The 57,671-nt window shown below is 74.4% G+C and carries 48 protein-coding genes and 2 pseudogenes (1 of these 50 only partly in view); 18 read left to right on the plus strand and 32 right to left on the minus strand.

The genetic code is table 11. The annotated features are described in order from the left end of the window. The 4 genes from carA to pyrR form a co-directional block, all read right to left on the minus strand. Positions 1–1,143 (minus strand): glutamine-hydrolyzing carbamoyl-phosphate synthase small subunit (gene carA / locus PSD17_RS15805; protein WP_339123219.1); only part of this gene is annotated, 1,143 nt, incomplete at its 3' end. Then, positions 1,140–2,441 (minus strand): dihydroorotase, encoded by a 1,302-nt coding sequence (locus PSD17_RS15810; RefSeq protein WP_013675618.1) that lies wholly within the window; start codon positions 2,439–2,441, stop codon positions 1,140–1,142. The genes PSD17_RS15810 and carA, both read right to left, overlap by 4 nt. 11 nt (positions 2,442–2,452) lie before the next feature. Continuing rightward, a complete protein-coding gene (locus tag PSD17_RS15815; RefSeq protein WP_013675619.1) occupies positions 2,453–3,397 on the minus strand; it encodes an aspartate carbamoyltransferase catalytic subunit in 945 nt (314 codons plus the stop codon). Continuing rightward, on the minus strand, positions 3,394–3,981 hold the full coding sequence (gene pyrR / locus PSD17_RS15820) for a bifunctional pyr operon transcriptional regulator/uracil phosphoribosyltransferase PyrR (RefSeq protein WP_013675620.1): 588 nt from the start codon (positions 3,979–3,981) through the stop codon (positions 3,394–3,396). The genes PSD17_RS15815 and pyrR overlap by 4 nt, the downstream gene beginning before the upstream one ends. 525 nt (positions 3,982–4,506) lie before the next feature. Here pyrR and bldD point away from each other — a divergent pair. After that, on the plus strand, positions 4,507–4,995 hold the full coding sequence (gene bldD / locus PSD17_RS15825) for a transcriptional regulator BldD (RefSeq protein ID WP_013675621.1): 489 nt from the start codon (positions 4,507–4,509) through the stop codon (positions 4,993–4,995). Between the two features lie 221 nt (positions 4,996–5,216). Here the strand turns inward: bldD and PSD17_RS15830 are convergent, their stop codons facing one another. The 9 genes from PSD17_RS15830 to PSD17_RS15870 all read right to left on the minus strand — a co-directional run bounded on the left by PSD17_RS15830 (position 5,217) and on the right by PSD17_RS15870 (position 14,432). Then, the gene (locus PSD17_RS15830; protein WP_013675622.1) at positions 5,217–6,383 is read right to left on the minus strand and encodes an MFS transporter; all 1,167 of its coding nucleotides are present in this window, start codon (positions 6,381–6,383) and stop codon (positions 5,217–5,219) included. A 96-nt stretch (positions 6,384–6,479) separates the two neighbouring features. Next, on the minus strand, positions 6,480–7,994 hold the full coding sequence (locus tag PSD17_RS15835) for an ankyrin repeat domain-containing protein (RefSeq protein ID WP_339123223.1): 1,515 nt from the start codon (positions 7,992–7,994) through the stop codon (positions 6,480–6,482). Between the two features lie 248 nt (positions 7,995–8,242). Then, entirely contained in the window at positions 8,243–8,662 is a 420-nt protein-coding gene (nusB, locus tag PSD17_RS15840; protein WP_013675624.1) for a transcription antitermination factor NusB, read from the minus strand. A 1-nt stretch (position 8,663) separates the two neighbouring features. Beyond that, positions 8,664–9,227, minus strand: coding sequence for an elongation factor P (gene efp, locus PSD17_RS15845; RefSeq protein ID WP_013675625.1), 564 nt, complete (start codon positions 9,225–9,227; stop codon positions 8,664–8,666). 200 nt (positions 9,228–9,427) lie between these two features. Next, positions 9,428–10,516 (minus strand): M24 family metallopeptidase, encoded by a 1,089-nt coding sequence (locus tag PSD17_RS15850; protein ID WP_339123224.1) that lies wholly within the window; start codon positions 10,514–10,516, stop codon positions 9,428–9,430. 4 nt (positions 10,517–10,520) lie between these two features. Then, a complete protein-coding gene (gene aroB / locus PSD17_RS15855) occupies positions 10,521–11,624 on the minus strand; it encodes a 3-dehydroquinate synthase (protein WP_013675627.1) in 1,104 nt (367 codons plus the stop codon). Positions 11,625–12,035: 411 nt separating this feature from the next. Continuing rightward, positions 12,036–12,656: a shikimate kinase gene (locus tag PSD17_RS15860; protein WP_339123227.1), complete on the minus strand. Its 621-nt coding sequence runs from the start codon at positions 12,654–12,656 to the stop codon at positions 12,036–12,038. Beyond that, positions 12,653–13,840: a chorismate synthase gene (gene aroC, locus PSD17_RS15865; RefSeq protein ID WP_013675629.1), complete on the minus strand. Its 1,188-nt coding sequence runs from the start codon at positions 13,838–13,840 to the stop codon at positions 12,653–12,655. The genes PSD17_RS15860 and aroC overlap by 4 nt, the downstream gene beginning before the upstream one ends. Positions 13,841–13,892: 52 nt before the next feature. Beyond that, the gene (locus PSD17_RS15870) at positions 13,893–14,432 is read right to left on the minus strand and encodes a prepilin peptidase (RefSeq protein WP_339123228.1); all 540 of its coding nucleotides are present in this window, start codon (positions 14,430–14,432) and stop codon (positions 13,893–13,895) included. A gap of 713 nt (positions 14,433–15,145) precedes the next feature. Here PSD17_RS15870 and PSD17_RS15875 point away from each other — a divergent pair. Continuing rightward, entirely contained in the window at positions 15,146–15,571 is a 426-nt protein-coding gene (locus PSD17_RS15875) for a PPOX class F420-dependent oxidoreductase (RefSeq protein WP_013675631.1), read from the plus strand. Positions 15,572–15,653: 82 nt separating this feature from the next. Here PSD17_RS15875 and PSD17_RS15880 read toward each other — a convergent pair whose 3' ends face one another. From PSD17_RS15880 to shbA, 7 genes and pseudogenes are all read right to left on the minus strand, one after another. Beyond that, the gene (locus PSD17_RS15880; RefSeq protein WP_339123230.1) at positions 15,654–16,532 is read right to left on the minus strand and encodes a spermidine synthase; all 879 of its coding nucleotides are present in this window, start codon (positions 16,530–16,532) and stop codon (positions 15,654–15,656) included. A gap of 1 nt (position 16,533) precedes the next feature. Further along, complete coding sequence (gene mltG, locus PSD17_RS15885) at positions 16,534–18,597, minus strand: endolytic transglycosylase MltG (RefSeq protein WP_339123232.1); 2,064 nt, start codon at positions 18,595–18,597, stop codon at positions 16,534–16,536. Between the two features lie 264 nt (positions 18,598–18,861). Then, positions 18,862–19,311 carry a Holliday junction resolvase RuvX gene (ruvX, locus tag PSD17_RS15890; protein WP_013675634.1) on the minus strand — a complete coding sequence of 150 codons (450 nt, stop codon included), beginning with the start codon at positions 19,309–19,311 and terminating at the stop codon, positions 18,862–18,864. Further along, complete coding sequence (alaS, locus tag PSD17_RS15895) at positions 19,308–21,971, minus strand: alanine--tRNA ligase (RefSeq protein ID WP_339123234.1); 2,664 nt, start codon at positions 21,969–21,971, stop codon at positions 19,308–19,310. Before alaS ends, ruvX begins: the two co-directional genes overlap by 4 nt. A gap of 62 nt (positions 21,972–22,033) precedes the next feature. Next, positions 22,034–22,339, minus strand: coding sequence for a hypothetical protein (locus tag PSD17_RS15900; RefSeq protein WP_013675636.1), 306 nt, complete (start codon positions 22,337–22,339; stop codon positions 22,034–22,036). Then, the gene (locus PSD17_RS15905) at positions 22,336–22,713 is read right to left on the minus strand and encodes a DUF948 domain-containing protein (protein ID WP_013675637.1); all 378 of its coding nucleotides are present in this window, start codon (positions 22,711–22,713) and stop codon (positions 22,336–22,338) included. The genes PSD17_RS15900 and PSD17_RS15905 overlap by 4 nt, the downstream gene beginning before the upstream one ends. Before the next feature lie 231 nt (positions 22,714–22,944). Beyond that, positions 22,945–23,487: pseudogene (gene shbA / locus PSD17_RS15910) on the minus strand (RNA polymerase sigma factor ShbA); the annotation flags it as partial. Between the two features lie 667 nt (positions 23,488–24,154). On the opposite strand from shbA, the gene PSD17_RS15915 reads away from it, so the two are divergent. Further along, positions 24,155–24,865 (plus strand): TetR/AcrR family transcriptional regulator, encoded by a 711-nt coding sequence (locus PSD17_RS15915; protein ID WP_013675639.1) that lies wholly within the window; start codon positions 24,155–24,157, stop codon positions 24,863–24,865. A gap of 39 nt (positions 24,866–24,904) precedes the next feature. Here the strand turns inward: PSD17_RS15915 and rocD are convergent, their stop codons facing one another. Further along, a complete protein-coding gene (gene rocD, locus PSD17_RS15920; protein ID WP_339123237.1) occupies positions 24,905–26,173 on the minus strand; it encodes an ornithine--oxo-acid transaminase in 1,269 nt (422 codons plus the stop codon). Between the two features lie 121 nt (positions 26,174–26,294). After that, the gene (locus tag PSD17_RS15925) at positions 26,295–26,747 is read right to left on the minus strand and encodes an Lrp/AsnC family transcriptional regulator (RefSeq protein ID WP_103383461.1); all 453 of its coding nucleotides are present in this window, start codon (positions 26,745–26,747) and stop codon (positions 26,295–26,297) included. A 28-nt stretch (positions 26,748–26,775) separates the two neighbouring features. On the opposite strand from PSD17_RS15925, the gene PSD17_RS15930 reads away from it, so the two are divergent. The 3 genes from PSD17_RS15930 to PSD17_RS15940 all read left to right on the plus strand — a co-directional run bounded on the left by PSD17_RS15930 (position 26,776) and on the right by PSD17_RS15940 (position 29,887). Continuing rightward, positions 26,776–27,996 carry an arginine deiminase gene (locus tag PSD17_RS15930; protein ID WP_013675642.1) on the plus strand — a complete coding sequence of 407 codons (1,221 nt, stop codon included), beginning with the start codon at positions 26,776–26,778 and terminating at the stop codon, positions 27,994–27,996. 76 nt (positions 27,997–28,072) lie between these two features. Further along, entirely contained in the window at positions 28,073–29,260 is a 1,188-nt protein-coding gene (locus PSD17_RS15935; RefSeq protein WP_339123240.1) for an FAD-binding domain, read from the plus strand. A 6-nt stretch (positions 29,261–29,266) separates the two neighbouring features. Next, positions 29,267–29,887: a TetR/AcrR family transcriptional regulator gene (locus PSD17_RS15940; RefSeq protein ID WP_339123242.1), complete on the plus strand. Its 621-nt coding sequence runs from the start codon at positions 29,267–29,269 to the stop codon at positions 29,885–29,887. Between the two features lie 55 nt (positions 29,888–29,942). On the opposite strand, the gene PSD17_RS15945 is transcribed toward PSD17_RS15940, so the two are convergent. Then, the gene (locus tag PSD17_RS15945; RefSeq protein WP_339123243.1) at positions 29,943–31,520 is read right to left on the minus strand and encodes an amidase; all 1,578 of its coding nucleotides are present in this window, start codon (positions 31,518–31,520) and stop codon (positions 29,943–29,945) included. 283 nt (positions 31,521–31,803) lie between these two features. Between PSD17_RS15945 and PSD17_RS15950 the strand changes: the two genes are divergently transcribed. The 3 genes from PSD17_RS15950 to PSD17_RS15960 all read left to right on the plus strand — a co-directional run bounded on the left by PSD17_RS15950 (position 31,804) and on the right by PSD17_RS15960 (position 38,323). Then, positions 31,804–33,894 (plus strand): hydantoinase/oxoprolinase family protein, encoded by a 2,091-nt coding sequence (locus PSD17_RS15950; RefSeq protein ID WP_339123244.1) that lies wholly within the window; start codon positions 31,804–31,806, stop codon positions 33,892–33,894. A gap of 24 nt (positions 33,895–33,918) precedes the next feature. Continuing rightward, complete coding sequence (locus PSD17_RS15955; RefSeq protein ID WP_103383456.1) at positions 33,919–35,898, plus strand: hydantoinase B/oxoprolinase family protein; 1,980 nt, start codon at positions 33,919–33,921, stop codon at positions 35,896–35,898. Positions 35,899–35,986: 88 nt separating this feature from the next. Continuing rightward, the gene (locus PSD17_RS15960; protein ID WP_013675649.1) at positions 35,987–38,323 is read left to right on the plus strand and encodes a penicillin acylase family protein; all 2,337 of its coding nucleotides are present in this window, start codon (positions 35,987–35,989) and stop codon (positions 38,321–38,323) included. 23 nt (positions 38,324–38,346) lie between these two features. On the opposite strand, the gene PSD17_RS15965 is transcribed toward PSD17_RS15960, so the two are convergent. Further along, positions 38,347–39,450 carry a PucR family transcriptional regulator gene (locus PSD17_RS15965; RefSeq protein ID WP_041759810.1) on the minus strand — a complete coding sequence of 368 codons (1,104 nt, stop codon included), beginning with the start codon at positions 39,448–39,450 and terminating at the stop codon, positions 38,347–38,349. Between the two features lie 198 nt (positions 39,451–39,648). Between PSD17_RS15965 and PSD17_RS35370 the strand changes: the two are divergent. Beyond that, positions 39,649–39,816: pseudogene (locus tag PSD17_RS35370) on the plus strand (enoyl-CoA hydratase/isomerase family protein); the annotation flags it as partial. Here the strand turns inward: PSD17_RS35370 and PSD17_RS15970 are convergent. Together PSD17_RS15970 and PSD17_RS15975 are read right to left on the minus strand one after the other, a co-directional pair. After that, a complete protein-coding gene (locus tag PSD17_RS15970; RefSeq protein ID WP_339123247.1) occupies positions 39,733–40,005 on the minus strand; it encodes a hypothetical protein in 273 nt (90 codons plus the stop codon). The pseudogene PSD17_RS35370 and the gene PSD17_RS15970 sit on opposite strands and share 84 nt — an antisense overlap. Before the next feature lie 44 nt (positions 40,006–40,049). Further along, complete coding sequence (locus tag PSD17_RS15975) at positions 40,050–40,541, minus strand: carboxymuconolactone decarboxylase family protein (RefSeq protein WP_013675651.1); 492 nt, start codon at positions 40,539–40,541, stop codon at positions 40,050–40,052. 98 nt (positions 40,542–40,639) lie between these two features. Between PSD17_RS15975 and PSD17_RS15980 the strand changes: the two genes are divergently transcribed. After that, positions 40,640–41,209, plus strand: coding sequence for a nuclear transport factor 2 family protein (locus PSD17_RS15980; protein WP_339123250.1), 570 nt, complete (start codon positions 40,640–40,642; stop codon positions 41,207–41,209). Between the two features lie 349 nt (positions 41,210–41,558). After that, a complete protein-coding gene (locus PSD17_RS15985; protein ID WP_103383451.1) occupies positions 41,559–42,461 on the plus strand; it encodes a S1 family peptidase in 903 nt (300 codons plus the stop codon). 11 nt (positions 42,462–42,472) lie between these two features. On the opposite strand, the gene PSD17_RS15990 is transcribed toward PSD17_RS15985, so the two are convergent. Further along, positions 42,473–43,843: a replication-associated recombination protein A gene (locus PSD17_RS15990; RefSeq protein WP_339123251.1), complete on the minus strand. Its 1,371-nt coding sequence runs from the start codon at positions 43,841–43,843 to the stop codon at positions 42,473–42,475. A 291-nt stretch (positions 43,844–44,134) separates the two neighbouring features. Here PSD17_RS15990 and PSD17_RS15995 point away from each other — a divergent pair, with 291 nt between their 5' ends. From PSD17_RS15995 to PSD17_RS16010, 4 genes are all read left to right on the plus strand, one after another. Further along, on the plus strand, positions 44,135–45,388 hold the full coding sequence (locus tag PSD17_RS15995; RefSeq protein ID WP_339123253.1) for an aminotransferase-like domain-containing protein: 1,254 nt from the start codon (positions 44,135–44,137) through the stop codon (positions 45,386–45,388). Positions 45,389–45,399: 11 nt separating this feature from the next. Continuing rightward, positions 45,400–45,891 (plus strand): Lrp/AsnC family transcriptional regulator, encoded by a 492-nt coding sequence (locus PSD17_RS16000; protein ID WP_013675656.1) that lies wholly within the window; start codon positions 45,400–45,402, stop codon positions 45,889–45,891. A gap of 9 nt (positions 45,892–45,900) precedes the next feature. Beyond that, positions 45,901–47,055: an aminotransferase class I/II-fold pyridoxal phosphate-dependent enzyme gene (locus tag PSD17_RS16005; RefSeq protein ID WP_013675657.1), complete on the plus strand. Its 1,155-nt coding sequence runs from the start codon at positions 45,901–45,903 to the stop codon at positions 47,053–47,055. A gap of 217 nt (positions 47,056–47,272) precedes the next feature. Then, complete coding sequence (locus PSD17_RS16010; RefSeq protein ID WP_013675658.1) at positions 47,273–47,482, plus strand: hypothetical protein; 210 nt, start codon at positions 47,273–47,275, stop codon at positions 47,480–47,482. Between the two features lie 139 nt (positions 47,483–47,621). Here PSD17_RS16010 and PSD17_RS16015 read toward each other — a convergent pair whose 3' ends face one another. From PSD17_RS16015 to PSD17_RS16030, 4 genes are all read right to left on the minus strand, one after another. Then, positions 47,622–48,755, minus strand: a complete 1,134-nt coding sequence (locus PSD17_RS16015; RefSeq protein ID WP_339123256.1) for an SGNH/GDSL hydrolase family protein — start codon at positions 48,753–48,755, stop codon at positions 47,622–47,624. Positions 48,756–49,014: 259 nt separating this feature from the next. Beyond that, positions 49,015–50,211, minus strand: a complete 1,197-nt coding sequence (locus PSD17_RS16020) for a hypothetical protein (RefSeq protein WP_013675660.1) — start codon at positions 50,209–50,211, stop codon at positions 49,015–49,017. 442 nt (positions 50,212–50,653) lie between these two features. After that, positions 50,654–52,441, minus strand: coding sequence for an aspartate--tRNA ligase (gene aspS / locus PSD17_RS16025; RefSeq protein WP_041759815.1), 1,788 nt, complete (start codon positions 52,439–52,441; stop codon positions 50,654–50,656). Between the two features lie 157 nt (positions 52,442–52,598). Next, positions 52,599–55,295, minus strand: a complete 2,697-nt coding sequence (locus PSD17_RS16030; RefSeq protein ID WP_339123259.1) for an intein-containing Rv2578c family radical SAM protein — start codon at positions 55,293–55,295, stop codon at positions 52,599–52,601. A 69-nt stretch (positions 55,296–55,364) separates the two neighbouring features. Here PSD17_RS16030 and PSD17_RS16035 point away from each other — a divergent pair, with 69 nt between their 5' ends. Together PSD17_RS16035 and PSD17_RS16040 are read left to right on the plus strand one after the other, a co-directional pair. Then, positions 55,365–55,919, plus strand: coding sequence for a gluconokinase (locus tag PSD17_RS16035; protein ID WP_339123261.1), 555 nt, complete (start codon positions 55,365–55,367; stop codon positions 55,917–55,919). 108 nt (positions 55,920–56,027) lie between these two features. After that, positions 56,028–57,611 (plus strand): YibE/F family protein, encoded by a 1,584-nt coding sequence (locus PSD17_RS16040; RefSeq protein WP_339123263.1) that lies wholly within the window; start codon positions 56,028–56,030, stop codon positions 57,609–57,611. On the opposite strand, the gene PSD17_RS16045 is transcribed toward PSD17_RS16040, so the two are convergent. After that, a protein-coding gene (locus PSD17_RS16045; protein WP_339123265.1) for a class I SAM-dependent methyltransferase crosses the window boundary here: on the minus strand, positions 57,559–57,671 show its final stretch. 481 nt of this gene lie beyond the right edge of the window; the window shows 113 of its 594 coding nt (coding positions 482–594); the start codon falls outside the window, past its right edge — the gene reads right to left on this strand; its stop codon occupies positions 57,559–57,561. The genes PSD17_RS16040 and PSD17_RS16045 overlap by 53 nt on opposite strands.

Below are 57,671 nucleotides of genomic sequence, written 5' to 3' on the forward strand. Positions count from 1 at the left end.
CAGCCGGGGCGCCGGGTGCGCGGCCATGAGGTCGACGAACCGGTCGAACAGGTCCGCCGCGTCGTGCGGGCCCGCGGCCGCCTCCGGGTGGAATTGCACGCTGAAGGCCGGGAAGTCCAGTCCCGCAAGGCCTTCGACGCAGCCGTCGTTGGGGCAGGTGTGGGTGATCACTGCAGGGCCGAACGGCGTGTCGAACCGCTCCCCCGCCTCCCCCTCGACCGCGAAGCCGTGGTTCTGCGAGGTGATCGCCACCCGCCCGGTGGCGTGCTCGACGACCGGGATGTTGATCCCGCGGTGGCCGTAGCGCATCTTGTACGTCCCGCGGCCCAGCGCCCTGGCGAGGATCTGGTTGCCGAAGCAGATGCCGAACGTCGGGATGCCCCGCTCCAGCACCGCCCGGGTCAGCGCGACGGGCACGTCGGCGGTCGCGGGGTCGCCGGGGCCGTTGGACACGAAGAACCCGTCCGCCCCGAGGTCGACGATCTGATCGATCGACGTGTCGGCGGGCAGCACGTGCACCTCGATGCCGCGTGCGGCGAGCATCCGCGGGGTGTTCGACTTGATGCCGACGTCGAGCGCGGCGACCCGGAACCTCGCCTCGCCGTGGGCGGCCACGACGTAGGGCTCGGCCGTGGTGACCGCGCCGTACAGGTCGGCGCCCTCCATCCACGGGCTCGCGAGCACCCGCTCGACGAGGTCGCCGTCGGGTGCCAGCGCGTCGCCGGAGAACACCCCGGCCCGCATCGCGCCGCGCTCGCGCAGGTGCCGGACGACCGCGCGCGTGTCGACGCCCGCGACACCGACGACCCCCTGCTCGGCGAGGACCTCGCCCAGCGCGCGCCGGGACCGCCAGCTCGACGGCCGGCGGGCCGGGTCCCGGACCACGTAGCCCGCGACCTGCACGCGCGCGGACTCGTCGTCCTCGTCGTTCCAGCCGGTGTTGCCGATCTGCGGGGCGGTCTGGACGACGATCTGGCGGTGGTAGGACGGGTCGGTCAGCGTCTCCTGGTAACCGGTCATGCCGGTCGTGAAGACGGCCTCGCCGAGGTTCTCACCGATGGCGCCGAACGGCTCACCGCGGAAGATGCGGCCGTCCTCGAGCACCAGCAGCGCGACCCGGGACGCGGACACGGGGGCGCTCACGCCGTCGTCCGCTCGACGACCCGCCCGTCGCGGGCGGTCACCCTGCCGCGCAGCACCGTCGCGACGACGACGGCCGGCAGCCGCATGCCCTCGTACGGGGTGTTCGACGACAGGCTCGCGAGCGCGGCGCCGCGCACGGTCCACGGCTCCTCGGGATCCACGAGCACCAGGTTGGCAGGCTCGCCGACGGCGATCGGGCGCCCCTGGTCGGGCAGCCCGGCGATCTCCGCCGGCCGCTCGGACATCACCCGGGCGACCCCGTGCCAGTCGAGCAGGCCCGGCTCCACCATCGTGTGCACCACGACCGACAGCGCGGTCTGCAGGCCGAGCATGCCCGGCCTGGCGGCCTGCCACTCGGTGTCCTTGTACTGCGCGGCGTGCGGGGCGTGATCGGTGGCGACGACGTCGATCACGCCCTCGGCCAGCGCCGCCCGCATCGCCTGGGTGTCGGCCGCGGTGCGCAGCGGCGGGTTGACCTTGTTCACCGGGTCGTAGGACGTCAGGGCCGCGTCGGTGAGCAACAGGTGGTGCGGGGTGACCTCCGCGGAGACGGTGACGCCCGCCGCCTTGGCGCTGCGCAGCACCTCGACCGTGCGGGCCGACGAGACGTGGCAGACGTGCAGCCGCGCACCGGCCTCGCGGGCCAGCGCGCAGTCGCGGGCGACGATCGTCTCCTCGGCGGTGGCCGGCCAGCCGGCGAGCCCGAGCCGCGACGCGACGACGCCCTCGTTGGCCTGGGCGCCCTGGGTGAGCCGGTGGTCCTCGGCGTGCTGGGCGATCACGACGTCGAGCGCGGAGGCGTACTCCAGCGCGCGGCGCATGACGAGCGGGTCGTTCACGCAGTGTCCGTCGTCGGAGAACATCCGCACGCCCGCGGTGGTGGCCATCGTGCCGAGCTCGGCGAGCTTCTCCCCCCGCAGCCCGACGGTGACCGCGCCGACCGGGTGCACGTCGACCAGCCCGACCTCGGCGCCGCGACGGCGCACGTGCGCGGTCACCACGTCGGTGTCGGCGACCGGTGCCGTGTTGGGCATCGCGAACACGGCGGTGAACCCGCCGAGCGCGGCGGCCCGGGAGCCGGTCTCGACCGTCTCGGACTCCTCGCCGCCCGGCTCGCGCAGGTGCACGTGCAGGTCGACGAGGCCCGGCAGCAGCACGCGACCCTCGGCGTCGAGCGTCTCCACGCCGTCGGGAGCCTCCAGCCCGGAGCCGATCTCGGTGATCACCCCGTCGCGGACGACCAGGTCGACCGCGTCGTCGTCGTAGGGGCGGGCGTTGCGGATGAACAGGTCGCTCATGCTGGGTCCAGTCACTCCGGGGCTCCCGCGAGAAGGTGGTAGAGGACGGCCATCCGCACGTGGACGCCGTTGCGGACCTGGGCGAGGATCGCGGCGCGGGCCGAGTCGGCCACGCTCGGCGCGATCTCCATGCCGCGCACCATCGGTCCGGGGTGCAGCACGACGCCGTGCTCGGGGAGCATCGCCGCGCGGGCGTCGGAGAGGCCGTAGGCGACGGCGTACTCGCGCGACGACGGGAAGAACCCGCCGGTCATGCGTTCGGCCTGGACGCGCAGCATCATCACCGCGTCGAGGCCCGGGAGCTCGGCGTCGATCTCGTGGGAGACCCGGCAGGGCCACTCGGCGACCCCGACCGGCAGCAGCGTCGGCGGCGCGATCAGCACGACCTCGGCGCCGAGCGTGGCCAGCAGGAAGACGTTGGAGCGGGCGACGCGGCTGTGCAGGACGTCGCCGACGATGCCGATCCGCCGCCCCGCCACCGACCCGAGCCGGTCGCGCAGGGTGGCCGCGTCGAGCAGCGCCTGCGTCGGGTGCTCGTGGGTCCCGTCGCCGGCGTTGACGATGGAGGTGTGCGTGCCGGTGGACTCGCGGTCCTTGTCGGCCCAGGCCGCGAGCCGGTGCGCCGCACCGGACGCCGGGTGCCGGACGATCACGCAGTCGGCCCCCATCGCCGAGAGCGTGAGCGACGTGTCGCGCAGCGACTCGCCCTTGGAGACCGACGAGCCCTTGGCGCTGACGTTGACCGTGTCGGCGCTCATCCACTTGCCGGCGATCTCGAACGAGACCCGGGTGCGGGTCGAGTCCTCGTAGAACATCGTGATGACGGTGCGCCCGCGCAGCGTGGGGAGCTTGCGAACCTCGCGGCCGAGCAGCGCCTGGCGCAGCCGGTCGGACGTGTCGAGCAGGGCGGTCGCGGTGGCCGCGTCCAGGTCGGTGACGGTGAGCAGGTGCTTCACTCGCCCGCCCCCCTGCGGATCGCGACCCGGTCCTCGCCGTCGATCTCGGTGAGCGACACCAGGATCAGCTCACTGCGCGACGTCGGGACGTTCTTGCCGACGTAGTCGGCCCGGATCGGCAGCTCGCGGTGGCCGCGGTCGACGAGGACGGCGAGCTGGACGGCGCGGGGCCGGCCGTGCTCGGAGACCGCGTCGAGGGCCGCCCGGACGGTGCGGCCCGACATCAGCACGTCGTCGACCAGGACGACGAGGGCGTCGTCGACGCCGCCCTCGGGAACCTGGGTGTCCTCCAACGCGCGGGCCGGCCGACGACGGAGGTCGTCGCGGTAGAGCGTGGGGTCCACGGTCCCGACGGCCGGGGCGCGGCCGCCGAACTCGGCGACGGCGGCGGCCAGCCTGCGGGCCAGTACGGTGCCGCGGGTCGGGATCCCGATGAGCACGACGTGCTCGGCGTCCGCGGTCTTCTCGATGATCTGGTGCGCGATGCGCGCGATGGTGCGGGTGACGTCGGAGGCGCTGAGGAGTTCGCGGTCGGGCAGACCGCTCCCCTCGCCACCGGCGTCCCCGCGGCGATCGTTCGCCACGAGGTCGCTCTCCTTCCCCGCCTCGCCGGACGGGTCGTTAAAGGAACTGGTGCGCGGTGACGCTATCAGCGATCGCCGCCGGACCGGGGTCCACGCGGGCGCTACCGGCCCGGGTCACACGGTCACGCCGGTCACACCCGATCCCGCGGCTCGGCCGGGGCCGAACGGTCACAGTCCGATAACACTCACGGAAGTCACAGAAGCACCATCCGTCCCTGCAGACGCAGCTGATCCGCCCAGCGTGACCGCCATCGTCCCTGGACGGGGCGTGTCGATCAGCCGTTCGAGTGGAGAACCGCCCATGTGGCTTCAGGACGGCTCACCCGGCTTGACCCGGCGACGGAGAGGGGCGCATGATTACTCTCCGTATCGATCAGCTGGCTCGCGAGTGGCCGCGGAAGCGGGGGGCACCGTCTCGACGAGCGCTGATGACGGCGGACCGGCGGAGGGGTCGGTCCGGCCATGCACGACCAGCACACGGACGTCGGTCCCGCGGCCGGACGTCCTGCGAGAGGGGATCGCCACATGGGCGACTACGCCAAGGCACTCGGCAGCAAGCTCCGCGCCATCCGGCAGCAGCAGGGTCTGTCGCTGCACGGCGTCGAGCAGAAGTCGGGTGGCCGGTGGAAGGCCGTCGTCGTCGGCTCCTACGAGCGCGGCGACCGCGCCGTCACCGTCCAGAAGCTGGCGGAGCTCGCCGACTTCTACGGCGTCCCGGTCGCCGAGCTGCTGCCGGAGGGCCGTGTGCCGTCGGGCTCCGAGCCCGCGACGAAGATCGTCATCAACCTGGAGCGGCTGCAGCAGCTGCCCGCCGACAAGGTCGGTCCGCTGGCGCGTTACGCCGCGGCGATCCAGAGCCAGCGCGGCGACTACAACGGCAAGGTCCTCTCGATCAGGGCCGAGGACCTCCGATCTCTCGCGATCATCTACGACAAGACCCCCGGCGAGCTGACCGACCAGCTCATCGACTGGGGCGTGCTGCCCCCCGAGGCGCGTCCGCACCGCGTCGACTGACGCGCACCGGCTCTGCCTCGACTCGTCACGCGCCTGCGGGCCGGGCGTCCGGCGTGCGCCCGCACCACGTCCCGTCCGGCCCCGCAGGACTCGACGGGTCCCGCCCACGTCGCGTCCGGCGCCGCCTGCGGCGGGTCCGCTCGGGGCCTTCGTCGAGTGCGCCCGGCCGCGCCGGCGCCGCACCCGCGCGTTCCGTGTCCTGCCGGCGGTACGGGCGGGCGTCACGCGTCGACGGTCGCTGCGGGACGGGTACCCGCCCGCAGCGAGAACACGGCCAGCACCGCGCCCATCGCGGCGAGCAGCGCCCCCACCGCCGACGGCGCCCCCAACCCGAGACCCGCGGCCAGCGCCACGCCGCCCAGTGCCGCGCCCAGCGCGTTCGCGACGTTGAACGCGGAATGGATCGCCGCCGAGGCGAGCACGGGGGCGTCACGCGCCGCGTCCATGACCACCGACTGCACCGCCGGGACCAGCGCCAGGCCGAGCAGCCCGACCCCGAACACGACGAGCGGCGCGAGCCACCGCGAGTGCAGCGCCAGCACCGCGGCGGCCAGCAGGACCGCCTGCGCCGCGAGCAGAACGACCATCACGCGCCGCGGGTCGACCCGGTCGGCGACGCGCCCGCCCAGGACGGTCCCCAGCGTCATGCCTAGGCCGAAGACGCCGAGCAGGACCGGCACGACGTCGGAACCGAACCCGGCGAGCCCGGTGATCACCGGCGCGATGTAGCTGTAGAACGCGAACAGCCCGCCACAGCCCAGCACGATCATCGCGAGGACCAGCAGTACGGAGCGCTGCCGGAACACCGCCAGTTCCGCCCCGAGCCGGGCGGGCGTCCCGACGCCCGCCCGGGGCACGAGCAACGCGATCCCCGCGACGGACGTCAGCGCCACGACGACGATCACCGCGAACGCGGCGCGCCAGCCCACGACCGACCCCAGCGCGGTCGCCGCCGGGACCCCGAGGACGTTCGCCACGGTGAGGCCGAGGAAGACCGCGGCGACGGCCCTGGCCCGGCGTTCCTCCGGCACGAGTGACGCCGCGACCAGTGCCGCGACACCGAAGAACGCGCCGTGCGGCAGCCCGGTCAGGAAACGCACGGCCACGAGCAGCCCGAACGACGGCGCGGCCGCCGCCAGCGCGTTGCCGACCGCGAACATCGCCATGAACAGGATCAGCATCCGGGTGCGCGGAAGGCGCAGGCTCACCGCCGTGAGCAGCGGAGCCCCGACGACGACGCCGATCGCGTAGGCCGTGACGAGCGTGCCCGCAGCCGGGACCGAGACGTCGAGACCCGTCGCGATCTGGGGCAGCAGGCCCATCACGGCGAACTCGGTCAGGCCGATGGCGAACGTGCCCAGGGCGAGGGGCAGGATCGCGACGCGCAACAGGAACTCCGACGGTCGGTGGGCCCGCCGGGGAGAGTTCGCCGGCGGCAGGCTGCCCGTCCTCGCGCCGCCCCACCACCACGCTAGTCCGCCGCGTCACGTCCCCGGGATGTGGCGTTCCTCCCGTGCGGTCAGCTCCGCGGCGAGCGCCGTGTGCCCGGCGTGCGCGGCCCAGCCGGCGGGCGTCGCGTCGAAGCGGGCGTCGCGCACGGTCGGATCGGCGCCGCGGGCGAGCAGCAGCGCGACCATGTCGTGGTCGGCGCGCAGCGCGGCCTCGTGCAGGGCGGTGTTCCAGCCGTCGTGGCCGGCCCCGTCGCCGCGGCCGCGGACGTCGACCGGCACGCCGAGATCGAGCAGCAGCTCCACGGCACGCCGCCGCCCGCCGGCGGCGGCCATGACGAGCGCCCCGGGCCGGAGCGCCGCCGCCTCGGCGCGCACCGTGTCCGGCGCCGCGGCGACCGCCGTGCCGTCCCCGGCGAGCGCGGCGGCGAGCAGTGCGGCCGCGGGGTCCAGCACGGGCCGGGCCGCACCGCGGGCGACAAGCAGGTCGACGATCGCCGGGTGGCCCAGCCGCGCCGCCACCTCGGCGACCGGGGTGGTACCGATCCAGCGCCCGCCGCGGACCGCGACGTCGTTGTCCAACAACAGTTCCACCCGCGCGGTCAGGCCGTGCAGGACGGCCCAGTCGAGCTGGTCGGCCAGCAGCCGCGCGGACTCGGGCAGGGTGTGGCCGAGCCGTGAACGCCACACGCCCCCGTCGCCGCGCCGGCCCAGGCCGTGGGCGAAGAGCAGGACGAGATGCGAGTCGTCGGCGCCGAACATGCGGTTGTAGAGGGTCTGCGCGTCGTCGGGGTCGGCGCCGCGTTCGAGCAGCAATGTCGCCAGTGGACGCTCGGCGGGATGACGGGGCTGGGCCTGCGGGCCGCCCTCCCCCTCGCCGAAGACACCGGTCAGCACCGTGAAGGGCGACGGCAGCCCGTGCCAGAGCCGGCCCGCGTTCGGGTCGGCGCCGTGGTCGAGCAGGAGTGTGGCGGCGGTGAGCACCGCGTCGACGTCGATCCGGGGTTCGTGGCGGGCGTAGGCGAGGTACATCAGCGGCGGCCACCGGTGCGGGCCGCCGTCGAGGCCGGCACGGGACGGGTCCGCCACGAGCAGCCGGCGCAGGGCGTCGACGTCGGCGGTCGCCGCCGCCGTGTGCACGGTCGCCCCGGCGATCTCGGGGCGCGCGGCGAGCAGGGCGGCGGCGCGCTCCCGGCGGACCGGGTCGTCGCCGTCGTAGCGCAGGCACGCGAGGGCGAGGAACTCGTCGGCGGGGCTCGCGGCGGCAGGGTCCGCAGGGTCGGCGGGGTCGGCGGGTGGGACCCACGACCAGCGCGCGACGGTCCGCAGGTGCCGGACCAGCGGTGGCCAGCCCGCGAAGCCGTGCGTGCGGGCGAGCACGAGCTGGGCGACGTGCAGCGGGACGTCGCCGTCGGCGTGCTCGGGTGCCCAGCGGGCGACGCGCGCGCGGGCCGTGGCGTCGCCCGCACGGGCGGCACGGCTGAGCTCGCGGGCCTGGCGACGCAGCTGGTCGACGTCGGGGTCCTGCGGCAGGGGGACGACGGTGGGCACGAGCCCTCCTCTCACCACCCGTGGTCCGCGTACCGGGGGTTCGGGAGGAGGGTGTGCAGGACACGCATCCACACGGGAACCGCCCAGGTGGGCTCAGCCCTGCCCGCGGACCAGGTGGCGCCCTGGCGCGCCGTGGCGGACGCTACCAGCCTCCGGCCGTGGCGGGCCCCGGCGTGCGTCCGCCCGCGTCCGGCGAACGGGACGCGGGCGGAAGGAGGACCGGTGGTGCCGCGGCGCAGGGCGGGGCGTCAGCGTGTGGCGCGCAGGTGCTCCGCGATGTCGGCGATGCGGCCGAGCACGCCGTTGAGGAAGCGCGGCGAGTCGTCGGTCGAGAGCGTCCGGGCAAGCTCGACCGCCTCGGTGATGGCGACCGGGTCGTCGATCTCGTCGACCCACAGCAGCTCGAACACGCCGATGCGCAGCAGCGTCCGGTCGACGGCCGGCATGCGCGCGACCGTCCAGCCCTCGGCGTGCTCGGCCAGCAGCTGGTCGATCCGTTCACGGTGCTCGACGACGCCCTGTACCAGCAGCGCCGCGTAGTCCGAGACGGGCGGCGCGTCGTCGGTCTCCCGGCGGTTGCGCAGCACCTCGAGCGGGTCGTCGCCACGCGCCTCGGACTCGAAGAGGATGTCCAGGGCGCGTTTGCGGGCCTTGGTGCGCGCTCTCACGTCAGGAGCTGACGCGGCCGAGGTACCGGCCGTCGCGGGTGTCGACCTTGACCTTCTCGCCGGTGGTCACGAACAACGGGACCTGGATCTCCGCGCCGGTCTCCAGCGTGGCCGGCTTGGTGCCGCCGGTGGAGCGGTCGCCCTGCAGGCCCGGGTCGGTGTGGGAGATGACGAGCTCGACCGACGTGGGCAGCTCGACGTAGAGCGGGACGCCGTCGTGCAGCGCGACCATCGCGGTCTGGTTCTCCAGCAGGTACCCGGCCGCGGTGCCGACCGTGGGCTCGGGGATCGGGATCTGCTCGTAGGTGTCGCCGTCCATGAACACGAAGTCGGAGCCGTCGCGGTACAGGTAGGTCATGTCGCGGCGGTCGACGGTCGCGGTGTCGACCTTCGTGCCGGCGTTGAAGGTCTTGTCGACGACCTTGCCGGTCATGACGTTCTTCAGCGTCGTGCGCACGAAGGCGCCGCCCTTGCCCGGCTTGACGTGCTGGAACGCCGTGACCGACCACAGCTGGCCGTCCAGGTTGAGCACCAGGCCGTTCTTCAGGTCGTTCGTCGTCGCCACGTGCGGGTGTCTCCTGAGTCGATGCGGGGCGAGCCGGAGCATGTGCGTGCCGGGCTCGTGCGGGCGGGAGGCGAACCGGGCCGGCGCCCGGTCCCGGGCGGACCGCCGAGCGACGCCGCCACGATTCCTGTCGTCAAGGATAGCGCCGGGCCACGACGCCGGACCGGACGGGCCGGTCGACGAAGGGCGGCCCCGCCGCGTCAGACCTCGACGAGCTCGCGCGGCAGGCGGGTGAGCGACTCCGCGCCGTCGGGCCCGACGACGAGGGTGTCCTCGATCCGCACCCCGCCGCGGCCCTCCAGGTAGACGCCGGGCTCGACGGTCAGCACCATGCCCGCGGCGAGCGTCCCGGTGCCGGTGGCCGCCAGCGCGGGCGCCTCGTGGATCTCCAGGCCGACCCCGTGCCCGAGCCCGTGCACGAAGTGCTCGCCCTGCCCCGCCGCGGCGATCACGTCGCGCGACGCGGCGTCGACCGCGACGACCTCGACCCCCGGCGCGAGCGCCGCCCGACCCGCGAGCTGCGCACGTGCGACCAGCTCGTGCACATCGCGCTGCCACTGCGCGGGCGGTCCGATGACGAAGGTGCGGGTGACGTCGGAGTGGTACCCGTCGACGAGGGCGCCGAAGTCGATCTTCACGAGGTCGCCGCGGCGCAGCGGGGTGTCCGTCGGGGTGTGGTGCGGGATCGCCGAGTGCGCACCGGCGGCGAGGATCGTCCGGAACGCCGGCGCGGTCGCGCCGTGCTCGCGCATGCGGTTCTCGAGGTCGAGGGCGACCGCGCGTTCGGTGCGGCCGGGCGCGAGACCATCCGCGGCCAGCAGATCGGTCAGCGCGGCCTCGGCGACCGCGCAGGCCGTGCGCAGCGCCGCGACCTCGACGGCGTCCTTCACCGCGCGCAGGTCGGCGACGAGGCCCGGGGCACGGATCAGCTCCGTGGTGCCGGCCGCCTCGTCGAGGGCGAGATGGGCGTCGACGGTGACGGCGTCGGACTCGAAGCCGAGGTGCTGCACACCCAGCCAGGACGCGCGCGCGGCCAGCGCGCGGGCGCTCGCGCGGTCGGTCACCACCGGGAGGTCGGGCACCTCGGCGGCGGACTGGGTCACGTAGCGGCCGTCGGTGCAGAACAGGCTCGCGTCGTCGTCCTCGGCGGCTACGAGGAGCGCCGCGTTGGACCCGGTGAACCCGGTGAGGTAGCGGATGTTGACCAGGTCGGTGACGAGCAGCCCGTCGAGCTCGCGGGCACGCAGCCGCGCGCGCAGGGCGGCGCGGCGGACGGCCTGGGGGCGCATCGGGTCAGCCCGCGGCCACGACGTCGTAGGCCCGTTCCAGCAGCGCGGGGTCGGGCCCTTCGAGCCGGCCGGGCTTCGCCAGGCCGTCGAGCACGACGAACCGGAGCATGCCCGCGCGTGCCTTCTTGTCCCCGGCCATGGTCGCGACGAGCTCGGGCAGCGCGTCCGGGGCGTAGCCGACGGGCAGGCCGATCGAGGTGAGGACCCCGCGGTGGCGGTCGGCGGTGGCGTCGTCGAGGCGGCCGGCGGCCCGGGCCAGCTCGGCGGCGAACACCATGCCGACGCTGACCGCGGCGCCGTGGCGCCACGTGTAGTCCTCGCGCCGTTCGATCGCGTGGCCGAGGGTGTGGCCGTAGTTGAGGATCTCGCGCAGGTGCGACTCGCGCAGATCGGCCCCCACGACGTCGGCCTTCACCCGGATCGCGCGCCGGACCAGCTCGGGCAGCACGTCGCCGCGCGGGTCCAGGGCCGCGGCCGGGTCCTTCTCGACCAGCTCCAGGATGACCGGGTCGACGATGAACCCGGCCTTCACGACCTCGGCCATACCCGCGACCAGCTCCGGCGCGGGCAGGGTCTCCAGCGTCGCGAGGTCGACGAGGACGGCGGCGGGCTCGTGGAACGCGCCGACGAGGTTCTTGCCGGCCGCGGTGTTGATCCCGGTCTTGCCGCCGACCGCCGCGTCGACCATGGCGAGCAGGGTCGTCGGCACGTGGACGACGTTCACCCCGCGCATCCACGTCGCGGCCACGAACCCGGCCAGGTCGGTGACGGCGCCGCCGCCGAAGCCGACGACGACGTCACGCCGGGTGAGCCCGACCGTCCCGCAGACCTCCCAGCAGTAGCCCGCCACGGCGAGCGCCTTGCCCTCCTCGGCGTCGGGAACCTCGACGCGGTGCGCGTCGAGACCCGCGGCCTCCAGCTCCCGGCGGGCGGCCTCGGCCTCGTCGGCGAGCGGCGGCTGGTGGACGAGGACCGCCGTACGGGCACCGGTGCCCTCGACGACCTCGGCGAGGTCCCCGCGCACGCCGCGACCGACCCGGACCTCGTAGGGACGCTCGGCGGCGACCTCGATACGGACCGACTCGCCGGGCTTCACGGGCTCGCTCATGCGACGACCCTAACGACGACCGGGCGCGCGCCGGGCCGGCACCCGGCGAGCGCCCGCCCCGTCCTGAGGGTGGGGGGTCGCGGTCAGGGCCGCCCGCCGACGCCGCGGTCACGGGCGCGCGTCCCCGCGGCGGTCAGGACCGGTCCGCCGAACAGCGGGTCGGGGCCGGGCGCCCGGACAGCGGTACGGACCGAGCGCCCGTGCGGCGGTACGGCCGGTCGCTGCGCGGCGGTCGGTCGGCCGGCGCGCCTGGCCGCGGGCCAGGCGCCCACTCGGCGAACGGCCGACGCACACGCGGCGGAACAGACCGAGCGCCCACGCGGCAGAACGTCGGTCGCCGGCACGCGACCGGGCGCGTACCGGCCGCAGGGCCAGGCGCCCACACGGCGCAAGGGCCGGACGTCGTCGCGGTCAGGAGCGGGCGTCGTCGCGCACGAAGGGGGCGGGCAGGTCGACGCCGTCGTGCGGGGTCGGCTCGTCGAGCGGGTCGCCCGGGACGGGTGCGGGCTCGGGGACGGACTCCCCCAGCGCCGCCAGCACGGCCGTCGCGACCTGGTTGGCGCTGCGCTTGGCGGTCTCGACCGTCACCGTCGCGACCTCCGCGTACAGCGGCGCCCGGGCGTCGAGCAGGGCCTTGAACGTCGCGCGGGGATTGACACCCGCCAGCAGCGGGCGCGCCGTGGACATGCCGGTGCGCCGCATGCCGTCGGTCAGGGTCACGCTCAGGGCGACGACCCGGTGGCCCCGCAGGGCGGCCCGCGTCTCCGCGGCCAGCACCGCGCCGCCGCCGAGCGCGAGGACCCCGCAGTCGCGGGCGAGGGCGTCGGCGACGACCTCGCGCTCGAGGGCCCGGAACGCGTCCTCACCGTCCTCGGTGAACATGTCGGCGATCGACTTGCCGGCCCGCTCCTCGATGAGCGCGTCGGCGTCGGTGAACGCGACGCCCAGCCGGCGCGCGACCACCTTGCCGACGGTGCTCTTCCCGGAGCCGGGCGGCCCGACGAACACGACGCTCGGCCTGCCCCCGCTCACCCGTCCGCCCCGAAGCGCGGCGCGGCCTGCTCGTAGGAGCGCAGGTTGCGGACGGTCTCGGCGACCGAGTCCCCGCCGAACTTCTCCAGCGCCGCGTCGGCGAGCACGAGGGCGACCATCGCCTCGGCGACGACACCGGCCGCCGGCACCGCGCAGACGTCGGACCGCTGGTGGATGGCCTGGGCCTCGTGCCCGGTCGCGACGTCGACGGTGCGCAGCGCCCGCGGGACCGTGGAGATCGGCTTCATCGCCACACGTACCCGGACCGGCTCGCCGTTGGTCATGCCGCCCTCGATGCCGCCCGCGCGGTTGCTGAGCCGCTCGACCGGCGCGCCCGGCACCATCTCGTCGTGCGCGGCGCTGCCGCGGCGGCGGGCGGTGCGGAAACCGTCGCCGATCTCGACGCCCTTCATCGCCTGGATGCCCATGAGGGCGCCGGCGAGCCGCGCGTCGAGCCGCCGGTCGGAGTGGACGTACGACCCGACGCCGACGGGCATGCCGTAGGCGATCACCTCGACGACGCCGCCGAGGGTGTCGCCGTCCTCCTGCGCGGCGTCGACCTCGGCGATCATCGCCGCGGCCGCCGCCGGGTCGACGGCGCGGACGGGGTTGGCGTCGACCTTCTCGAGGTCGCCGGGGCCCGGGACGACGTCGTCGGGCGCCTCCGCGGCACCGAGGGCGACGACGTGGGACACCACGGTGACCCCGAACGCCTGGGCGAGGAACGCCTTGGCGACGGTGCCCAGCACGACACGCGAGGCGGTCTCACGTGCGCTCGCCCGCTCGAGGACGGGACGGGCGTCGTCGAACCCGAACTTCGTCATCCCGGCGAGGTCGGCGTGACCGGGCCGCGGCCGGGTGAGCGGAGCGTTGCGCGCACGGTTGGCGATCAGCTCCGGGTCGACCGGATCGGCCGCCATCACCGTCTCCCACTTGGGCCACTCGGTGTTGCCGATGCGCACCGCGACAGGGCCGCCCTGCGTGAGACCGTGGCGGATGCCGCCGATGATCTCCAGCTCGTCGGCCTCGAACTTCATCCGGGCGCCGCGGCCGTAGCCCAGGCGGCGCCGGGCCAGCTCGGCCGCGATCTCCTTCGACGTCACCTCGACGCCGGCGACCATGCCCTCGAGCACGGCGACCAGGGCCGGACCGTGCGACTCCCCTGCGGTGATCCAACGCAACACGCCGTCCATCCTCTCACCCGTCCACCTGCGCACTCGCCGCGGTCGTCCCCGGTCAGCCCGGCGGCCCGACGGCCGTCACGACGGCGAGCACGCCGACCACCAACGCGGGCCCGAACGGCACCTCGACACCGCGCACCCGACCGGTCCGCGCGGCCACGACCAGCGCGTGCAGCGCGCCGAGCACCGCACCCACGAGACCTGCCAGGAGCAGAGCCGGCCAGCCGTCGCGACCCGCCGTCGCGCCGAGTGCGGGCGCGAGCGTGCAGTCTCCCCCACCGAGCCCGCCGCGGGTCGCCGCGCGGACGAGCAGCAGCATCCCCGCCGCCGCGGCCGCGGCGGCGACGGCCCGGGCCACCCCCGCCGGGTCGACCCACGCGGTCGGGACCAGCGCGAGCCCGGACCCGGCCGTCGTCGCGGCGGTCAGCGGTCCGGGCAGTCGGTGCACCGCCGCGTCGACGGCCACGAGGGCGATCCCGCACACCGCGATCCAGCATCCCGCGACCGCGGCCGGGCCCGGCCGGGCGGCGACCACGAGCGCGCAGGCCAGCGCCGAGACCGCCTCGACCGAGGCCGCGGGCGGTCCGATCCGCACCCCGCAGCACGGTGCCCGTCCGCTGGCAGGAAGCCGGCCCGGTCCCGGGGCGCGCCACCACCGGCGCGGGACCACGGCCGCGGCCGGGCCCCGGCCTTTCCGCGGCCAGGCACCGGGGACCCGTGTTCCGACGGCGAGCGCCGCCGCACAGCGCGGACAGCGCGACCGGAAGGCGTCCCGTCCGGGGACCGAGTGCCGGAAGATCGCCGCCCGCACCGAGGGACCCGCCAGCCCGCCCGCCACGGCGGCGAGCAGGAGCACCGCGACCTCGACCGGCCGGCACGCCGCCGCCGCGGCCGGCCCGAGAACCGCCCCGACCACGACCGCCCCGACGACCGCCCCGCTGGGCGGCGCGCGCGTCGGCCCGGCCGGTGGTGCCGCCGACCGGCCGCGGGGGGCCGGCTCCAGCCACCGCCCAGGTCGCCGGGCAGGACGCGAACCCCGCGCGGGACGCGACGGGGATGGCCCGCTCCCGGCCGCGAGCGCCGGGCGTCCGCCCGTCGCGGACGCGGTCCCGTCCCGCGGCGCCCCGACGGCCCGTTCGTGTCCGTTCATGCCCTGATCGTCGTCCGGCCTGCCCGGCGGCGGGGCAGGTCCGCCGCGACCTGTGGATCGTCACCGGACATGGGGACGGTTCGCCTCCGGTGAGCCCGACACGTCCGAGAACGTCGGTGGCGTGTGCTGGGCCGTGATCGGGACTAGCGTCGGCGGACGTGGCCGCCGACGACGCCCTCATCGCCCAGTTCACACAGGCCGGAACGGGCATCCTGATGACCCTCAAGCGCGACGGGCGGCCCCAGGCCTCCGTCGTCGCGCACGCCATCGACCCCGCGACCCGCACGCTGCGCATCTCCGTGACCGACGACCGCGCGAAGACCCGCAACCTGCGCCGCGACCCGCGCGCGACCTACATGGTCGTCCGGCCCGACGGAGGCGGCTACGCCGTCGGCGAGGGCACCGCGGAACTCTCGGCCCCCGCCGCGGACCCGCACGACGCGACGGTCGACGAGCTGGTCGACGTCTACCGCGCGGTGCAGGGCGAGCACCCCGACTGGGACGAGTTCCGCGCCGCGATGGTCGAGCAGCGCCGCCTCGTGCTGACGATCCGCCTCGACCGCGTGTACGGCTGGGGCGCATGACCTGGTCGTGAGCGGCGATGGTCGCCATGGCGACCATCGCCGCTCACAGGGCCCGACCCGGTCACAGGGCGCTGGGCCTGGCTCAGGGCCCGTCGGCAGGACGGCCGAAGAACCCCGCGGGCGGGACCGGTGACGGCACGGCCGTCCGGTCGGTGACCACGGCCCCCGTCCGGGCGAACCGGCGCAGCTCGGCACCGTGCCGCACGCCGGCCGGGAAGGGGTCGGCGGCGGTGGCCCGCGCCAGGTCGCCGAGGGGCAGCGGGTCGGCCGAGGCGAGCAGCAGCAGGTTGCCGAAGCGGCGCCCGTGCCAGACGTCGCCGGCCACGACGAGGGCGCGGTGCGCCAGTACCGTGCCGACCGTCGTGACCTGGCTGCGCGCGAACGCGAGCGGTCCGCCGTCGGCCAGGTTGACCGCGAGGACACCGCCCGGTGCGAGGGCGGCGGCGGCGAGCCCGGCGAACTCGACCGACGTCAGGTGCGCCGGGATCCGGGCGCCGGCGAAGACGTCGACGACCAGCAGGTCGGCACCGCCCGGGGGCAGGGCCACGGCCTCGGCGCGGGCGTCGCCGACGCGCAGCTGCCAGAGGTCGTCGTCGGCCGGCAGCCGGTCGCCGACCAGCCGGGCCAGCGCCCCGTCGAGCTCGACGACCGCCTGCGGAGACCGCGGCCGCGTCGCCGCGACGTAGCGTGCCAACGTCCACGCCCCGCCCCCGAGGTGCACGACACGCAGCGGCTCGCCCGCGGGGGCGAGCGCGTCGACGACGTGCCCGAGCCTGCGGACGTACTCGAACTCGAGATGGGTCGGGTCGTCGAGGTCGACGTGCGACTGCGCGGTGCCGTCGACGAGCAGCGTCCACGACGACGGCCGGTCCGGATCGGAGACCAGCTCGGCCAGCCCGTGGTCGACCTCGACGCGAACGACGACCGACGACCCCGAGGGCCCGGGCGATGGTTCGGGCACGTCAGAACGCGCCGTTGGCGATCGCCTGCCGCACGTTGTCCTGGTGCTCGGCGAGCGTCGTCCCGAAGCAGGAGGTGCCGTCGGGCCGGCAGCGGACGAAGAACAGCCAGGGGCCGGGCTCGGGGGCGAGCGCCGCCGCCATCGCCGCCTTGCCGGGCGCCGCGATCGGGGTCGGTGGCAGTCCGGCGACGGCGTAGGAGTTGTAGGGGCCGACCTTCGCGCGGGCCTCCGCGGTCGTGCGGAGGGCCTGCACGTCGAGCGGGTAGTTGACCGTCGAGTCGAGCTCGAGGCGCTGGCCCGCGGCGAGCCGGTTGTAGACGACGCGCGCCACCTTCGGCATGTCCGGGGTGATCGCCTCCTTCTCGACGAGCGAGGAGATGATCAATGCCTGGTACGGGCTGACCCCGGTCTTCGCGCCGGCGTCGGCGACGCCGGTGGCCTCGAGGATCGGCACGGACGCCGCCAGCAGTGCCTTCCAGACGTCCGTGGCCGACGTCCCGGGTTCGACGTCGTAGAGGCCCGGTGCGACGAGACCTTCGAACCGGCGCGCCGGGTCGGCCTTGGTCACCCCGTCGACGGCCCATGCGGGGACGCCGAGCTGCGCCGGGTCGGCCTGCTCCATCGCCGCGCGCAGGTCGTCGACGCTGACGCACTGGCGCCTGCCGTCGATCTGGCCGCAGCTGGCCTGTGAGATCAGGCTGAGCACGCCGGGGCTCGTCGTCCCGTCGGGGGATCGGGTGTCGTCGAGCTGGGTACCGCCGCGGATCTCCAGCTTGCCGACGCGCGAGGCGGGGTCGACGAGCTTGCCGACCGCCGCGGCGGCCGACATCCGCCCGTTCATCTGGTAGTACCCGGGCTGCACCGCGAGGATGCGCTGGTTGCCGCGGGCCGCGTGGGTGAACGCCCCGGCGCTGGCGACGACGCCGCGGCTGGTGAGCATCGTGCCGATCTGGCTGGTGGAGTCGCCCGCCTGGACACGCACGATGACGTCGCCGCTGCCGGGTCCGTCGTAGTCGGGGTCGAACAGGGAGCCGAAGAGGTAGACGCCGCCGCCCGCGATCGCACCGAGCAGCACGACCGCGGCGACGACCACCACGACGAGGCGCCTCCGCCGGTGCACCGCCGACACCGGCGCCGTCCGGCGGGCGCCGCGTCTGCCGGTCGGGGCGGCCGCGGTGCGCCGGGGTGCGGCACGGTCGGGCGGCTGATCACCGGGGTCGGCGTCGGCACGCCTGTCGCCGGAGCCGGGCGGGTACGGCTCGCCCCAACCCTCGCCGCCGTCCGGGTCGGAGTAGCGGTGGGAGAACGCGTCGCCGTCGTGGGACTCGCCCTCGTACGGTCCGCCCCCGTCGGATTCGCTGCCGTCCGACCCGCCACCGCCGGGGTCGCCACCGTAGGACCCGCCGCCGGTCGGGTGGGTGCCGTAGCGCCCGCCGCCGCGGGCGTCGTATCGGGTCTCGTACGCGCGGGCGCCGGGTCCCGGGTCCTCGCGGTACCCGCCCGGCTCGGCCGTCCCCGACCGCCGGTACCCGGCCGCGCCGCGACCGGCCCGCTCCGCCGCCGCGTAGTCGTCGTCGCCGAGGTCGCGGTAGTCCGGGTACTCCGGCCGCGGCCTGCCGACACTTGGCCGGCCGTCCCCGTGCCGGGAATCCACGTCCCGGCCATCCCCCCGCTGGGCATCCGCACGGGCGCGGACGCTGCGGGCGCGGACGGTCTCCGCGACGGCGCCCTCGTCGGCGACCGGCTCGCGACGGCGCGCACGCGACGCCGGTGGCATCGACGGGACCGTCCCCGGGTCGTAGGGGTCGGCCGGCTCGGCACGCCGGCGCCGGCCTCCCGCGGCGCGGCGGGCCGTCGACCCGGCGGCCGGAAGCTCCGGTCCCGAGCCCGTCCCGAACGAGGTGGCCCCGAACGAGGTGGCCCCGAACGAGGTGGCGAGGTCGTCGGCATCGCGACGAGCGCGCCGACCCCGGTATCCGGGGAGCTTCTCGGTGCCCTGCTCGGTCTCGTGCCCCGGACGCTCGCGGCGACGCCGCGGCTCGCGCGCGGGCGGCTCGCCGTTCACCCGGTGGGCACCGCTGTGCCTGCCGAGGGACGACCCCGACGGGTCGGCGGGCCCCGGGCGGGGCTCGTCGTGCCAGGGCTCCGCGCGCCGCGGTGCCGCTGCGGCGCGGCGCGGCGGCGGCCGCCCGTCGTCTCGGCCGCGGCCGTCCGACCCCTCGGTCACCGGAGCCGGCCGGAGCTGCCGACGTCGGGCGCAACGGGGTTCACAGGTCCCGACAATACCGACGCCCCGACCGCGCGCGGACCGGCTCCTTCCTGCCCACCGTCACCGGGGCCGGGCGTCGAGCCAGCCCTGCAGGATCGCGACGGCCGCCGCCTGGTCGACGACCGCCCGCTGCCGCTTGCCCTTGACGCCGCGTTCGCGCAGCTGGCGGGTGGCGACGACGGTGGTCAGCCGCTCGTCGGAGAGCTCGACGGGGACGTCGAGGACGGCGACGAGGTCGTCGGCGAAGGCGCGGGCCGCCGCCGCGGCGGGACCCTCGGCACCGGCCAGCGTGCGCGGCAGCCCGACGATCACCTGCACCACGTCGTGCTCCGCCACGAGCGCGGCGATCTCGCGCAGGTCCGACCCGCTGCGGTCGCCCGCCTCCCGCAGGTCGCGCGCGACGGTGACCAGCGGCGTCGCGAGCATGCCGTCGGGGTCCGACAGGGCCACACCGACCCTGACGGCCCCGACGTCGATCCCGAGCCGGCGGCCGCGCCGGGGAGCGCTCACCCGGCGGCGAGCGCGGAGCGCAGCGCGGCGATGGCGTCGGGGACGCCCGCCGGGTTCTGCCCGCCGCCCTGAGCGAGATCGGGCTTGCCGCCGCCGCGGCCGCCGACGGCGGGCGCGAACGCCGGGATGAGCTTCCCCGCGGCGAGGCCGCGGTCGCGCGCGGCGGCGGTCGTCGCCACGACGAAGGAGACCTTGTCGCCGTCGGTGCCGAACAGGGCGACGACACCCGGCCGGTCGCCCAGCCGCCCCCGCACGTCGGCGGCGAGCGCGCGCAGGTCGTTACCCGAGACCCCGGCCGGGGCCGCGACCGCGACCAGTGCGATCCCGGCGACGTCCTCCGCGCCGTCGGCGAGTGCACCCGCGGCGCCCAGCGCGGCGTCGGCCCGGTGCTTCTCGAGGTCGCGCTCGGCGGTGCGCAGCCGCTCCACCAGCGCGGCGATGCGGTCTGGCAGCTCGTCGGGGCGTGCCTTGAGCTGGTCGGAGATCTGCGAGAGCAGCAGGTGCTCGGTCGAGACCTGGCGCAGCGCGTCGTTGCCGACGAGGGCCTCGACGCGACGGACGCCCGAGCCGATGGACGCCTCCGACAGCACCTTGACGATGCCCAGCTCGCCGGTGCGCGCGACGTGCGTGCCGCCGCACAGCTCGCGCGAGTAGTCCCCCATGTCGACGACGCGGACCCGGTCGCCGTACTTCTCGCCGAACAGCATCATCGCGCCGAGCCGGCGGGCCTCGTCCATGGAGGTCTCGTACGTCTCGACCTCGCGGTTCTCCTGCAGCTTCGTGTTGACCTCCTCCTCGATCTCGGCGAGCGCCGCGGCGGGCACGGCGCCGGACGGGGAGGTGAAGTCGAACCGCAGCCTGCCGGGGGCGTTGAGCGACCCGGCCTGCGCCGCCGCCGTGCCCAGGGCCCCGCGGACGCCCGCGTGCACGAGGTGGGTGGCGGTGTGGGCCCGGGAGATCGACGCGCGGCGGGCGACGTCGACCTCGGCGACGACGGCGTCGTCGACCGCGACGGTCCCGGCCTCGACGGTGCCGCGGTGCACGCGCAGCCCCGCGACCGGCGACTGCACGTCGTCGATGCGGACGATGGCCGATCCGGTGCGCAGCACGCCGTGGTCGGCCTGCTGGCCGCCCGCCTCGGCGTAGAACGGGGTGCGGTCGAGCACGACCTCGACCTGCTGGCCCTCGCTCGCGGCGGGGACCGCCGCCCCGTCGACGACGAGGCCGACGACGGTGCCCTCGGCGGCGAGCTCGGTGTAGCCGAGGAACGTCGTGGTGCCGTGGGCGTCGAGCAGCGGGCGGTAGACCGAGCCGTCGTGGTGGCCGGTCTTGCGCGCGGCCGCGTCGGCCTTGGCCCGGGTGCGCTGCTCGGTCATGAGCGCGGCGAACCGGTCCTGGTCGACGGTGAGCCCGGCCTCGGCAGCCATCTCCAGCGTCAGGTCGATCGGGAAGCCGTACGTGTCGTGCAGCTGGAACGCCTGGTCGCCGGCGAGCGTCGTGCCACCGGCCCGGCGGGTGTCGGCGACGGCCACGTCGAAGATGCGCGATCCCGCGGTCAGCGTCTGCAGGAACGCCTCCTCCTCGGCGCGGACGACGGCGGAGATGCGCTCGAAGTCGGTGACCAGCTCCGGGTAGGACGGCGCCATCTCGTCGCGGACGACCTCGGCGAACACGCCCAGCACGGGCTCCTGCACGCCGAGCAGCCGCGACGAGCGCACGATGCGGCGCAGCAGCCGCCGCAGGACGTAGCCGCGCCCGTCGTTGGAGGGGGTGACACCGTCACCGATGATCATGACGCCGGACCGGGCGTGGTCGGCGATGACGCGGAAGCGGACGTCGTCCTCGTGCGAGGCGCCGTAGCGCCGTCCGGACAGCTCCTCGGCACGGGTGATCACCGGCCGGACCAGGTCGGTCTCGTAGACGTTGTCGACGCCCTGCAGCAGGTACGCGACCCGCTCGATGCCCAGCCCGGTGTCGATGTTCTTCGCGGGCAGCTCACCGATGATCGGGAAGTCGTCCTTGGTCCCGCCGGCGGCCCGCTCCTTCTCCATGAAGACCAGGTTCCAGATCTCCAGGTAGCGGTCCTCGTCGACGACGGGCCCGCCCTCACGGCCGTACTGCGGCCCGCGGTCGTAGTAGATCTCCGAGCACGGGCCGCACGGCCCGGCGACGCCCATCGACCAGTAGTTGTCGGCCATGCCGCGGCGCTGGATCCGCTCGGCGGGGATGCCCGCGATGCGCTGCCACAGACCGGCGGCCTCGTCGTCGTCGTGGAAGACGGTGACCCAGATGCGGTCGGGGTCGAGGCCGTACCCGCCGTCGGACGTCGACGACGTGATGAGGCGCCACGCGTGCTCGATGGCGCCCTCCTTGAAGTAGTCGCCGAAGGAGAAGTTCCCCGCCATCTGGAAGAAGGTGTTGTGCCGCGTCGTGCGGCCCACCTCGTCGATGTCGCCGGTGCGCACGCACTTCTGGATCGACGTCGCCCGCGGGTACGGCGCCGGCGCGTCGCCGAGGAAGTACGGCTTGAACTGGACCATGCCGGCGTTGACGAACAGCAGCGTCGGGTCGTCGAGGATCAGCGACGCGCTCGCGACGCGGGTGTGGCCGGTGCCGGTGAAGTGGTCGGTGAAGCGGCGGGCGATCTCATGGGTCTGCACGGGGACGGCTCTCTACGTGATGCGGTCGGTGGGCCGAGGGGCGGGGCGGACGCGCGTGCGGGTCAACGCCCCGCCCGGCGCGCTCGCCGGGGGCTCGTCGCCGGGTCCTCTGCGACGGCGTCGGCGAAGGTGGGGACGGGGGTGCCGGTGCGGCGCTCGACCATGTCGGCCAGCTCCTGCTCGCGCGACTGCATGCCGGCGCGGACCTCCGCGCCGAACGCACCGAGGCCGGCACCGAGCTCGCGCAGCCCATCGGCGATGTTGGCGCCCATCCCGGCCGGGGTGAGGCTCTGCGCGGCGCGCGTGGCACGCCTGCTGCCGTAGACGCCCGCGGCGACGCCGACGCCGAGCCAGAACAGCCGCTTCACGCGCGGGCCTTCTTCCTGCCCTTGCCCGCGCGGCGGGCCTTGATCGCCTTGTTGACGCCGTAGGAGAACGCGGCGGCACGCACGAGCGGGCCACCGAGCGTCGCGGTGAACAGCGAGGACAGGACCGACACGTTGGCGGTGACGGTGCGGGCCCCGGCGGTGATCCCGTCGACACGTTCCAGCTGCGTGTTGACCTGGTTGAGCGTGGTGTGCGCGTCGGACAGCAGCGGCGCGCTGCCCTCGTGGGCCTTGCGGATCGCGACGGTGGCCTCGTCGAGGGTGCGGCCGAGCTTGATCAGCGGGACGGCCGCGATCAGCACCAGTACGACGAACGCGCCGGCGGCGATCAGCGCGGCGATCTGGCCAGCCGACACGTGTCCTCCTGACCCGGACGACGAGGCCCGGTGACGATGTCTGGTGATCGTCGCCAGGCTACTCCCCGGGCGGTTCGCCGCTCAGCCGACCCGTTCGTCCCGGTCCGCCTGCGCGGGGGACTCCGCACGGGCCCCGTCGGCGCCGTCGCCGGTCGCCTCGCCCGCCCCGTCGCCAGGGCCGTCGCCCGGTCCCCGGCCCGCGGCCGCGTCGGCCAGCAGCAGTGCCGCCGCCTCGTGGTCGACGAGAACCTGACGCAGCCGGGTGAGGGCCCGGTGCTGGGTCACCCGGACCGCGCCGGGTGTCGAGCGCACGGCGTGCGCGGTCTCCTCGGCGGACAGCCCGACGGCGACGCGGAGGACGATCACCTCGCGCTGGCGCGGGGTCAGGGTGTGCAGCAGCTCCCCCAGCCGCTCGCCGAGCTCGACGGCCAGCGCGCGGTGCTCCGGGCTCTCCGCCCCCGACACGGTGTCGGGCACCTCGGGGACCGGCTCGGACCGGTTGCGGCCGATGGCCCGGAACGCGTCGGTGACCTTGTGGGCCGCGATGCCGTAGACGAAGGCGCGGAACGACAGTCCCTTCACGGTGTAGTTGGGCAGCGCCCGCACGACGGCGAGGCAGACGTCCTGCGCGACGTCCTCGGCGGCGCCGATCACGGACTCCTGGCGGCCGAGCCGGGCGCGGCAGTACCGCAGCACCATGGGGTGGATGAGGGCGAGCAGCGCGTCCCGGGCGGCCGGGTGACCTGCGGCGGCGTCGCCGACGAGCGCCTCCAGCTGCTCGGCGGGACCCTCCGGGACGGGCTCGGCGGCGGCCTTCGCGGCGAGCGGGTCCTCGGCGAGCGCGAGCGCGGCGTCGGCGGGGCCGACCGCCCCGTCGGGCGTCGGCGGTGCGGCCGCGTCGGCGTCGGGCGCGACGCGCGGGCGCGGCAGCACCGGAACGGGCGGTGTCGAGGTGGCGACCGCGGCCGCGGCACCGGATGTGGCCCTGACACCGGATGTGGCTCTGGCAGACGGGACCGGGTACTCCGCGGACGGCGTGGTGACCGGCGTCCGGCTCGTCACGGTCGCGGCGGTCGCGGCGGTCATCGGCGTGGGGTGCCGGCGGCGGCCGGCTCTGACGGAGCGTGCATCGGGGTCCCCTCCCTGCACCGGAGCCGCCATCGGTGGACCACCGGGCAACTCCGAATGTCCGACCGGTGCCGATCCGCGGTGAGGAAGCGGGCCCCGTTCACGGCAGCGCAAGAGGACTCGACGTCGATTCTCACCCACCGCGATCCCCCGACCGCCGGCGTGCGAGCCTCCCCCGCTGTACGGATCATGGAGACCGCTGTGCCCGGCGGTATCTCCACGACGTTCGACTTTCAAGTACAAATCCGTATCTTGGGTGAATCCCGACTTGGAGTCAAGGGTAATTGGGCCCGGATTGGCTACGCTGCGTGTAATGAGTCCCGCCCCCGACCCCCATTCGGCCGATCCGCGCGCGCGGGCCGCGGCCACGAAGCGCAACCGAACCAGGCGTGCGCTGCTCGATGCCGCCGACGCCACGTTCACCGCGCGGGGCTGGGTGCGCACGCGGATCGAGGACGTCGCCTCGAACGCGGGGGTCAGCTCGGCCACCGCCTACAACCACTTCCCCGCCAAGCACGCGCTGATCGCCGAGGTCTTCGCACCGCTCATCGCCCCACTGGTCGCCGCGTGCCGCGCCGCCGCGGCGGACGCGGCCCGGTCCGACACGCCGCCCGCCGAGGTCGTCGGCGCCCTTGTCACACAGATCCGCGCGCTGACCCGCATCGGCGTCCGCAACCGCGGGATCACCGCCGCCTACTGGGCCGCCACGCAGGACTACACGGTCCGCGTCGGCGCGCTCCCCGACCCCTCCGACGAGCAGGACCCCCGCGTGATCGCCCCCGTCGTCGACGTACTGCTCGACCTGGTCGAGAACGGCCAGCGCAGCGGGGCGCTGCGGACCTTCCCGCCCGCCGCGCAGCTGTGCCCGTCGCTCGTCGACGTCCTGCTCGCCCGGATCGCGCTCGACACGAGTCCGGCGTCCGGGCAGCTCGCGCGCCTCGTCGCCACGCTGGCGCTGGGCGCCCTCGCGCCCGAACGCGTCGTCGAGGGGAGCGTCGACGGCTGGACACTGACCCCGTCCTGACCCCGTCCTGACCCCGTCCGGGGCCGGGGGCGGGGGCGGTCAGCCGGCGAGCCCGGCCAGCACCTCGCCGAGCGTCGCGAGAGCGTGCCGCAGGTCGGCCTCCGCGATGACCAGCGGCGGCGAGAGCCGCACCGTCGCACCGTGGGTCTCCTTGGCCAGCACGCCGCGGGCACACAGGGCCTCACAGACCGTCCGTCCGGTACCGAGCGCGGGGTCGATGTCGACCCCTGCCCACAGTCCGACGCTACGGAACGTGACGACGCCGCGACCGACCAGCGCCTCGAGCTCCGTGCGCAGGATTTCACCCAGCGTGACGACCTGACGGAGCAGGGCGGGCTCCGCCATCAGGCCTACCGCGGCCCGTCCGACGGCGCAGGCGAGCGGGTTCCCGCCGAACGTCGAGCCGTGCTGGCCGGGTCGCAGCACACCCAGGACGGCCTCGTCGGCGACGACGGCGGACACCGGCAGGATGCCCCCGCCCAGGGCCTTGCCCAGCAGGTAGACGTCGGCGTCGACGCCCCCGAGACCGCGCGTCGCCAGGACGTGCCCGGTGCGCCCGAAGCCGGACTGAACCTCGTCGGCCACGAAGAGGATCCCGGCGTCGGTGCAGATGTCGCGGACGGCCGCCAGGTAGCCCGGCGGCGGCACCACGACGCCGGCCTCGCCCTGCACCGGCTCGACGAGCACGGCGACGGTCTCGGGCCCGACGGCCGCCCGCAGGGCGTCCGCGTCGCCGTACGGGACGACGTCGAAGCCGGGCGCGAAGGGCCCGAACCCGTTGCGCGCCTCCGGATCCGTCGAGAAGCCGACGATGCCGATGGTGCGGCCGTGGAAGTTGTTCGCCGCGACCACGACCCGGGCCCGGTCGTGGGGCACGCCGCGGACCTCGTAGCCCCACTTGCGGGCGACCTTCAGCCCCGACTCGACGGCCTCGGCGCCGGTGTTCATCGGCAGCACCATCTGCTTGCCGACCAGCGCTGCGAGCTCGGCGCAGAACGGGCCGAGCTGGTCGTTGCCGAACGCCCGGCCGGTGAGCGTCAGCCGGTCGAGCTGGCGGTGCGCGGCGGCCACCAGCGCGGGATGGCCGTGTCCGAAGTTGAGCGCCGAGTACCCGGCGAGACAGTCGATGTACTCGCGGCCCTCGACGTCGACGACGCGGGCACCCGAGCCGCTGGTCAGCACGACGGGCAGGGGCGCGTAGTTGTGCGCGGAACGCTCGGCGAGCAGCTGCTCGTGCCATGTGGTGGTCGCGGCGAGCGGGTCGGTCAGGGTCACGGCAGCCTCCCGGGTCGCGACGGGTGGTCGCATACCTCGACGGTAGGAAGCCCCGCCGTGCACGACAATCGGCCTCCGTTGCGCGTCCACGGCGGATCGTTGCGCGTCCGGCGCCCGCCGTGGCGGATCGTTGCGCGGGCGCCGGTTCCCGCGATCAGGCCCGGGGACCGGCCCCGCGGCGCAGCAGCGGCGAGAGCACCAGGACCGACCGGGTCCTGGCGACGAACGGCTCTGCCCCGATGCGCTCGAGGACCCGTTCGAAGTCGCGCATGTCGGCGGCGAGGATGTGCAACAGCGCGTCCGCGTCGCCGGAGATCGTGCTCGCGTCGACGACCTCCGCGAACGGCTCCACCGCCGCCCTGATCACCTCCGGCGGGGTCGAGGACCGGCAGAACAGCTCCACGTAGCCCTCGACGGTCCAGCCGAGGGCCGCGGGGTCGATCGTCACCGTGAAGCCGGTGATCGCCCCGCCCGCGCGCAGCCGGTCGACGCGGCGCTTGACCGCGGAGGCCGTCAGCCCGATGCGCCCGCCCAGGTCGGCGTAGCTGCGCCGGGCGTCGTCGGTGAGCAGGGCGATCAGCTGCTCGTCGAGCCGGTCCAGCCGCATGTGCGCATCATCGGGCATCCTCGGCCACATGTACCGGGTGGACTCGGAGGTCGGCACGCTGCGCCGGGTGGTCGTGCACCGCCCCGGGCTCGAGCTCAAGCGGCTCACGCCGGGCAACAAGGACCGGCTGCTGTTCGACGACGTGCTGTGGGTCGCCCGCGCACAGGCCGAGCACGACCGGTTCGCCGCGGTGCTGCGCGAGCGCGGCGTGCAGGTCGACCTGTTCGGCGACCTGTTCCGCGAGACCCTTTCCGTCCCCGCGGCGCGCAAGCACGTCCTCGACACCGTGGTCGACGACCGGATCTACGGCCCGCCCGCCGTCGAGGGCCTGCGCCGGTGCTTCGACGAGATGGACCTCGACACCCTCGCGGAGCACCTCGTCGGGGGCATCACCAAGCGCGAGGTGCTCGAGCGGGTCCCCGAGCCCCGCTCGATGGCCTTCCACGTCCTCGGCCTCGACGACTTCGTCCTCGAACCGCTGCCCAACCACCTCTACACGCGCGACACGTCGGTGTGGATCCACGGCGGGGTCGCGGTGAACTCGATGCGCCGGGAGGCCCGCAGGCGCGAGTCGCTGCACTGGGAGGCCGTGTACCGCTGGCACCCGGGGTTCGCGGGTGCCGACTTCGCGACCTGGTCCGACGGCGCGGCCGCCGGCCCGGCGACCGTCGAGGGCGGGGACGTGCTCGTCGTCGGCGGGGGCGCGCTGCTCGTCGGACTCTCCGAACGCACGACGCCACAGGGCATCGAGCTCCTCGCCCGGCGGCTGTTCGCCGCGGGCGAGGTCGACCGGATCGTGGCGTTGCGGCTGCCGTCCGCACGCGCGCTCATGCACCTCGACACCGTCATGACGATGGCCGACCCGGAGACCCTCGTGACCTACGCCGGGCTGGGCATGCTGCCCGCCTACACCGTCCGGCCCGGCGCGAGCCCCGACGAGATGGACGTGACCGACCATCCGCCCGCCGACATGCACACCGCGATCGCCGCGGCGCTCGGGGTGCCGCGGCTGCGGGTGCTCACCGCCGCGCAGGACGTGCACTCCGCCGAGCGCGAGCAGTGGGACGACGGGTGCAACGTGCTGGCCGTCTCCCCTGGCGTGGTCGTCGCCTACGAGCGGAACGTCACCACGAACACCCACCTGCGGCGCAACGGCATCGAGGTCCTGGAGATCCCGGGGGGCGAGCTGGGCCGGGGCCGCGGCGGGCCGCGGTGCATGAGCTGCCCGGTGCTGCGCGACCCCGCCTGAGCACGGCCGGGGCCCCACGGGGGGCGGTCCGGCGTAGACTGGTAGTCGAACCGGTGGTCCAGACCGGGAGGCGGACATGCGGGTGTTGATCGTCGGTAGCGGGATCGCCGGGCCCACGTTGGCCTACTGGCTGGCCAGGACGGGGCACGAGCCCACCCTTGTCGAGCGTGCGCCGCGGCCGCGGCGCGGCGGGTACCTCGTCGACTTCTGGGGTGCCGGGTTCGACGTCGCCGAGCGGATGGGCATCGCGGCGGAGCTGCACCGCTCGGGCCACCACCTGACCGAGGCCCGCTCGGTCGACCGCCGCGGCCGGCGGGTGGCCTCGTTCCCGGCGGAGGCGGTCGTGGGGGATCTCGGCGACCGCTACGTCACGATCGCCCGCTCCGACCTGGCCTCGACGATCATGTCCGCGCTGGACGGACGCGTCGAGACCCTGTTCGGCGAGACGGTCGCGGCGGTCGACGACGTCGACGGGGCCGTGCACGTGCGCTTCGCGAGCGGCACGTCCCGCGACTTCGATCTGGTGGTCGGCGCCGACGGGCTGCATTCCGCGGTGCGCACGCTCACCTTCGGTGCGCAGGAGCAGTTCGAGCGCTACCTCGGGATGGTCGTGGCCGTGTTCGAGGTCGAGGGGTACGCGCCCCGGACCGAAGGTGCTGCCGTCATGCACGCCGACGTCGGGTTCCAGCTGCTGCGGGTGTCGCTGCGCGACGACGTCACGATGTTCTGCGTCTCCCTCCGCCACGACGACGGCCTCGCAGCCGTGCCGGACGGCCCGCAGGAGCAGCAGGCGCTGCTGCGTCACCGGCTCGCCGGCGCCGGCTGGGAGACGCCGGCCGTACTGGACGCGATGGGCTCGGCCCGCACGTTCTTCTTCGACCGCGTCAGCCAGATCCGGATGCCGTCCTGGACGCGGGGACGGGTGGCGCTGGTCGGCGACGCGGCGGCGTGCCCGTCGTTCCTCGCCGGTCAGGGTTCCGCGCTGGCGATGGTCGAGGCCTACGTCCTGGCCGTCGAGCTCGCCCGTGCCGACGGCGACCATGCCCGCGCGTTCGCCCGTTACCACGAGCGTCTCGGTCCCCTGCTGCGGTCCAAACAGGACGCAGCCGTGGGCCTCGGACTGGCGTTCGCACCGCGGAGCAGGGCCGCGCTGGCCGTGCGGAACGTCGCGATGCGGCTGATGGGCCTCCCCTACGTGCCGAACCTCGTCATGGGCCGCAGCCTGCGCGACGCCGTCGAGCTGCCGGCCGTGCCGGTCGCCTGAGCCGCCGTGGTCCGCCCCCGCTTCGCCAGACTCCCCCCGGCCCAGCAGCAGGCGATCCTGCGCGCCGCGCTCGACGAGTTCGCCACCCACGGCTTCCACGACGCCTCGCTCAACCGGGTCATCGACGCCGCCGGCATCTCCAAGGGCTCGATGTACTACTACTTCGACGACAAGGCAGACCTGTTCGCACACGTCGCACGGGTCGAGTTCGAGCGCCTGCTCGCCGACGTCGGGCCCGTCGCCCGCCCGTCCGAGCCCGGCCCCGACGCCTTCTGGTCGACCGTCGAGCGCTTCTACCGCGACGCCCTCACCCGGCTGGCCGCCCACCCCCGGGTGGCCTCGCTGGCGCGCACCTGGCTCGGGGCGTCGGAGAACCCCGCCCTCCAGCGGGCGCAGCTCGAGCTGGAGGCGACGGTCATGCCGTGGCTGGAACGCGTTCTCGTCCTCGGCCGGTCCAGCGGTGCGGTACGCACGGACCTTCCGTCCGACCTGCTGATCGCCGTCGCGATCGGCATGGGCAGGGCGATGGACACCTGGCTGCTGTCCCGACCGCCCGACGACACCGTGCCACCGCCGACCGGCGCGCTGGTCGGGATGCTCCGCCGCGCCCTCGAACCGCAGACGTGAACGGCTCCGCGGCGGCCGTCGGCACCGGCCGACCGTCGCCGCCGGTCCTGCCCGCTCAGACCGCCGAGATCGGAGGCCGTCGATGCGCCCATGGGGCTTCGGCCTCCAGCTGGCCGGCGAGGCCGAGCAGGATGTGCTCCTCGCCGAGTCTCGCAACGGCCTGGACCCCGACAGGCAGTCCGTCGGCCGTCCAGTGCAGTGGCAGGGAGACCGCCGGCTGCCCCGTCGCGTTCTGGAGCTGCGTGAACGGCGCGAACGACCACATCCGTCGACGGACCTCGAACGGGTCCGCGCCGGGCTCGGTCACGAACGATCCGATGGGCACGGGCGGCAGGCCGAGCGTCGGGGTGAGCATCACGTCGAAGTCCTCGTGGAAGCGTGCGACCTGCCGACTCACGGCCTGTAGGTCCTGCACGGCCGTGAGGTACTCGCCACCGCTGATGTTCTCGCCGCGTCGGGCCATCAGCCACACCAGCGGCTCGATCTCGTCCTCGCGGGGCTCCCGTCCCCGCAGCCGCGTGACGTCGCGGAGACCGGCGGCGACGGCCACCGCGAGCATGCGGGTGAAGTTGCCGAACAAGACGTCCTCGTCGATGGCGGGCCGGGCCTCGACCACCTTGTGCCCCAACGACTCGCAGAGCGCGGCGGCGTGTCGCACCGCCACCCGGCACTCCTCGTGGATGGCGTTCCCGCCGTATGTGTGCTCGGTGAACGCGATCGTCAGCGGCCGATCCACGCGGCCGGTGGCCTCGAGGAACGTCGTGGGCGGATTCCCGAACCAGTACGGCGCACCCGTGTCCGGCCCGTGCGTGGCGTCGAGGGCCGCCGCGGTGTCGCGCACGCTGCGGCTGACGACGTGTTCGGCGACCAGCCCTCCCCAGACCTCGCCGTAGCGGGGGCCGAGCGGATTGCGGCCCCGGCTCGGCTTGAGGCCCACCAGCCCACAGCACGACGCCGGGATGCGGATCGACCCGCCGCCGTCGTTCGCGTGTGCGAGAGGGACGAGGCCGGCCGCGACGGCCGCAGCTGCCCCGCCGCTCGAACCGCCGGTCGACATGTCCGGGTTCCACGGATTCCGGGTCGCACCGAACAGTACGGGCTCGGTCGAGGGACCGACGGCCATCTCGGGCAGGTTGGTCTTGCCGAGGATGATCAGGCCCGCTGCCTTGTACCGCCTCGTCAGCTCCGCGTCCTCGCTCGACACGTTGCCCTCGAGGAACCTGCTGCCCGCCCGGTAGGGCTGTCCCGCGTACTCGGCGAGCAGGTCTTTCAACAGGAACGGGACGCCGTGGAGCGGCCCGGTCGGAGCAGCCGCCGACGGGGCCCGCCGCGCGGCTGCCAGGCCTTCGTCGAACATGTAGTGGATCACCGCGTTGATTCGTGGGTTGAGCGCCTCGATCCTCGAGATGGCCGCGCGCGCGAGCTCTTCGGAGGTGACCTCGCCCTCGCGGACGAGCTCTGCCTGACCGACTGCGTCCACCTCAGCGGCTACCGACATTCCTCGACGACCTCCGGCTTCGTCCCGCCGCCGGCGTCCGCGGACGCGGTACCGGCACCTACGCACGACGGTAGGCGGCGGTGTGCCCGGGATCGATGGGCAGACATCGAGTGCCGCCGCCTCGGGGCTCGACATGTGCTCAACGACCGCGGGAGCGAGGCGGCCGCCGGGACCGCGGCGAGGACGCCCCGGACGTGTGCGGGCGCCCCGAGTTCGGGTGACCCGACGCCCCCTCCCGCCCACCGGACTGCAACTGCACAACCGGTCCCGGTCAAGGCTGTGAGCCTGTCGCTTGTGAGGCAACGTGCCCGCGTCTGTACTGGGCTCGCCGGTCCGCGTGTGCCAGGTCACCCCACAGCGGGTCCGATTCCAGCGGCCGCCCACCCACCGGCAGTCGAGCAACCGAAAGGGACACCACATGACGTGGCGAGTTGGCATTGACATCGGGGGGACGTTCACAGACGTCGTCGCGATCGAGGAGGAGACCGGACGGCGTGTCTACGAGAAGGTCCCGTCGACCCCCTGGGATCCCTCGGAGAGCTTCGCGAACGGGCTCGACGGCCTGACCGGGCACGGAGTCGCCGCCGACGAGACGACCATGGTCATGCACGGCACCACCGTCGCGACCAACGCCATCCTCGAGAGCAAGTACAGCGAGGCCGGCCTGATCGTCGCCCACGGACACCGCGAGGTCCTCGAGTGCGCTCGCCAGACCGTGCCGGGCGGGTTCGGCAACATCGCCTACTGGGAGAAGCCACCGCGGGTGGTGCCGCTCGAGCTCGTCCGTGAGGTGAAGGGCCGCATGGCCCATACCGGGGACGAGATGGTTCCCCTCGACTCCGAGTCCGTCCGCGCGGTCGCCGAGGAGTTCAGGAGCATGGGGATCGAGGCCGTGGCGGTCTCGTTGCTCAACAGCTACCGCAACCCGGTCCACGAGGAGGCCGTCCGCGCGATCTTCACGGAGGTCTACCCGGAGTGCTACCTCACGCTGTCCTCCGAGCTGAGCCGGGAGTACCGCGAGTACGAGCGCACGCTGAGCACCTGCCTCAACACCGCCCTCATGCCCGCCCTGACGCACTACGTCAAGCAGCTGTCCAGCGCGATCGCCCGCAGCGGCGGCAAGTCCGAGCTGTTCGTCATGCAGTCCAACGGCGGCCTCGTCCCGGATGCGGACATCGCCACCCAGCCGATCAAGGCCGTCCTGTCCGGCCCGGCCGCCGGTGTGCTGGCCGCGTGCGCCTTCGGACGAGTGGCCGACGAGCCGGACCTGATCACCCTCGACATGGGCGGCACCAGCACGGACATCTGCCTCATCGAGAACGGGCGCCCGCACATGCTGGCCGAGGGCAAGATCGAGCACTACAACATCAAGACTCCGATGGTCGACATCACGACGCTCGGCGCCGGCGGCGGCTCGATCGCGACGATCGTCGGCGACGACTCCCTGCGCGTCGGACCCCAGAGCGCCGGTGCCAGCCCGGGCCCGGCGGCCTACGGCAAGGGCGGCACGCAGGCGACGGTGACCGACGCCCACGTCGTCCTCGGCCGGATCCCCGAAGCCACGCTGGGCGACGGGTCGATCACGGTCGACCGCGACGCCGCGCGCAAGGCCATCGCCGACAACATCGCCGACAAGCTCGGCGTGACCCCGGAGGAGGCGGCGCTCGGCATCCTCCGGCTCGCGAGCGAGAACATGGCCCGCGGCATCAGCCTGACCAGTGTCTCCCGCGGACGCGACCCGCGCCGGTTCACGCTCTTCCCGTTCGGCGGCGCGGGAGGCCTGCACGCGTGCCGGTGTGCGGAGATCATGCAGACCCGGAAGGTCCTCGTGCCGCTGGCCCCGGGTCTTGCCTGTGCCGAGGGCCTGCTCATGACCGACCTCCGGACGGATGCCGTGTACACCTACGTGCGGCGCGAGGACGAGATCGACCTGCCCGAGCTGCAGCAGGCCTACCGCAAGATCGCGGAGGAGGCGCTCGCGTCCGCCCGCCGCGAGAGCGTCGACCAGCAGCGGGTCGGCGTCGAGACCTTCCTCGACTTCCGCTACAGCAGCCAGGCGTACGAGATCCGCGTACAGGTCGACTCCCACTACGACGGCGACCCCAACGAGCTGTCCGAGGAGGCCTGGCAGAAGGCGATCGAGGAGTTCCACGCCGCTCACGAGCGGACCTACGGCTACTCCTACAAGGGCCAGGACCCCGTGGAGATCGTCGCGCTCGCGGCGGCCGGCATCGGGGAGCTCCGTCGGCCGCCCATCAACGAGGTCGCGCCGAAGAACACCGGCTGGGACGAGGCGAACCTCGGTGACACGCAGGTCTTCTTCGAGGCGAAGGCCGGTCACGAGGGTGGCTGGGTGTCGACCCCCGTCTACCCCCGCGACGGCCTGCCCGTCGGCCTGTCGACCTCCGGACCGGCGATCGTGGTGCAGGAGGACGCGACGTTCGTGCTGGAGCCGGGCTGGTCGATGACCGTGGACAAGAACGGCCAGATCCTCGCCACCCGCGACTGACCCGCGCCTCGGACGGAGACCGACATGACCCAGGAAATCACGCACTTCACGATCGACATGACCCCGTACGAGGACCGCACGCGGTTCGAGCCCATGCGGCTCAAGAGCTGGCCGCGCGACGACGCCGCATGGGAGCGCATCCAGAAGCTGAAGCCGACGCTCGACTCCCTCACCATCGACGTCATCGGCGGCGCCCTCCAGTGGGCCGTCGAGGAGGGCGAGGCCGTCGTCGAGCGGATGGCGCGCAGCAGCATCATCCGCGAGCAGCACGACTACCGCGCCTCGATCAACTCGATCGACTGCGACAACGTGACCACGGTGTCGTGGGCCGCGACCGCCGACCCGATCCGCGACACCTACTCGCTCGAGGAGATCCTCCCGGGCGACGTGTACATCTACAACGACGTCCACGGTTCGTGCGCCACGATCGGCCACCTGCCCGACTACTGCATCGTCATCCCGATCTTCGGAGAGGGCCGCCTCATCGGCTTCTCCCAGGTGTTCGGCCACGTCACCGACGTCGGCGGCGCGGTGCCCGGCAGCTGGCCCATCCGTTCGACCAGCATCTACGAAGAGGGCACGATCTGCCCGGTCGTCAAGCTGTTCGACGCCGGCAGGCTCAACGCGGACGCGCTGAAGATCCTGCTGCGCAACAGCCGCTTCCCGGGCGAGCTCCAGGGCGACATCGACGGGTTCATCGCCTGCGCGCGGCTGATGGAGCGCCGGGTGCTCGAACTCGTCGACCAGTACGGCGCGGACGTCGTCGAGGCGGCGTTCTACGCGATCATGGACCGCTGCGAGAGCGACGCTCGCGCACACGCGCTGCCCAACATCCCCGACGGCACCTACGTCGGCGAGGACTTCATCGAAGAAGACGGCATCTCGAACAAGCCCATCAAGATCAAGTACACCATCCACAAGGACAAGGACCGCATGGTGATCGACGCCAGCGGGACCGGTCCGGTGGCGGAGGGCCCGGTCAACTGGGCGATGGACGGCCGCCACTACATCAAGTGGCTCGGCGCCTTCCTCGCCGGCGAGGCAGGCCAGGAGCTCCTCGTCAACGAAGGCATGGGCCGGGTGATGCAGATGATGATCCCGCCCGACACCGTCCTGTCGGCGCGGCATCCCGCACCCGTCGTCGACCGCATGGAATGCATGCTGGTCATGATCAACGCCTACACGGCGGCGCTGGCGAAGGCGCACAAGGGAAACGTCATCGCCGGGATGATGAACATCCAGCTCTACGGCATCTGGGGCCACGACGACGACGGCAACGAGTACCTCTACCGCGAGATCTTCGGTGCCGGCTCGGGTGCACGCCCCTGGGCCGACGGGACCGACACCGTCGACCTCGTCCCCCACTCCAAGAACCTGCCAGCGGAGTTCATCGAGCAGCGGTACCCGATCGTCGTCGAACGAGTCGGCCTCTACAAGGACTCCGGCGGTGCCGGGCTCTACCGGGGCGGGCTGGGGTACCTCAAGGACGTGCGCTGCCTCGCCGACGGGTTCCTCTCGATCACCGCGTACCGCACGGTGTTCGGCCCGTTCGGCGTCAACGGCGGCAAGGCCGGCCTCCCGGGCGTGTGCTGGATCAACCCCGGCACACCCGACGAGGTCAAGCTGGTCCACCGTCAGCAGATGGTCCCGGTGAAGAAGGGCGACATCGTCCGTATCACGACCCCCGGCGGCGGCGGATGGGGCGACCCGCTCAAGCGCGACCCCGAAGCCGTGCGCCTCGACGTCCACCGCGCCCTCGTGTCGCCGGAGAGCGCTCGTGACGACTACGGAGTCGTCCTCGTCGACAGCGACGACCCGCGCCACCCCATTGCGGTCGACACCGAGGCGACCGCCGACCGTCGGCGCGAGCTCGCCGCCAACCGCGCCCCGCTCAAGCTCATCGACCGCGGCGAGGCCTTCAACAAGATGGTCGAGGAAGGCCTCATCGAGGTCAGTGACTACGACGACCTCGCCTACGACGAGAACGGCAACCCGGTCGGCTGACGGATCGCGCGACGCCGGGGTGACGGACCGACCCGTCCCCCGGCGTCGCGGCCTGCCCTCTCCCATCCGCACCTCTCTAGGAGTCACGATGAGTCAGCAGGACGTGCCTGCCGACCGACGCGTCCACGACGTCCCCGGCCTCGGGTCGCCGGTCGAGATGGTCATCGACCGTTGGGGCGTCACCCACATCTACGCCTCGTCGTCGCACGACGCGTTCCTCGCCCAGGGCTACAACGCCGCCCGCGACCGGCTGTGGCAGATCGACCTGTGGCGACGCCGCGGCCTGGGGCTCCTGTCCGAGGTGTTCGGACCGCAGTTCGTCGAGCGTGACCGGGCCGCCCGGCTGTTCCTCTTCCGCGGCGACATGCGCCAGGAATGGCTCGCGTACGGCTCCGACACCAAACGGATCGCGTCCGCGTTCGTCGCCGGCGTCAACGCGTACGTCGATCTGGTGCGTTCCTCGCCCGACCTGCTGCCGCCGGAGTTCCGCCGGCACGGCTACCTGCCGTCGCACTGGCACGCGGAGGACGTCGCCCGCATCCGCAGCCACGGCCTGTTCCAGAACGTCCGCGAGGAGGTCGCCCGGGCGCGGACGGTCAGGGACTACGGCGCCGCGGTCGAGGAGCTGCGCAAGGCCCGGGAGCCGTTCGTCCCGCTCACGGTGCCCGACGGCCTGGACCTGCACGCGATCCCCGACGACGTCCTCGACGTCTACGAGCTCGCGACGACCTACCCGGACTTCACCGAACCCGCCCGCGTGCCCTCCTCGGCCGCCGTCCTGATGGAGGGCAGCAACAACTGGGTTCTCGGCGGGCAGGTCACCGAGACGGGGCGGGCGATCGTCGCCAACGACCCGCACCGGGCGCTGTCGCTGCCGTCGCTGCGCTACCTCGTCCATCTGAGCACCCCCTCGTTCAGCGTCATCGGCGGCGGGGAGCCGGCACTGCCCGGGGTCTCGATCGGGCACAACGGCGCGCTGGCGTTCGGGATGACGCTGTTCAGCGTCGACCAGGAGGACCTGTACGTCTACGAGCTCGATCCCGACGACCCGACGCGCTACCGCTACGGCGACGGCTGGGAGCGGATGCGGGTCGAGCGCGACGTGGTGCCGGTCCGGGGAGGCACCGAGGTCGAGATCGAGTTCCTCTTCACCCGGCACGGTCCGGTCGTCCGCACGACGCGGACGCACGCGTTCGCCGTCCGCGCCGCGTGGCTCGAGCCGGGCATGGCACCCTACCTCGGCAGCGTGGACTACATGCGGGCCACGGACTTCGAGAGCTTCGGCGCGGCCATGAACAGATGGGGCGCGCCCGCGGAGAACCAGATCTACGCCGACGTCCACGGGAACATCGCCTGGAAGGCGGCCGGACTCGCCCCGCGTCGCCCGAACTGGGACGGGACGATGCCCGTGCCGGGCGACGGACGCTACGAGTGGGACGGCTTCTACGACGCCGACGAGCTGCCCGGGATCGAGAACCCCGAGCCGGGATGGTTCGCATCGGCGAACGAGATGAACCTCCCGCCCGACCATCCCGCGGGGAAGACGGTCACCCACGACTGGTACGCACCCGATCGGAAGCACCGTATCGACGCGGCGATCGCGGGCGGACTGGTGCGGTCGGTCGGCGACGCCGCCCGCTTGCAGAACGATGTGACGAGTCTTCCTGCGCAGCGGATCCTCCGGGTTCTCGGGCCGCTCACCGACGGCGACGCCGCGCCCGGCCTGGCGATGCTCAGGGAGTGGGACGGCGTCCTCGAGGCGACGTCGGCGGCCGCGGCTCTCTTCGAGGTGTGGCACCGGCGCCATCTGCGCCCGGCGGTGCTCGCCGCAGCGCTGCACCGCCTGCTGCCCGCCGCCGAGGTCGACGATGCGGTCGCCCGACTCGTGCCCGACGAGTCGCTGCTCGCCGACTCGCGGGTCCTGCTCGACCTGCTCGAGGATCCCGGCGATCGCCTCGGACCGGACCCGGCCGACACGCTGCGCCACGTCATGATCTCGTCGCTCAAGGCCGCGTTCGCCGAGTGCGAGTCGCTGATGGGCAACGACCCCGCGACGTGGGCGTGGGGACGGCTGCACGTCTCCGTGCTCCGTCACCCCCTCGGGGTCACCGACGACCGGACCGGAGACGTCGTGACGGTCGGGCCGGTCCCTCGTGGTGGGAGCGGGGACACGGTGTGCGACACCGCCTACGACTCCGCCTTCGTGCAGACGGGCGGATCGACGTTCCGTGTGGTGATCGACGTGGGCGACTGGGACGCGTCACTCGCGCTGAACCACCCCGGCCAGTCCGGCGACCCGCGCTCACCGCACTTCGCCGACCTCGTGGACGGCTGGGCGCGGGGGCAGTACTTCCCGCTGCTCTACAGCCGGTCCGCCGTCGAGTCGGCGGCCGAGCTGGTGCTCGAGCTGCGGCCTCCGGACTGAGTACCGCTCGGTCCTCGTGCTCGCTACGGGGTGCCGCCGGCCGGCTTCCCGGCGCTCATCGCGAAGAGGAAGCCGGCCGCGTCCCGAGGTCGGCGGACGTCCACACCGGTCAGGCTGCGGAGGCGTTCGAGACGGTTCAGCACCGTGTTCCGATGACAGAAGAGCTCGCCGGCGGCGCGCGAGACCGTGCCGTCCCCGTCACAGAACACCCGCGCGGTCTCGAGGAGCACATCCCCGTCCTGCACGTTCTCCAGACAGCGATGGATCCGGTCGGCCAACGCCTGGGTCACGAGCGGAGCCTGGGTCGCCGCGACCGAGAGCCACGCATCCTCGAGCAGGCCCGGCGAGCTCCGGTCCTCGGGGAGCGCCGCGAGGATGTCCGACGCGATCCTCGTCGCGCGCGGCACCTCGTCCAGCCCGTGAGCCGGCGGGGCGACGGCACACCGGATCCCCCCGAGGCAGATCATGACGCGCTTGTCCTGCTCCTGCGTGCTCTGGATGACGAGCAGGTCGCCACCTTCGACCTCCTGGTAGTGGAAGGACCATCGCAAGGCCATGAGCGCGTCGCGCGCGTCACGGAGACGCCCCGCGTGCTCGCGGGTCGCGATCACGACCCGGAACCGCCCCTCCACCGGGAGCTCGAGCACCTCCGCCGCGTTCTTGACGACATCGGGACGCTCCCCGTCGCACTTGAGCAGGCGTCGGAACCACTCACGTCGACGGTCGTCGGAAAGGTCGTCGAGTTCGTTCGACCGACGTCGGTAGGCCTCGGTGATGCGTTGCGTGTGGTCCTCGACGATCGCCCAGATCGCCGGGGCATGCTGCAACAGCGCTGCCGCCTCGTGGTCGTCCGCCTCCGCCAGCATCGCCTCCCAGACGACCTGGAAATCGCGGTTGGCCGCGGCCTGCACCTCGCTGAGCGGGACACCCTGCTCCGCCCGCCGGACCCCGACCCGGTGGGACACCTCGGCGAGATGCTCGGCGACCTCGAACCCGGCGATGCGACGCCAGATGAGCTCGAACACCTCGAGTGCCTTCGCCCGGAGCTCGTCGTGATCGACCCACGAATCGCCGTACAACCCGGACCGCCTCAGCAGCACGAGCCATGCGCGGTACTGGTCGTCCACCCGGGGCAGGCAACGACCCGCCACGGCCCTGAGCGCATGTCGCGAGGACTCGTCCACGTCGGGGTGACCCACATCGTCACGATAGGGCAGGCGAGCTGATGCCGACGTGCTCCAGTCGGCCTGAATGTCCGTTTCTCCGAATGTCCTCACCGTGATGCAGGATCGGGTCGTGCCGCACCGCCCCATCCGGCTGTCGCGGTGATCGTCCTCGAGGGAGCCGGGCGCGCGTTCTGCTCCGGCGCCGACCTCGACGACCCACCCGGACCGGCACCTGTCGGCAGCTCACCGGAAACCAGGCGAGAGGCCGCCCGCTTCGGCGAACGTGCCGTCCGCGAGGCCCGGCCGGTCACCGTCGCGCGCGTCCACGGCCACGCGATCGGCGGCGGCCTCCTGCCGGCAGCCGCCAACGACATCCGGGTCGCCGGAGCTGGGCGCGAGTTGATCCTTTTCGGGACCGAGGTGCCTGCCCCGGAGGCGAAGCGTCCCGGACTCGTGCACGACGTGGCCGACGGGATCGCCGCCCTCGACGCCGCGGTCGCCGAACGGGTCAGCCATACAGGTGGCCCTCCGGCGACGCCGCACGACCCGGACGCCTCGGGTCACCTGGCCGACGGAGAGAGGCGGACCGGACAGGCGACGGCGAGGTCCAGCACCGCGTTGATGCGGCCCAGTGCCAGCCACTTCGACGTCGACACGACGAGCGCCACGATCTCGGCGGGCTCGAACGTCGCTCGCATGCGTGACCAGAACGGCTCGTCGAACGCCTGCGTCCCGGCGACGAAGCGCTCGGCGAACTCGATCGCCAGCGCCTCCTCGGGGGCGTAGCGGTCGCGGAGGTCCGGATCCCCGACGCCGGTGTAGAACGCCTCGTCCATCCCGTGCGCCGCGAGGTCGTCCACCCGGGTGTCGCGGCACACCTGGCAGCCGTTCAGCTCGGCGACGCGCATCCGCGCCGCCTCGGCGACCCGGACCGGCAGCCGGGTGTCGGCCTGGACCGTCGCGCTGAAGGCCTCCGTCGCCGGGCCGAGCTCCGGGCACAGCTGCCACAGCGGGGCGCGGCCCTCGCCGGGCGGCAGGTCGAACGGGCTCATCCGCTACTCCTCGTAATCCATGTATATGATGATGATGTCAGGGCGGTCCTCCGAGGTCGAGCCCGCAGCGCCCCGATCCCTTCGTCCGGAGTGAGCCCATGACCATCGACGACGACCGGCTGCGCCCGCTCGTGGACCGGGCCGAGATCCACGACGTGCTGATGCGCTACTGCCGCGGGGTCGATCGCGCCGACGTCGAGCTGATCCGCTCCGTCTACCACCTCGACTCCGTCGACGACCACGGCTACTGGACCGGCCCCGGCCCGGACTTCGCCGAGTTCATCGTCGGACGGCTGACGGCGAACGCGCTGCGCACCACGCACGCCGTGGCGAACGAGCTGATCGAGCTCGACGGGGACACGGCGCGGGTCGAGACCTACGTCTTCGCCTACCTGTGGCGGGCGACCGGGGACGGCGGGAGCGCCGAGGCGCTCGACGTGTTCGCCGGTCGCTACGTGGACCTGTTCGCGCGCAGGGACGGGCAGTGGCGGATCGCGAGCCGCACGGTGGTGCACGACTGGTCGTGCACCCCGCAGGTCCTCCCACCGGGGTTCGGGCTGCCCCTGGACACGTTCGCGCAGGGCACGCGCGACCGTTCCGACCACTCCTACGGGCTCCTGGGGACGAGCGGCGCGGCGCAGGTCCCGCCCTCGGCACGCGCGCGATAGACGGCGCACGACCGGCTCGGCGGCGCCCATGTCGGCCTCGCGCGGACGAGGCCCGGCTCGGCGGTGCGGTGACCCGCGTCCTGCGGAGTCCGGTGCCCGTCCGCCCCGGCCGTCGGAGGTTCGTCACTCCTGCCGCACCGGCCCACGAGCCGATCCACGGCCCAGCGACGAGACCGCCCGGCCACGTCGCCACGCGCATCGTCGCGACGGTGCCGGCGCGCGGGTCGGCTCCGGCCCGTGGAGCGGGCTGCGTCGCGTCGGGTGACGATTCGGTACGTCTCGGACACGGGCGTGACCGCGGTGGGGACCGGTCGTTCAAGGGGGTAGCCACCGGCAGAAAGGCCCGCTCGTGCCCTCCCGTCTCCGCCGCGCCCTCTGCGGCGTCGCACTGGTCGCCGCCACCGTCACCACGGCGCTGGGGATGACCGTCTCCGCCGGGGCCGCCGACGCCGCGCCGGTCACCGCTCTCCTCGACCCCGCGGCCGTGATGGGCCTGCTCGACGCCCGCGCCGCCCTGGGACTGCCGGCGGAGATCGCCGACTACGGCGTCGACGAGCAGGCCCACCGCGTCGTCGTCGATCTCACCGGTGCCGGTCGCACGCCCGCCGTCGACACGTTGCTGTCCGGGATCGACCCGTCGGTGCTGCAGGTGCACACCGGCGTCCCGGCGCCGCACCACGACGCCGCGCTCGAGGGCGGCGACACGATCGTCAGCGGCGACCTGCGCTGCACCGCCGGGTTCCCCGCGACCGGTGGCGGGCGCACGTGGCTGCTCACGGCCGGGCACTGCACGCGCGGTACCGGCACGTGGTCGGTCGAGACGGCGGACGGCGAGCTGGTGCCGATCGGGTCGGGCGCCCGCACGGCGGCGGCGGGCACCGACGTCGGCGCCGTCCCGGTGACCGCCGGCGGCTGGCACGTCCGGGCCGCGGCCGGCACCGTCGCGGTGCGCGGCGCGACCGAGGCGGGCCCCGGCGCGGCGGTGTGCCTCTACGGTTCGACGAGCGGGAAGGTGTGCGGCACCGTCATCGCCCGCAACCGCACCGTCAACTTCGACGGCACCGTCCAGTACGGGATGACGGCGACGACGATCTGCTCCGCCGAGGGCGACTCCGGCGGGCCCTACGTGACACCGTCGGGGCAGGCGCAAGGCATCCACAGCGGCGGGGGCATCGGCAGCGGCTGCACCAGCTACTTCACGCCGGTGTCGGTCGCCGTGTCGGCGTTCGGCCTGCGGCTGTTGACGAGCTGACCGGCGGCCACTCAGCCCCGGGCGTCCCCCCGGACCGCGCGGCGCAACCGCGGGAGCCGCTCCGCGAGCACCCGCTCGGACCCGCGCGTCGTCGGGACGTAGTAGTCGCGGCCGACCAGGTCGTCCGGCGGGTACTGCTGGGCGAGCACGCCGTCGGCGTCGTCGTGCGGGTAGCGGTAGCCCACGGCGTTGCCGAGCTTCTCGGCGCCGGAGTAGTGCCCGTCGCGCAGGTGCGGGGGCACCGAACCGACCGCCCCCGCCCGGACCTCGGCCATCGCGGCGTCGATCGCCGTGATCACCGCGTTGGACTTCGGCGCCGTGGCCAGGTGCAGCGTGGCCTGGGCCAGCGCGATCCGTGCCTCCGGCATCCCCACGAGCTGCACCACCTGCGCCGCGGCCGTCGCGGCCTGCAGCGCCGTCGGGTCGGCGAGGCCGATGTCCTCGCTCGCGTGGATCATCAGCCGGCGGGCGATGAACCGCGGGTCCTCCCCCGCGACGATCATCCGCGCCAGGTAGTGCAGGGCCGCGTCGGGATCCGACCCGCGGATCGACTTGATGAAGGCGCTGATGACGTCGTAGTGCTGGTCGCCCGCCCGGTCGTAGCGGACGGCGACCTCGGTCACGGCGCGCTCGACGTCGGCGAGGCCGATGCTGTGCCCGCCTGCCGACCGCACCCCGTCGGCCGCGGCCTCGAGCGCCGTCAGCGCCCGCCGCGCGTCGCCCGCCGCGAGCCGGACCAGCGCGTCCTCACCGTCGTCGGCGAGCTCGACCGAGCCGCCCAGGCCCCGCCCGTCGACGACGGCGCGACGCAGCAGGGCGCGCAGCTCGTCGGGTTCCAGGGAACGCAGCTGCAGGATCAGCGAGCGCGACAACAGCGGTGAGACGACCGAGAACGACGGGTTCTCGGTGGTCGCCGCCACGAGCAGCACCAGCCGGTCCTCGACGGCGCCGAGCAGCGCGTCCTGCTGCGTCTTGGAGAAGCGGTGCACCTCGTCGATGAACAGGACCGTCGACCGGCCGTCACGGTCGAGGCGGCGCCGCGCGTCCTCGATCACCGCGCGCAGCTCCTTGACCCCCGCCGAGAGCGCCGAGAGCGCGACGAAGTGCCGGCTGCCGGCGCCCGAGCGGGCCATGAGCCGCGCCAGGGTCGTCTTGCCGGTGCCGGGCGGGCCGTAGAGCAGCACCGACGCGGGCGCCCCACCCTCGAGCAACCGGCGCAGCGGCGCCCCCGGCCCGAGCAGGTGCCGCTGGCCGACGACCTCGTCGAGCGAGCGCGGCCGCATCCGCACGGCCAGCGGCGCGCCCTCGCGGACCTGCGGCTCGGCGGGCCCGCCGAACGCGTCGTCCGGCTCGGCGATGTCGAAGAGACCGTCGGTAGTCATCGACGACCAGCCTGCCACCGCGGCCCGACAACCCTGCGCCGGCCGTCCGCGCACACCCGGCGGCGTCGCCGGGACGTTTCGGATACTGGGATCACAGTTCCGGATCGCAGGATGCTGGCGGAGAATGGGCTACGGGACGGGCCCACCCGGTCGCGTCCCGTTCCTCTCGCAGTGATCGATCCGCGCGGGACCGCGGTCGGGCGCCGAACCAGCGCCCGACCCCACTCCGTCGTCCGACGACGGAGGTCCCGCCCGCGTCCGCCGGGCGGTCACCGCGACCGGGAGGCCGACATGTGCTCCGCACCCGCACGTCCCGTCCATCCCGCCCCGGAGCCCGTCCCTGCAGGCCCTGTGCCGCTGGCGGCCCGGATGCGGGCCGTCCGAGGCTCGGCGATCCGTGACCTGCTGACCCTCACCGCGCGCCACGACGTGCTCAGCCTCGCCGGCGGGCTGCCGGCCGTCGACCTCATGCCGCACGAGCGCATCGCCGCCGCCACCGCCCGCGCGCTCGCCGCACCGGCGGCCGTCCAGTACAGCGAGACGGCAGGCATCGGCGCCCTGCGCGAGGCCGTCGCCGCGCACGAGTCGGCCCGGACGGGCCGCGACCTGGGCCCCGCCGACGTCGTCGTGACGAGCGGGTCGCAGCAGGCACTGGACCTGCTCGCCCGCGCGACGCTCGACCCCGGCGCGGCGGTCGTCGTCGAGGACCCCGCCTACGTCGGGGCACTGCAGGTGTTCCAGGCCGCGGGCGCGGTGCTGCACGGCGTCCCCGTCGACGCCGACGGCATGGACCTCGACGCGCTCGAGCGCCTGCTCGACGGGGGTCTGCGGCCACGCCTGGTGCACACCGTCGCGAGCTTCCACAACCCGCGCGGGGTCACCCTGTCCCAGCAGCGACGGGCCCGCCTCGCGCGGCTGGCCGACAGGTACGGCTTCCTCGTCGTCGAGGACGACCCGTACGGACTGATCGCGTTCGAGGGACCGCCGCCGGTGCCGGTCGCGGCCCACGGCGACCGGGTGGCGCGGCTCGGCAGCGCGTCGAAGATCCTCGCGCCCGCCCTGCGGGTGGGCTGGCTCGTCGCGCCGCCCGAGGTGGGCGCGGCCGTCGAACGGCTCAAGCAGTCCACCGACCTGTGCGGGTCGGCGCTGACCCAGACCGTCGCGGCGGAACTGCTCGCCGACACCGACTGGCTGCAGCGCCATCTCGACGGCCTGCGCGTGGCCTACCGATCCCGGGCCCGCGCGTTCACCGCGGCCGTCGACGAGGCGTTCGGCGACGCCGTCGAGCGCAGCACCCCGACTGGCGGGATGTTCTGCTGGCTGCGGTTCACCGACGGCCGCGACACCTCCGCCCTGCTGGCCCGCGCGATCGAGCACGGCGTCGCGTTCGTGCCGGGCTCCGCGTTCGCCGTGCACGACCCGCTGACATCGGCCTTGCGCTGCAGCTTCGCGACCTACCCCGAACCCGTCCTCCAGGACGCGGTGCGCAGACTGGCCCGCGCGGCGGCGTCCTCGACGGCCCCCTCGACGGCCACGGCGTCGTAGGGTTGGCGACCGTGCGGGAGATCCTCGAATTGCTGGAGCGTGACTCGGCGCTGAGTCACGACACCATCGCGACGATGCTCGGCCTGCCGGTCGAGGAGGTGTCGGCGCGGATCGCGGAGTGGGAGGCCGCGGGCGTCATCCGGCGCTACAAGGCCGTCGTCAACTGGGAGGCCGTCGACGACACCATCGCCCGGGAGAAGGTGGTGGCGTTCATCGACGTCGCGGTCGCGCCGGCGCGCGGGGTCGGCTTCGACGACGTCGCCCTGCGGATCTCCCGGTTCGACGAGGTCAGGAGCGTGCACCTCGTCTCCGGCGGGCACGACCTGCGCTGCACCGTCGTGGGTCGCGACATCCGCGCGGTCAGCGACTTCGTGAGCCAGCGGCTGTCGACGATCGACCGGGTGCAGTCGACCGCCACGCACTTCGTCCTCAAGACCTTCAAGCGCGACGGCGACGTCTTCGCCGAGCCGGAGCCCGACCACCGGCTCCGCGTCACCCCGTAGGAGGTCCCGGTGAAGCCGCTCAACGAGGTCATCTCCGCGTGTCCGCCGTCGGGCATCCGGCGGTTCTTCGACATCGCCGCCGAGATGGACGACGTGATCTCCCTCGGCGTCGGCGAGCCCGACTTCGTGACGCCCTGGCGCATCCGCGAGGCCGGCATCTACGCCCTCGAGCACGGGTACACGACGTACACGTCCAACGCGGGCCTTCCCGCGCTGCGGATGCTGATCTGCTCTCAGCTGCAGGAGCGCTACGCCGCGGAGTACGCGTGGGACAGCGAGTGCCTCATCACGACGGGCGTGTCCGAGGGCCTGGACCTCGCGCTGCGGGTGCTGCTCAACCCCGGCGACGAGGTGATCGTCCCGGAGCCCTGCTACGTCGCGTACGAACCGTGTGTGGCCTTCGCGGGCGGGGTGGCGGTCACCGTGCCGACGCGCTGGGAGGACGGCTTCGCGATCGACGTCGACACCGTCGCCGCGGCGATCACCCCGCGCACCAAGGCGATCCTGATCGGGTCGCCCGCCAACCCGACCGGTGCCGTGCAGCCCCGCGCCGCGCTGCAGGCGCTCGCGGAGCTCGCCGCGCGGCACGACCTGTACCTGATCTCCGACGAGATCTACGACCGGCTGACCTACAACGGCGTGCACACCTGCCTCGGCGCGATCCCGGCGGCCCGGGAGCGGACCGTCGTGCTCGGCGGGTTCTCCAAGGCACAGGCGATGACGGGTTGGCGCGTCGGCTGGATCTGTGCGCCCCAGCCGATCGCCGAGCTGTGCGTCCGGGTGCACCAGTACACGATGCTGTGCGCCCCGCACGTCTCCCAGCTCGCCGCGGTCGAGGCGTTGACCTCGGCCAACACCGACGTCGAGGAGATGGTCGCCGACTACGACCGGCGGCGGCGGGTGTTCGTCAAGGGACTGCGCGAGACCGGCCTGGAGTGCCCCGAGCCGGAGGGTGCGTTCTACGCGTTCCCGAGCATCCGATCGTCGGGACTCGACTCCGAGACCTTCGCCGAGCGGCTGCTCAAGGAGCAGGGCGTCGCGGTCGTACCGGGGAACGTCTTCGGGCCGTCGGGCGAGGGCCACGTCCGGTGCTCCTACGCGACGGCGCTGCCGCTGCTGGAGCAGGCGGTCGATCGGATCGGGGACTTCCTCCGGTCGCTCTGAGGCGGGAGGCGACGGGTCGGGCCGAGGAGGCCCGACGCGGGCCGGCGGCCGAGTCCGGCCGGCACGGCCGATCGTCACGGCCGGTCGTCACGGCCGGTCGTCGGACGTCCGAGAGTCGCCGGTCCGAGGGTCGGGGCCGGGACGGAGTTGCGGGATCGCAACGCGCCCGGGGCACGTCGTTCACAGTTCCGCAACAGCGTTGCGGCACGCTGCCGACATGGACGCCACGAGCACCCGTCACGGGGCCTGCCTCACCTGCGCGCGGCCCCGCACCCTCGACGACGTACACAGCCTCGAGTGGAGCAGCGAGCACGCTCCCGACGGCACCATCGGTTTCCGCTGCGGCCCGTGCACCCGCGAGCAGCTGTGGCGGATCGAGGCGCTCCTCGCGCCCGAGCCCGTCGCCGCGGCACCCGTCGCCGCCTGACGTCCGCCCGCCGGGAGCGGCCACTCCCCGAGATCCGGGCGCTCGTGGACGCGCGCGTTCGTCGCGTCGTCGTGCACGGCGCACTGCGCGGCTGCTCACGCCCGCGCCACCCCGGGGCGCCGTGTCCTCCGGCCGGGACCTACGGCTCCGTGCGCCCGCCGCGCAGCCCGTCGACCAGTCCGAGCGCGATCACGGGCCCCAGGTCGCCGGCGCGGCGCACCAGCCACGGCAGCCCCTTGACGACGAGCCAGGCGATCCGGTGCGTCGTCGTCACCCGGCGACCGCCGGAGCATTCCGGCGACACCGGCTCCGGCACCGCCCAACCCGCGGCGGCGACGACGTCCGCGAGGGCCCCCGCGAGCAGCCGGTGGCCGAACTCCGACGGATGCAGCCGGTCGACCGCCCAGGCCGAACGTTCGTAGCCCCCCGGCAGCGCGTCGAGATCGAGCACGGTCGCCCCGGCCCGGTCGGCCGCCGCATCGATCGCGGCGTTGAGCAGCTCGATCCGCGTCCGGAGGGCCCGCCGCAGCGGGGCCGGGAGCCGGAAGACACGGGTGTGGTCGTGGTAGCGCAGGACGACGACCAGCGCCCCCGCTTCCCGCAGGGCCGCGAGCGTCGCGGCGCAGTCCGCCTCGAGTGCGGCGGGATCGAAGTCCGAGCGCAGGGTGTCGTTCATCCCGGCGCAGACGATCGCGATGTCGGGGCTGGACCCGAGGGCCGCGGGGAGCTGCTCGGTGCGCAGCCGGCGCATCCGGGCGCCGGAGCGAGCGAGGTTCGTCAGCCGGGTCCGCGGGGCGGGCTCGCCGGCGGTGCCCGGGTGCTCGCGACGGGCGTGATCGGCACCGGTCTGCCCGACGGTCCGTCCGGCCGTCTGTCCGGCGGTCTGTCCGGCGGTCTGTCCGGCGGTCTGTCCGGCGGTCTGTCCGGCGGCAGCGCGACCGGCGGCGGCCTGACCGGCAGTGGCGTGACCGGCAATGGCGGGTGGTGCGTCCAGGGCGTCGCGCAGCAGGACGGGGAACCCGCGCCAGCCGCCGCCCGCCGCGGGGTCCCCGATTCCGACCGCCGTCGAGTCGCCGAGGACGGCGAGTCGCTCGACCCGCCTCCCGCCCCCGGCGGGCCCCGGGCGTCTCGCTGCCGCCGCGTGCGCGCACCGCGACACGGATTGCCCGGCGAGGACCGGCGCGGCCGGCGGGTGCCCCACGGGCGCGGGGGGCGGCGGCGTCACCGACCACGGCCGGGCCGCCCCGGCGGACGCGGCCCTCGACGGCGCCACCGGCTCGGGATGTAGCGGCCCCGGGGGCAGGCCGCCGTCGGGTGGGCTCACGGCGCCCGTGGGTTCCGGGTCGTCCGCGGCACGCGCGGGCCCCGGACGGGACGCGGTCGTCCGCCCCTCGGCGCTGGTCGGGGCGGCGGCGGGCCGGAGCGACGGGGCGGGCGGCGCGATCACGCGCTCACGATCGCTCCCGCCGCCGGACCGGCGGTGTGCGTGCGGTGACGCGTCGCGGGCGGCCGGGGGAACGTCCGGTGCGCGGTCAGACCGCGCTGCGGAACGCCGGGTACAACGGCAACGCCGCCGGCGCGTCGGAGAACCGGGCGCGCAGCGCCGCCGTCACGGCGTCGGCGAGCTCGACCGTCGCCGCGAGCCCCTCGGCCTCGGCCGCGGCCGTGCCGAGCCGGCGCCAGTAGTCGCACAGCGCTGTGCTGATCCGCGGCGAGCGCCCGGGCTCCGGTCCCATCGAGGTGTCCCGTTCACGGATCCGTGGCAGCAGCCACCACGTGCACAGCCACACCCACAGCAGCTGGGCGTCGAGCAGGCGGCGGTCCAGGCGCAACGGGTCGTCGAGGTCGGGCCAGACGACGGCGATCTCGTCGCGCCACGCTTCGAGCATCGCCTCGCTCATCCCCTCGGGCATCGCGAAGCTCGCCCGGCACCCCGGGAACGGCACCCGGAAGTAGGCGGCGTCGAGCGCCACGTCGCGGAAGCAGCCCCATTCGAAGTCGACGAACCGCACGCCGCGGCTGGTGACGAGGTTGTTGTCCGGGCACGTGTCCGACGGGCTGAACGCCCGGTACCGGGTGCCGCCGAGCAGTCGCGCGGTCTCGTGGACCTGCGCCGTCGCCGCCGCGGAGACCTGCACCCCGAGCACGGACTCCAGCAGGCCGGGCAGCCCGGCGATCGCGGCGCGGGCCTCGTCGGCCACGGGATCGCGCCAGGTCTTCTCACCGAGGCGGCGCAGCAGCGCCCCGAAGTCGTTCTCCCGGCCCGCGGTGGCGGCCTGCATCCGGCCGAGGGCCCGCGCCCAGCTGATCAGGTAACGCTGGGCGGCGGCCGCGTCGGGTCCGAAGAGCTTGTCCGCCAACGTCGAGCTGCGGCCCAGGTCCTCCAGCACGAGCAGCCGGGCCTGCGGGTCGTGGGCGATGATCACCGGGCTGGGCCGGGCGTCGGCCGGCATCGCGGTGAACAGCTGGCAGCTCGCGACCTCGAAGTGGAACGGGTCGGGCCGGTCGGAGTCGGCGTCGCCGACGTAGTGCTTGACGACGACCGTTCGGCGCATCGAGAACGGGTTGCGCGCCACGCGGGCGCGCGCGACCACCGACCGGTCGCTGCCACCCAGGTCCTCGGGGTCGGCCAGGACCACCGACGCGCCGTAGCGTCGGGTCAGGAGGCGCTCCGCGGCAGCCAGCGCCGCGAGCACCGGCCTGGGGAAGTCGGCCAGGTCACGAACCATCGGCGATGACCTTACCCGGCGAGAGCCTGGTTCCCCCGATGGAGCGGCGTCGATCTGCGCAGGGCTGGTGTCAGCGCCCGCGGTCCCAGGGCCGCAACACGTCTCGTCGCTCCGCCCGGCGGGCCGCGCCGCAGCCCGCAGAGCAGCGACGACCGCCGCAGCGCCGACCACGGACCGAACCGCGGGCGCCGGCCGCACCCGGCGCCCACGCTCCCCGGGGGAGACGGCGTGTCGCAGCGCGGCGCCGGAGCGGCGACGGCCTCCGTGGGTCCGACCGGACCGCTGCCGCCGACCGCGAACAGAGCCCGGCCGCATGCCCCGCGCTGCTCCCGCGGATACCGGGCGACCGAGTGCCGCCCGAACGCACATGCCGCCCCCACCGCGGATCGAGCCCGACTGCGGGGCGCGCGCTGCCCCGCGCGGACACTGCCGACCGACGGGATCAGCTCCCGGCGGGCGGTTCGGCCTGGTCCTTGGGCTTCGGCGGGGTCGCGTCGACGCCCGCCTCCTTGCGCTGTGCCGCCGTGATCGGCGCGGGCGCCTGGGTCAGCGGGTCGAACCCGCCACCGGTCTTCGGGAACGCGATGACGTCGCGCAACGACTCCGCCCCCGAGAGCAGCATGCAGATGCGGTCCCAGCCGAACGCGATGCCGCCGTGTGGCGGCGGGCCGTACTGGAAGGCGTCGAGCAGGAAGCCGAACTTCTCCTGCTGCTCGGCCTCGTCCATGCCGAGCAGGGCGAACACCCGCTGCTGCACGTCGGAACGATGGATACGGATCGAGCCGCCGCCGATCTCGTTGCCGTTGGCGACGATGTCGTAGGCGTAGGCCAGCGCCTGGTCGGGCGCCTCCTCGAAGCGGTCGAGCCAGTCCTCGTTCGGGGAGGTGAAGGGGTGGTGCACGGCGGTCCAGCCGATCTCCTCCCCCTTGTCGTCGCGGACGCGCTCGAACATCGGCGCGTCGACGATCCACACGAACGACCAGGCGCTCTCGTCGACCAGGCCGACGCGGCGGGCGATCTCGCCGCGTGCCGCACCCAGCAGCGCGCGGGCGTCCGACGGGTGACCCGCGGCGAAGAAGATCGCGTCGCCGGGGTCGGCGCCCACGGCCTTGGCCAGCCCGTCGCGCTCGACGTCGGACAGGTTCTTGGCGACGGGACCGCCGAGCGTGCCGTCCTCGCCGACGGTGACGTAGGCGAGGCCGCGGGCCCCGCGCTGACGGGCCCACTCCTGCCACGCGTCGAACTGCCGACGCGGCTGCGACGCGCCACCGGGCATCACGACCGCGCCCACGTAGTCGGCCTGGAAGACGCGGAACGACGTCGCGGAGAAGTACTCGGTGAGCTCGGTGAGCTCGATGCCGAAGCGCAGGTCGGGCTTGTCGGACCCGTAGCGCGCCATCGCCTCCGCGTAGGTCATCCGCGGGATCGGCAGCGGGATCTCGTAACCGGCGAGCTCGCGCCACAGCGCCGCGGTGACGGCCTCGCCCAGCTCGATGACGTCGTCCTGGGAGACGAAGCTCATCTCGATGTCGAGCTGGGTGAACTCGGGCTGACGGTCGGCGCGGAAGTCCTCGTCGCGGTAGCAGCGCGCGATCTGGTAGTAGCGCTCGGTGCCCGCGACCATCAGCAGCTGTTTGAACAGCTGCGGGCTCTGCGGCAGGGCGTACCAGGAGCCGGGCCGCAGCCGCGCCGGGACCAGGAAGTCGCGCGCGCCCTCCGGGGTCGACCGGGTCAGCGTCGGCGTCTCGACCTCGACGAAGTCGCGCTCGTGCAGCACGGTGCGCGCGATCCGGTTGGCCTCGCTGCGCATCCGCAGCGCGGCCGCCGGACCGGTACGGCGCAGGTCGAGGTAGCGGTGCTTGAGCCGGATCTCCTCGCCCACCTCGGTGTGGTCGTCGATCGGGAAGGGCAGCGGCGCCGACTCCGACAGCACGGTCAGGTCGGTGGCCAGTACCTCGATCTCGCCCGTCGCGAGCTCGGGGTTCTCGTTGCCCGCGGGGCGTCGCGCCACCTCGCCGGTGACCTGGACGACGAACTCCGACCGCAGCCGGTGCGCCCGCTCGGCCATCTCGCCCTCGCGGAACACGACCTGCGCGGAACCGGACGAGTCGCGCAGGTCGATGAAGATCACGCCGCCGTGATCGCGACGGCGGGCCACCCAACCGGCGAGGGTCACGGTCTGTCCGGCATGGTCGGCACGCAACGTGCCGGCGGGGTGGGTGCGCATCACGGGGAGCAAGGCTATCCGGCGCCCCGACGGTGACGGCCAGCAGGTTTCCGCTCCCCCGGCGCACCGTGCGACGACGCGGCGACGCGAGGACGTCCCGATGTGTCGGTGCCCCGCGACGACCCGGTGTGCCGGGGCCCAGCGGGCCGCGAGCGGCGGCTCACAACAGGCTGAGCTGGTCGCCCGCCGCACCGCTGCGGTCGACCCTGCCGGCAGACGGGCGTGCCGCCGCCGCCACCTCCGGGTCCCGGTCGGACGTCGGCCGTGTCCCCGGGTCGGCGCGACCCGCGGCGCCCAGGTCGACCTCGGCGGCACGGCCGCGGAAGCGCATCGCCGTCACCGAGCCGTCGAGCCCGTGCCGGCGCAGCAGCGGTGCGACGCGTTCGGCCAGCGCGGTGCGGTAGGCGCCGTCGACGTATGCCCCGCGGCGGTACAGCCGCCCGTACGCGTCGACGAGTCCGGGATGCTCGCGCTGCAGCCACGCGAGGAACCATTCCCTGGTCCCGGGGCGCAGGTGCAGCGCCATCACGCTCGCGCCCGTCGCGCCCGCCGCCGCGATCCGTCCGAGCAGCGCGTCGAGCGCCTCCGCCGAGTCGGTGAGCAGCGGCAGCACGGGCGCGACCATCACCCCGCAGGGCAGACCGGCGTCCGTGATCCGCCGCACCAGGTCGAGCCGGGCCCGCGGACTCGGCGCTCCCGGTTCGAGACGGGCCTGCAGCGACCGGTCGAGCAGCGCGATCGACACCCCGAGCCCGACCGGGACGTCCTGGGCTGCGGACGCGATCATCGGCAGGTCGCGGCCGAGGACGGTCCCCTTGGTGAGCACGGAGAAGGGCGTTCCCGATCCGGCGAGCGCCCGCACGATGCCCGGCATCAACCGGTAACGCCCCTCGGCCCGCTGGTACGGGTCGGTGTTGGTGCCCATCGCCACGGGCTCACGGCGCCACCGCGGCCGATTCACCTCGCGTTCGAGCACTCGTGCAGCGTTGACCTTGACGATGATCTGGCTGTCGAAGTCGGCGCCCGCATCGAGGTCGAGATAGGTGTGGGTGTTGCGCGCGAAGCAGTTGTGGCTGATCACGCCTTCGGCGACGAAGTCACCGGTCCCCGTCGTGATGTCGAACATCGGCCGCGACTCCGGGAGCGGTTCCACGGCCACGACCTCGGGCCCGGCCGCCGCGACGACCGACCCGCCGGGCTCGCGGATCCCGGTGGCCGACGGGTCGACACAGCCGGCGAGCCGGGTGAGGGTGCGCGCATCCGCCGGCAGGACCGCCGTGTGCAGCGCCTCCCCGGCGCCCGGGTCCGGAGCATGCCGGACGAACCGCAACCCGAGCTCCCGGCCCGCGGCGACGAACCGGTCGAGCAGGTCGCCACCGGCGGGGCCGACGGCCCGCACCTCCAGCGCCGCGCCGGAGCGGGACCCGAGCGCATCGAGCACGCCCGCGACGAAGCCGGCCTTCCACTCCCGACCGGGCCGCAGTGGCCACCCGGCCGGACCCACGGCCGCGGCCGACCCGACCCGCACCCCGCCCCCCGCGGGCAGCGGCACCCGCCGGGCGGCCGTCGCGACGGGGGTCGCCGCGGCCACGGAAGCGTTCGTTGCTCCGGGAGCGTCCGCCACTGCGAGGGATCCGGACAGTTGCACCGAGCCGACCGGCACTGCCCGCCCGGCTGAGCCTGTCGAGCCCGTCGAGCCCGTCGAGCTGACGGGCCCTGCCGAGCCCGACGACGCTGTCGCGGCTGCCGGCAGCGAGGCTGCCCCGGCCCGCCGCGATGCACGCCCACCCGGCCGGGGCCGACGCGCCTCGGGGCGGGTGGTGCGGGTCGGCCCCGAGGCCGACGTCCACACCCCTGGCATCGCCACGGCACGGGCCCAGCCACCGCCGCGGGCGAGCGCCGCCGGGGAGCTCCCCGCAGCCGCTGACGCCGGGACCGTCGTCACCGGAACCGTCGCCCGTGCCGGGCCTCCGGCGGCACCGGGCTCGGCGCCACCGGCTCCGGCGCCCGCAGCGGCACCGGCCCCGGCCCCGGCGCCGACCGCGACACCGACCTCGGCCATGCGGCCGAGCACGTCCGCGTCGAGGTGGGCGACCACATCGCGTGCGGCCGGACCGGCGGCGGCCCCGTCGGCGTCGGCGAGCATCCGGTGGACCCGCGCCAGTGCCTCCAGCGGGATCCGGCCGGACGGGAACGCCTCACCCGACGCGGCGGGATGCACCGCGTCGGCCCGGGTGATCCCACAGAGGTAGCCCACCCGGTACGCGGGCTCGGACGCCGGCGAGGGCGTCGGCGCACCGGGCCCGAGCAGGCGCGACCCCGGCCGCAGGTGCGGACGCCGGCCACTGCGGCACCACCCCGGCGACACGTGGCGCCATCCCTCACTGGTGAGGAAGCGGTGCTCCCCGCTGGTGACGAGGTCCGTGCCGTCGCTGAGCAGGACACGGCGGGCCGGGCGCACCGTCGACCAGTGCGCCAGTACCCGGGTGCGGACGTAGCGGCGGACACCGTCGGGGCCCACCTCGGTGCCGACCACCGCATCGCCGACCGTCACGTCGGCGATGGGCCGCCATCGACCGTCGGCCAGCAGCACGCGCGTCGACCCGTCGAGGCAGTAGACGCACGCGTGCGAGCAGCCGCGGTACGGATTGACCGTCCAGGCGAACGGCATGCGCGAGGGCGCCGGCACCCGGTTGAGCACCGACTTCGCCTCGACCTCGTGGAAGACGGTGCCCGCGAACTCCGGCGTCCGGACACTGCGCAGCAGCCCCCGGAGGCCCGGCAACGCCGCGTCGCCACCCACCCCGTCGTCCCGCACCTGCTGCCCGCTCCACCGCACCCCGGGATTCGAACACATGTTCGACACCCCTGCAAGCCGTTGTCCCCACCCGTTGGCCGCCGTGCGCCGACCGCGCATCCTGGACCGGTGAACGGGACACCGTCGGCCCCGGACGGGGCGCCGCAGGTCCGGACGACGACCGTCGTCGTCTCGGGGGTGTCCGGCACGGGCAAGTCGACCGTCGCCCGCCTGCTCGTCGAGCGGACCGGCTGGGACTTCGCCGAGGGCGACGACCTGCATCCGGCGGCCAACCGTCGCAAGATGACCGCCGGGACGCCCCTCGACGACGCGGACCGGCTGCCCTGGCTGCGCCGGATCGCCGCGTGGGTCGGGACGTGCGAGGCGGACGGTCGGAACGCCGTGGTCACCTGCTCGGCCCTGCGCCGCAGCTACCGCGACCTGCTGCGCGCGGGCCACCCGTCGGTGTGGTTCGTCCAGCTCACGGCCGGGCCCGAGGACCTCGACCGGCGGCTGCGGACCCGGCGGGGCCACTTCATGCCCGCCTCACTGCTCGGCAGCCAGCTCACGACGCTCGAGCCCCTCACCCCCGACGAGCCCGGCGCCGTGTATCCCTCCGACGGCGGCCCGCTGCGCGTCGTCGAGCGCGTCCTCGGCGACCTCCGGACGCGGCCCGGCCGCTGACCCCGCCCCCTCAGCCCGCCCGCTCGGCCGCACTCGGCGCCGGGCACTGCCCGGAGCCGATTGCCGACCCGGTCCGGAGGCCCGGCACCGCGTTGGAAGAATGCACCGGTGTCGCAGGCCGATCCCGATCGCCGCGATCCCGATCGGTCCGGGGCCGCGGGCCGTGCCACGACACGGCCACAGCACACCCGCGCCCGTGACACGGCCGGCGACACGGCCCACGGCTCCGACGCCCCGACGGTCGAGTTCGCCGCGGTCCCCGCCGGTGTCCCGGCGGGCGACGACCGGCCGCACACCCGAGCGGCCCGCCGGACCACCGCCCGGCCCGGCTCCGGACCCACCCGCCGCGACCCCGGGAACGGCGACACCGCCCACGGAGACACCGCGCACGCAGACACCACCGCCCACGGAGACACCGCGCACGCAGACACCGCCCACGCCGACACCGCGCACGGAGACACCGACCGCGCCCGCGACGACGACGGTCGTCCCGGCCGGGCACGGGACACCCCCAGGCCGAGCCACGGTCACGGCCACTCGCACTCGAACGCGCCGGCCGGGCCGTCGGCCCGCCGGGTCCGGATGTTCATCGCCGCACTGCTCGTGCCCTGCGCGCTCGCGACGGTCGTGGGCGTCGTCCTGCTCTGGCCGCGCCAGGGGCCGCCGGCCACGACGCAGCAGCCGGGCACGCCCGTCGACGCCCAGGTCGTCGCGACCCAGCGGGCCGACTGCACACCCGGGGACGGCACGGGCGCCTGCCTCGGCCTCACCGTGCACATGACCGACGGGCCGCTGCCCGGCCGGGATCTCGTGCAGATCCTGCCCGTCGAACCGTCCACGCCGCGGTTCGCGGTCGGCGACGGGGTCGTGCTGCAGTGGTCCGGCGCGGACCCGCTCGATCCGGGCTCGTACCAGGTCGTCGACTTCCAGCGCGGTCCGCCGCTGGTCTGGCTCGCGGTGCTCTTCGCGGCGGCGGTGCTGGTGCTGGGCCGGTGGCGCGGGCTCGCGGCGCTCGTCGCGCTGGGCCTGACGTTCGTCGTGCTGCTGGTGTTCGTGCTGCCGTCCGTCATCGCGGGCCACGACCCGCTGGCGGTGGCGATCGTCGGTGCGTGCCTGGTCATGTTCGTGGTGCTCTACCTGACCCACGGGCTCTCGGCCCGCACGTCGACGGCGGTACTGGGGACGCTGGTCTCGCTGGGGGTCATCGGGGCGCTCGGCGCGGTCTTCGCGGCCGCCGCGAAGCTGACGGGTCTCGACGACCAGACCGCCAACCTCATCGCCACCCTCGGGGCGCCGGTGGACGCCCGCGGCCTGCTGCTCGCGGGCTTCGTGATCGGGGCGCTGGGCGTCCTCGACGACGTGACGGTCACCCAGACCAGCGCGGTCTGGGAGCTGCGCGCCGCCAACCCCGACCTCGGTGCGGGTGCCCTGTTCGCCGCGGCGATGCGCATCGGCCGCGACCACGTGTCGTCGGCCGTCAACACCCTCGTGCTGGCCTACGCGGGCGCGTCGCTGCCGTTGATGCTGGTGTTCTCGTTGTCCGGCAACGGGTTGGGGCACGTCCTCACGATCGGCGACGTCGCGACGGAGATCGTGCGGACCCTCGTCGGGAGCATCGGGCTGGTGGCCTCGGTGCCGATCACGACGGGGCTGGCGGCGCTGGTGGCGAGCCGGGAACCGCGCCCGGTGTGACCTCGCGGCGCCGCGCGAGCAGCGTGGCCGCGCCGTCGCCCTCCTCGTGGGTGAGCACGT

The sequence above is a fragment of the Pseudonocardia sp. D17 genome (assembly GCF_036984265.1).
Classification (GTDB): domain Bacteria; phylum Actinomycetota; class Actinomycetes; order Mycobacteriales; family Pseudonocardiaceae; genus Pseudonocardia; species Pseudonocardia benzenivorans.

Excerpts from the sequence above, each read along its gene's own strand:
- PSD17_RS15995 (WP_339123253.1), top strand. The coding sequence starts at position 44,135 with ATGTGCTCCGCACCCGCACGTCCCGTCCATCCCGCCCCGGAGCCCGTC.
- PSD17_RS15960 (WP_013675649.1), top strand. The coding sequence starts at position 35,987 with ATGAGTCAGCAGGACGTGCCTGCCGACCGACGCGTCCACGACGTCCCC.
- PSD17_RS15950 (WP_339123244.1), top strand. The coding sequence starts at position 31,804 with ATGACGTGGCGAGTTGGCATTGACATCGGGGGGACGTTCACAGACGTC.
- PSD17_RS16010 (WP_013675658.1), top strand. The coding sequence starts at position 47,273 with ATGGACGCCACGAGCACCCGTCACGGGGCCTGCCTCACCTGCGCGCGG.
- PSD17_RS15975 (WP_013675651.1), bottom strand. The coding sequence starts at position 40,541 with ATGAGCCCGTTCGACCTGCCGCCCGGCGAGGGCCGCGCCCCGCTGTGG.
- PSD17_RS15915 (WP_013675639.1), top strand. The coding sequence starts at position 24,155 with ATGAGTCCCGCCCCCGACCCCCATTCGGCCGATCCGCGCGCGCGGGCC.
- PSD17_RS16020 (WP_013675660.1), bottom strand. The coding sequence starts at position 50,211 with ATGGTTCGTGACCTGGCCGACTTCCCCAGGCCGGTGCTCGCGGCGCTG.
- PSD17_RS15980 (WP_339123250.1), top strand. The coding sequence starts at position 40,640 with ATGACCATCGACGACGACCGGCTGCGCCCGCTCGTGGACCGGGCCGAG.
- PSD17_RS15850 (WP_339123224.1), bottom strand. The coding sequence starts at position 10,516 with ATGCGCCCCCAGGCCGTCCGCCGCGCCGCCCTGCGCGCGCGGCTGCGT.
- PSD17_RS15810 (WP_013675618.1), bottom strand. The coding sequence starts at position 2,441 with ATGAGCGACCTGTTCATCCGCAACGCCCGCCCCTACGACGACGACGCG.
- PSD17_RS15925 (WP_103383461.1), bottom strand. The coding sequence starts at position 26,747 with ATGCGGCTGGACCGGCTCGACGAGCAGCTGATCGCCCTGCTCACCGAC.
- PSD17_RS15935 (WP_339123240.1), top strand. The coding sequence starts at position 28,073 with ATGCGGGTGTTGATCGTCGGTAGCGGGATCGCCGGGCCCACGTTGGCC.
- PSD17_RS15955 (WP_103383456.1), top strand. The coding sequence starts at position 33,919 with ATGACCCAGGAAATCACGCACTTCACGATCGACATGACCCCGTACGAG.
- PSD17_RS15945 (WP_339123243.1), bottom strand. The coding sequence starts at position 31,520 with ATGTCGAGCCCCGAGGCGGCGGCACTCGATGTCTGCCCATCGATCCCG.
- bldD (WP_013675621.1), top strand. The coding sequence starts at position 4,507 with ATGGGCGACTACGCCAAGGCACTCGGCAGCAAGCTCCGCGCCATCCGG.
- PSD17_RS15930 (WP_013675642.1), top strand. The coding sequence starts at position 26,776 with ATGTACCGGGTGGACTCGGAGGTCGGCACGCTGCGCCGGGTGGTCGTG.
- PSD17_RS15970 (WP_339123247.1), bottom strand. The coding sequence starts at position 40,005 with ATGGCTGACCCGTTCGGCGACCGCGGCGTCGAGGGCGGCGATCCCGTC.
- PSD17_RS16030 (WP_339123259.1), bottom strand. The coding sequence starts at position 55,295 with ATGTGTTCGAATCCCGGGGTGCGGTGGAGCGGGCAGCAGGTGCGGGAC.
- PSD17_RS15990 (WP_339123251.1), bottom strand. The coding sequence starts at position 43,843 with ATGACTACCGACGGTCTCTTCGACATCGCCGAGCCGGACGACGCGTTC.
- rocD (WP_339123237.1), bottom strand. The coding sequence starts at position 26,173 with ATGCGACCACCCGTCGCGACCCGGGAGGCTGCCGTGACCCTGACCGAC.
- aroB (WP_013675627.1), bottom strand. The coding sequence starts at position 11,624 with ATGAGCGAGCCCGTGAAGCCCGGCGAGTCGGTCCGTATCGAGGTCGCC.